Consider the following 55,932-nt stretch of genomic DNA (forward strand, 5'->3'; position numbering starts at 1 on the left):
TCAACAAAACTGTTGACGGCTTTTGTGTCCATATTGCGGCTAAAATTGCCTCTCACACTCTACGTCTTTTGCTTCGTCGCCGTTTTGGTATTAATGTTCTCACTTTCCAGTCTCAACCTATTTAATTCACATTAGGCGTATATTGTCAAAAATAAGCAAGAAGAAATAAGAATATAGGGTTGACAATGATGCCGACCCTGTTAATTTACTACCTATCAGCTGATTTTTAACCCTAAGGTTTGTGACCTTGAGAACAACGAGCAAACCACTCCTGATATTTTTTTTGCAATGACTCATCTGTAACAGCAATTGTGATTTGCAAGTGCTGACAGCCGTGGTTTTGTTCTAAAGCGATGGCATTTAAAAGTAAACTAGCAATTTTTGGTGAACTAAATTCACCGCTTACTGTTAAATGTCCATTGGAAACTGTACCTAATGGTTTCTCTTTTTGCATCAACTGAACACCAGAAGTTTCACCTTGGCTCAAGTCAATTTCTGCAAGTTGCTTATTTTCTGGACTAACTTGTTCTATAATTAACTTTTCACTTCGCACGGGTACTTGTACCATCCGAGTTTGAATTTCTTTGCGAACAATCACCTCACCAATTTTGCGTTTGCTGTGTTCAGCTATGAGTCTTTCTTCTAATAAACGAACAATATTTTCGTCTTCACCCTCTGCTGATTTTCCAGTTTGGCTTTGACTGTAAAGCATTTGTTTATTGCTATTTGTGTGATTTAATTCGTCTACTTTTCTTTGAAGATGTGGAGTTTTTTGTTCTAAATATTCAGGCATAAGCTCTACTTCTGATTTGTCTATTTCTAGGAGGATAGATTGAACAGAATCATCGATTTTTTTGATTTTTTTGCTCAATAATAAAACTAAACGCTCAGAACTGATATCTACTGTTGTGTCTTGGAAAAATGTTTGATTGACTTGTTGAGATATGACTAAATTGAGCCGATGATTGGCATCCAAAATCAAATCTTTGACTTTACCGACTATTTCACCTTGGTTATCAGTTACCGAAAAATTTCGTACTTTATTTCTGAAGCTTTCTAATAAGGTGTTGATACTAGTATTTTGGTTAACTGGTTTAAAGTGATTTGCCATTGGTTGGGCATTCATAAAAAAATTGACAAGATGCTTTTATTAAGTCAGTACATAGCAAACATTTATCAGGCAGATAGTGAGAGATTGAAAACCACCACTAAAGCCTGATAGTAATTAATGAGGTAGTTTAACTCAATCATGAAACTCATCAATAAAACCAAAAACCACCTACACGAAGTTGAATGAGTTATTGGTTTGTGGCTATTTGCTTTGTTATTGTTGATTAGCGTTCCTCAACTGGAAGATTGGGAGCATTAACATCTAACTCTTCGCGGCGGACAGTGTCTTGGGTCTCAACAATCTCCTGCTCCACGACCTTTTGAACTTTGACTTCTTCACGCAAAACTACTTCTTTGCGAACTTCGGGAGTTTCTTCATGGATTTCTATGCGAGCAACTTCGCCTTCGCGGAAGTCAGCTTCGCTAGTAGGAACAACTTTACCTGCATCTTCTGGAGTAATACGCTCAATCACAACATGCTCTTTTTCTATTGGTACAGAAACCTTTGCAGTTTCACTTTCAACGTGTTTACCAATAGCTACTTCTCCAGTTTTTTCGCGTCTTTTGTTAGCAATTAACCGTTCTTCATACAAACGTAGAGTTTGATGGTCTTGCTGATTTAGTCTGTACAAAGAAGGTTCTTGTTCATAAGTATAAGTTTCACGGGTATAAGTGGGTTCTGGTGGTTCTACAGGTCGGGTATCACGATAAACTCTCCGCACCTGTTCTTCATAGTCGTAGTCAAGTGTTCTAGCTTCTTGAAATTCCGGTAAATTTTCCGCCTGTTCTCTAGTCAGACCAATGACGTAAACCCGGTCAGCATCATAGTCAATGCGAGAACGTCCAACGGGTAGTAAAACTTTTTTACCAAATATCCAAAAACCTAAATCAACAACTAGATAGCGAAAACGTCCTTCTTCATCAACTAAAACATCACTAACTGTACCAATCTTTTCATTATTTCTATCTGTGTAGACACCTAATCCTTTAATGTCCTTGCCTTGAATATTTTCATGATAATTTGGAGCAAAATCTGCTAATTTGTGAAGAGACATTACATTTTACCTCTGAGTTTTCATACCATGTCTTAAGAACTAAGATAAATGTTTGTTCATAGCTTTTCCTCGTACTATAGAATGATTTTATTAAACAACAAATATCAAAAGTTATAGATATTTTTATAACTTAGTTCTATAAAAACAGAAACTTAAAACAATGGAAACTATATTCTATTTGTGAAAACTCAGAAGCTCATATCCTCAAGTTAGTCAAGAAGTAAGCAATATGTATTTTGCTAAATTATTTTAAATTTTTATTAAACAAAAATTTAAAATAAAAGTAGAGGCAGAGGTAAATTCACCCTGCCTGCATGATGAGATATCAATCTTCAAAACAAATTATTTCCCCAAGTAATGGAAGAATTTATTCTCTTTTTGTAGCAGTTTCATCTACACGTAATTCACCTGTAGTATCAATATCTAATTGTTCTCGACGAATTGTGTCTTGTGCTTCTACCGTGTGTCGGTCTACAACTTTTTTCACTCTCACTTCTTCGCGCACAAAGGTTTCTTTACGAATTTCCGGCATTTCTTCGTACAATTCTATACGTGTTACTTCCCCGGCTTGAAACTTGAGGGCGTTGGGATCTACAACTGTTCCTGCTTCTGTTGGGCGAACTCGCTCAATTAAAACACGTTCTTTATTAATAGGTACTGTAACTCGTGCAGTTTGTGTTTCAACGTGCTTACCAAGTCCTACTTCCCCTGTTTTGACTCGATGCTTGTTAGCAATCAATCTTTCTTCATAGAGCCTGAGTGTTTGATGATATTGTTCATTTAAACTATATAAATCCGGTTCTCTTTGGTAAGTAGATGTTTGGGCTTCAGGAAGTTCTTCTTTGCTTTCAGGAAGAAAAACAAGGCGTACCTCTTTTTCATAATTTTCATCAACCGTCATGGTCTCCTGATATTGAGGTAGACGTTCGACTTGTTCTTTGCTCAGTCCATCGACATAAACACGGTTAGCTGGGTAATTGATGTGGGCTAGACCAATGGGTAGTAATATCTTCTTGCTAGTAGAGTCTAGGCTGCTGTCAATAACTAAATACCGAAAACGTCCATCTTGGTCAACTAAGGCATCAGCTACTGAGCCGACTCTTACTCCTCCTTCAGTGTAAAGGTCTAAAACTTTAACATCAGCACCGCCAAAGGTTTCTCGGTAGTTGGGGTCAAATTCTTCGAGTTTGTAAAGAGGCATATATTTCCAGGTGTAGAATATTTATATATATCAGCGTAAAAAATATTGTGTTGGTGTTCATCTGGCTGGCGGGTGAATTGAGAAAATAAATTGAGGCAATATAGTTTATGGTTTAAGTCTGAATAATTTGCCTTGGTATGAATTGCCTATGGCGATGATATTTGATTGCGAACTTATTTAGGATTGCTAGAGTTATATATAACTTAAGATATAAATTTGTCCTCTGTGAAAATATGCTACAGGTAAGAGTAAAGAATTGCTGCGTGAATATACAATCGGGGGTAAGATGTGTACTGAGCGTCAATGTTCATTAATTTCATCACTTCGCCATTAAAGGTCATGACAAAATAAAAAAGGGATATTATTCTGTCCCTTTTTCATCAAGAACATATTGACTTGGTGAAATTATAAAAGTCGAAAAATAAACGGATAACGGAATGGTTGATCTGATTGAGTTAAACAGTGAAACAGCGCCCAAATTGTCAAGCCCCAGTGGAGTAGAAAGCCCAATGCAACAACGGGAAAGAATAAAATTCCCCCCAGTCCAAAGGTGAGGAAAGATATAATTCCTATGGGAACTGCAATTATAGTTGCCCAGAACCAAACATTGAAGTGAAAATTAATCGATTCTTTCGCATTGCTTTTCACTACTGGGTCGTCAGAAATTAAGTTAATGACAATTGGAACCCCTATAGAGAATAATGTTGTGCTAAAAAAAATAGCTCCATGACATAGAGATGATAGCAATTTACGCTTATCAGAATTGTATTCAACTTGCATCTGGTGTTCTCTTAAGTTAGTTTCTAACTCCTATTTTAACGAAGATATGATGGGTTGAGTATTGAAGATTACCGTACTTTGGCAGTGGTTCCGACTTTACTTAGGATATAAGGTTTAATACAGCAAATATTGGATCAAGGATTAAAAAGTACGGCTGGGGAGGGGGAAAACTTCTGGGCAGAACAGGTCAACTGTTGAGGTGAACGCTTTCACCGTATGGGTTTTTGAAATCGCAAAAAAACGGCTAAATCTTTGTTTTGTGATCCCAAACTCTCAAAACAAGATTCAGCCACACAACCGCGGCAGGTTTATTGACATTGTATGAGCATCTCCAACTATAGCACAGGCTTATTGAAATTTAATAGCAGGTTTAATACAAAAATTTTAGGAAAGAATAATATGGCTGAAAGCTAATGATGTCAAGGTATTTCCCTGTATAGGTATGTTTTCTGTAACAAAAATTTTAAAAACTAGTGATAAATAGTTGCAATAAGTGGCAATAAGATATATCTTAAAGTTATTGAGATAAATAATCATTAATTTGTTTATTATTCTCAGAGATTCGCAAAGTTTCTCGGGAGCTAATGTCATGACCGGCATGATTGTTCAAACTCCGGATTCTTTCGGTGAGTAGGTGTGACGACCCAGTTTAAACTCGCTTACCTTTAGGCTTTGTTACACATCCATAGCGACAAAGCCACCCTACAAGATATTTTCAGTTTTTCTCCTGTGGGTGCTGGAGAGGGGTCAAGTCTATTCACGGAAATCATGTTAAAACTATTTATCAGGTGTCAAAATGTCAAAAAAAATTGGTTTGTTCTACGGTACTCAAACTGGCAAAACTGAAACTGTTGCTGAAATGATTCGTGATACTTTTGGTGGTGATGTCGTGACGTTACACGATATTTCTCAAGCCGATCTGAGTGATTTTAATGAGTATGAATATTTGATTATTGGTTCCCCAACTTGGAATATTGGTGAACTTCAAAGCGATTGGGAAGCTATTTTTCCTAACTTGGACGAAATTGATTTTAGTGGTAAGTTGGTTGGTTATTTTGGTACTGGAGACCAAATTGGCTATAGTGATAATTTCCAAGATGCTATGGGAATTTTGGAAGAAAAACTTTCCCAGCAGGGAGGTAAAACTGTGGGCTATTGGTCAACTGATGGGTATGACTTTAGCGATTCTAAAGCTTTGCGGAATGGTAAGTTTTGTGGTTTAGCACTTGATGATGATAATCAACCTGACCTGACAGATAAACGCATTCAGCAGTGGGTTGGACAGTTGAAGACGGAATTTGGTTTGTAGGAAATAGAGTCTGCCGCATTACCTGTCATCTGGCTGGGTAATGGCGGTGGTGTTTAATTTATAAGTTCTAATTTAAGGCAATTGCGGTTATTTATGGGTGAATTATTTGATGTTGTTTGGTTAAACACTAGTCCTGCGTTGAAGCGTTTTGATCAACCATTGCTTCAACATCTGTCTAAGTATATGTTGATCGCTCAGTGGGAATATCAACAAACAAGGGATGAAGCTAGTTCTGTAGATCAAGCTGTGCTGTTGCTACATGATTTTTTGGCATCTTACCCTGGTGCGGTGCATTTAGCTGGTCATGGGATAAATGGTGCGATCGCTTTAATGTTTGCCCGTTGCTATCCGGAAAAAGTGCGATCGCTGACCCTTTTAGCTGTAGCATCTCAACCAGCTAACACTTGGCATGCTCATTATTACTTTCAAAGACAGATGTTCAGTATCAGTCGTGAGCAAGTTTTGGTGAACATTGTTCGCATTCTTTTTGGTCACCAACCACCTCAAACCACTAAAAAGTTAATCACTGCTTTAGATAAAGATTTAGAACAATCGCCCTCGCCCCATTCATTGTTTAAGTTGATGTATTTACCGAAGGGAGGCGTTGCTATGCCGATGATGGTGTGTGGTAGTAAGACTGATTCGGTAGTGAATCCGCCTGCTTTGCATGACTGGTGCAATTGGTTCAAACCAGAAGATAGACTCTGGGAATGTGCCCAAGGGTATCATTTTTTTCACTACTTTCATCCTCAACAGGTGGGTGAGCAAATTTTAAATTTCTGGAAATGTTATGATGGGAAAAAGATTGCACAAAGTGCAGTGCCGGAGGCAATGGCTATTTCTGCACAAGCTTCGCAAACTGGTATTTACATCCCGCAACCCTAACGACAAGGTAAAACCTTAAAATAAGCCAAGTAAATATGCCTTAGTTAGTTAAGACTGTCAGGATCAGAAGGTAAAGAGTAAAAGTCATGTTCTTTTACCTTGCGCCTTTTGTTCAACTCCCATAACAGGAGGTTTAATCTTGACTAAATTAAAAGTTGGCATCAATGGCTTTGGTCGTATCGGGCGACTTGTGCTCCGGGCTGGTATTAATAACCCCAATATCGAATTTGTGGGGATTAATGACTTAGTACCACCAGATAACCTGGCTTATCTATTCAAGTACGATTCCACTCACGGTCAGTTGAAACGTAAGGTTGAAGCCAAGGATGATGGTATTGTCATTGATGGGTATTTTATCCCTTGTATGTCGGTGAGAAATCCGGCTGAGTTGCCTTGGGGCAAATTAAATGCAGATTATGTTGTGGAGTCCACTGGACTTTTCACGGATTATGATGGATCTGCAAAACACCTGGAAGCTGGTGCCAAGCGGGTGCTCATTTCTGCTCCCACGAAAGATCCAGATAGAGTGCGGACGCTGTTAATGGGTGTGAATCATCACCTATTTGATCCAGCAGAAGATTTGATTGTCTCTAATGCTAGTTGCACAACAAACTGTCTAGCTCCCATAGCTAAGGTAATCAATGATAACTTCGGACTGACCGAAGGGTTGATGACTACGGTTCATGCCATGACTGCTACTCAACCAACTGTAGATGGCCCCAGCAAGAAAGACTGGCGGGGTGGACGGGGTGCAGCTCAAAATATTATTCCCGCTTCCACTGGGGCGGCGAAAGCAGTGGCACTTGTTTTACCAGAATTGAAAGGTAAGTTAACTGGTATGGCTTTTCGGGTTCCTACTCCCGACGTTTCTGTGGTTGATTTAACTTTTAAAACTGCTAAAGCTACTACTTACCAGGAAATTTGTGCGGCGATGGAAGAAGCAGCCGCAGGTGCGCTAGCAGGTATATTAGGCTATACGGACGAAGCAGTAGTTTCCACTGATTTTCAGGGGGATACTCATTCTAGCATTTTTGATGCAGGTGCTGGTATTGAGTTAAACTCCAACTTTTTTAAGGTGGTGGCTTGGTATGACAACGAGTGGGGCTACTCCAACCGAGTGGTTGATTTAATGTTGTTGATGTTACAAAAAGAACAAGTCATTAATGTTGGTACTAAAGCTTGATCTGGAACGGGGAAGTAGGTATGGCATCTGTGGAAAAGAAATGAGTTGAACACAATGGCGGGGTGTGCCAATTGCTAACTCGGGAACAACCAGTTTAATTAAAGAGCATTATATTGGACAGCAAATTTTGGGTAACGCACCTAAAATAGGGCTGTGGCTGAAGTCAGCTAGCCCATTTAGGCAATGTTTCTTTAGGTTGCCAAAATCGGAATTGTTGGGAACAGTCAAGAATGTAAAGAAGTAGGAAATTCCGTCAGTCCGAAACCAGTAGAAATCATGGAGAATTTTATGTCTAAAAGTTTACTAGAACAATTGCGACAAATGACCGTTGTGGTTGCGGATACAGGCGATATTAAGGCAATTGAAAAGTTTAAACCCCAAGATGCTACTACCAATCCTTCTCTGATTACGGCGGCGGCACAGATGCCGGAATATCAGGAAATTGTTGATCAAACTTTACTCCAAGCTAAGAAAGATGTTGGTTCTGCTGCTAGCCAAGGGGATATTGTGACTTTGGCTTTTGACCGTCTGGCAGTGGCTTTCGGGTTAAAGATTTTACAAATTATTCCTGGTCGTGTTTCTACAGAAGTAGACGCTCGCCTGTCTTTCGATACTGAAGCTACTGTCAGCAAGGCGCGGGAATTGATTGCTCAATACAAGGCAGCTGGGGTTGATCGCGATCGCGTGTTGATTAAAATTGCCACGACTTGGGAAGGAATTCGCGCTGCGGAAATTTTGGAGAAGGAAGGTATTCATTGTAACTTAACTTTATTGTTTGGTCTGCACCAAGCGATCGCTTGTGCAGAAGCCGGCGTGACGTTAATTTCTCCGTTTGTTGGGCGGATTCTCGACTGGTACAAAAAAGATACTGGACGGGATAGCTACCCACCAGCGGAAGATCCAGGGGTGCTGTCAGTTACGAAAGTTTACAACTACTACAAAAAATTTGGTTATAAAACCGAAGTTATGGGAGCTAGTTTCCGTAATATTGGCGAAATTACGGAACTGGCGGGTTGTGACCTGCTGACCATTTCTCCAGGTCTGTTGGCAGAATTGCAAGCAACTATTGGAGAACTGCCACGCAAACTTGATCCTGCTCAAGCAGCACAGATAGAAATGGAAAAGGTATCCGTTGATAAAGCTACCTATGACAAGATGCACGCAGATGACCGCATGGCATCTGAAAAACTAGCAGAGGGTATTGATGGCTTTACTAAAGCACTAGTTTCTCTAGAAAAACTATTAGCAGAGCGACTGGCTAGCCTTGAGGGACAAGTAATTGCCAGCCATTAGTATGTAAGTAGTGGTTAGTTGTTAGTGGTTAGTTGTGATTGCGCAAAGCGAAGTGCCGGAGGCAATCAAACCATCAACCATTAACAGCTCACCACTTGATAGGTTATCTAAATTCGTTGCCGATGAAAATAATTACTTGAATAACTGGTCTTTGCTGTGATTAATCAAGGTGGACTGGGAAAGTAGGCAGTAAAAACACTATTGAGGGTAGTTTCCTCTAATAAATTTTTCGTAACAAGTTTATTCAACACCTTTAAAGTTGATAGGTAAAAGTGCACAGATTAAGTTACAAGAAAAAGTAATGAAAATACTGGTATTAAATGCTGGATCGAGCAGCCAAAAGAGTTGTTTGTATGATATTGGAGATGATAGTCTCCCCAGTGAACTACCCCAGCCCCTGTGGTCAGGAAAAGTTAACTGGACTCAAGACCGGGGTGTGGCGGAAATTGAGGTAAAAACAGCTACAGGGGCTGTGCTACAAGAATCAATCTATGGTGACTCGCGACGGGCACACGTTGCTTATATGCTCTACACCCTCAGTCGTGGAGCTACTAAAGTGATTAATCATCTTTCAGAAATTGATGTGGTGGGGCATCGCGTAGTGCATGGTGGTCAACAATACAGAAAAAGTGTGGTGATTACAGAAGATGTAAAAAAGACCATTGGCAATTTATCAAATTTAGCTCCAGCACATAATCCAGCTGCTTTAGAAGGTATAGAAGCCATTGAGCAAAGCTTGGAAGATGTTACCCAAGTGGCAGTATTTGATACAGGATTTCACGCCACGCTCCCTGATGCCGCTGCAATTTATCCTGGCCCCTATGAATGGGTAGAGCAAGGTATTCGCCGCTATGGTTTTCATGGTATCAGTCATCAATATTGCTCAAATCGTGCTGCCCAAATTCTCAAACGAGATTTAGCATCCTTGCGCTTAATTACCTGTCATTTAGGCAATGGTTGTTCGTTAGCAGCTGTTAAAAACGGTCGTAGTGTTGATACTACTATGGGATTTACTCCCCTTGATGGGTTGATGATGGGCAGTCGTTCTGGTTCAGTTGACCCGGGAATTTTGATTTATTTGTTGCGGCAATCAAATTACTCTGCTGAAAGATTAGATTATGTTTTAAATAAAGCTTCTGGTTTACGGGGAATTTCAGGTGTATCGAGTGACTTACCCCAGGTGATCGCCGCTATCGCTGAAGGGAACTACCGCGCTCAACTGGCGTGGGATATGTATGTGCATCACTTACGCTCTGGTATTGGATCAATGCTGCCTAGCTTGGGTGGATTAGATGTTTTAGTTTTTACCGCAGGTATAGGGGAAAAATCGGCAGGAATTCGCCAAGCAGCTTGTGAAGCCTTTGGATTTTTGGGGTTAAAAATTGACCCTGGGAAAAATCAGCAGCAGCCGATGGATGAAGATATAGCCACACAAGACTCATCTGTGCGGGTATTAGTAGTTCAGACTCAAGAAGATTGGGCTATTGCTCAACAATGTTGGCAGCTTGTGCCAAAAACTTAGCTAACGTTGCCTCTTTCGCGAAAATTCCATTCAGGGGTGAGCAAGATGCCCACCCCATAAGGGTGTCTCAATTTAGACTAAACCACCAGCAGCTTGAAAACGAGCACGGGCGCGTTTGAAGGCTTGGCTTGCCTGAATTTGAGCTTGGCGATCGCCTGCTGGCACTTGATTTAGACGTGTTTGTGCTTGGTTGTAAGCTGCACGAGCATCTTCTAGTTGAATAGCATCGCCACGTTCAGCACCGTTGACTAAAATTGTCACTTCATCTGCTTCCACTTCGGCAAAGCCACCCAATAGGGCGATGGCTTGCCAATCTTGGTTTTTGCTGGGGCGGACGCGCATGACACCTGTATCCAAAGCAGTCAATAGAGGTGCGTGTCCACTGAGGATACCTAACTGACCAGTAGTGCTGGGTAGAACTACTTCTTCAGCTGCGGCATCCCAGACTGTTTTATCTGGGGAAACTACACGAACAGTTAGAGGCATATTGCTAATTTCTTATTGGTGAGCACTAAATAACCGGTAATTCATAACTCGCAATTAAAACGATAATTACGAATTAGGAATTACGTTAGCGAGAAGCTCTCCTCTGCAAGAGGGATTACGAATTATCCTTTGAGCTTTTCAGCTTTAGCGATGGCTTCGTTAATGTCGCCCACCAAGTAGAAGGCTTGTTCTGGTAGTTCATCAAATTCACCAGATAAAATCATTTGGAAGCCTTTGATAGTGTCTTCCAATTTGACATATTTACCGGGAGAACCTGTGAATACTTCTGCCACAAAGAACGGCTGAGACAAGAAGCGTTCAACTTTACGTGCGCGTGCTACGGTGAGACGGTCTTCTTCAGACAATTCATCTAAACCGAGAATGGCGATAATGTCTTGAAGTTCTTTATAGCGTTGTAAGGTTGACTGTACAGCCCGGGCAGTTCTGTAGTGTTCTTCGCCTACAATTTGGGGCTGCAACATGGTGGAGGTAGAAGCTAGGGGGTCAACTGCGGGATAAATGCCCTTAGAAGCCAAGCTACGAGATAGTACTGTGGTTCCATCCAAGTGAGCAAAGGTAGTTGCAGGTGCGGGGTCTGTTAAGTCATCCGCAGGTACGTATACCGCTTGAATTGAGGTAATGGAACCCTCTGTTGTGGAGGTAATGCGTTCTTGTAGTGCGCCTACGTCAGTTCCTAGTGTGGGCTGATATCCCACAGCTGAAGGCATCCGACCCAACAGAGCAGATACTTCAGAACCTGCTTGTACAAACCGGAAAATGTTGTCAACAAACAGCAATACGTCTTGCTTGTTTACATCACGGAAGTATTCCGCCATGGTCAAACCTGATAAACCTACCCGCATTCTGGCTCCGGGTGGTTCGTTCATCTGACCGTAAACAAGGGCAATTTTGGATTCGTTGAGGTTATCTTTGTTGATTACCCCAGATTCAATCATTTCGTTGTACAGGTCATTACCTTCACGGGTGCGCTCACCTACGCCAGCAAACACAGACACACCGCCGTGCTGTGTAGCGATGTTGTTAATCAATTCCATCATGATGACGGTTTTACCAACACCTGCACCGCCGAATAGACCAATTTTACCGCCGCGTCGATAGGGAGTCAGGAGGTCAACAACTTTAATCCCTGTTTCAAACACCGAAGGTTTGGTTTCCAGTTCAGTGAATTGGGGAGAAGAACGGTGGATGGGTAAGGTTTCCTCAGTATTTACAGGACCTTGATTGTCTACAGGTTCACCTAGGACGTTAAAAATCCGTCCCAAGGTAGCTTTACCAACTGGGACGCTGATGGCAGCACCTGTATCAATAACTTCCAGACCTCGTACTAAGCCATCAGTAGAGCTCATAGCAACAGCTCGTACCTGGTTGTCACCCAGAAGCTGTTGTACTTCAACGGTCAGGTTGATTTCCTGTGCAGCTCCGTTGCTGCCTTTGATGGTCAAAGCGTTGTAGATTTGCGGTAATTTCCCATTGGGAAATTTAACGTCTACAATCGGACCGATAACTTGGGTAATGTAGCCAATGTTTGTTTTTTCTGCTGTGGTGACCATGCTGAGCCTAATTATTGAAGCTATATTTCAGATCGGGTCTTGGAAGACATAAGATTATGCAATGTCATCTTTAACTTTAGCACTGGACGGGGACACAACTCCGTTAGTAATTTCTTAAAAAAAGGGAACAGGCAATAGGGAACAGGGAATAGGGAGTAGGGAACAGTCAACAGTATGATAATTGGTTATATACAATTTACGAACATTGGTTAAGATTGCAAAAAGCTTTTTTTAGATGGTCTCAGCTTAAGGCGACACTTTTTTTCTGCTGCGGTAATTCTTGTTTGTACTGATGGTGGTACACCAAGTTGAGCATTGTCGTAGAGACGAACAAATTCACGCAGGTAATGGGCGGCAATAACGGGATTTTCCAGGATTAATAGTGTCTCGTCGTTACCACTATTGGCAACTTGAGACCAATTATGAGAACCAGTAATTACTGTTTGTTGATCAATTACGGCAAATTTGTGATGCAATAAATCACCTTTAGGTAAGGTGGGTACACCGACGGTAGTTAAGGGATTTTGCCAAGGATTATTATCAAAATCATATTGACAATTATGACTGAGGGCAACTCCCATCATATCCATAGCTTCACTATAGTGACGATAAGCAAATTGTGAATCAATTAAAGCGCGGATAGAAACATTTTGTTGGTGGCGGGTTTGTAGAATATTAGCAATACGCTGTTCAGAAAAAACAAACAAAGCCATATCAATTGATTGAGTAGCAGAATTTAAAGCGTTGCTAATTAAACCATTACTAGATATCTGCCAAGGTTTTGTAGGAGAAGTAGGTGAAAAATGTACAGTAATTTTGGTTTCACCTAATGTGATGCTTTGAGGCGATCGCATTGGTTTTTTAAGCCCAAATCTACTATCTAGCTTACCTCCTGGACCATCACCCCACATAATATTAAACTCTTCAGTAAATAAAACAGCTAATTCTGGGCTATCAATTTGTAAAAAATTATTGGTATTTCCCAAACTACTAGGATTAGTATAATCACCGTGGATATCACTCAAAGTAAAATTAGCTGAAGTGACAATAAAAGAGCGATTATCTACAATCACAAACTTATGGTGCATCAAATTACCACCGTTTGAACCATCAGCACGGTCATCTATCCAGGGAATTTGGGAATTTTGTAAAATGACTAAAGCATCTCGTTGATTAATTTCTTCTGGGCTGAGTTGTTTATCTTGGTTGAAGTCTACAAAATTAGCAAATTGTTGGTAACGTGCTTGTTCCCTGGGGGTTAATTTTTGGACTTGTTCCAAACTTAAACTACTCCAAGGGCGACTATAGTTATTTTCCAAAATTACTCTTACCTTAACGCCAGCCTTTTGCTTTTCTACTAGTGCTTGGGATATTTTAGGTAAACGCAATTCATAAATAGCTACGTCAACTGTGGTTTGAGCTTGAGAAATAGCATCAATAATTTGTTGTTCTAAATTGTCCCCCAGGCGAATTTGCTGGCGGTGAGGTTCTTTGTATTTTGAAGCCTGGGAGTGATTGAAGTAAACTTTAACAAATGGATCTTGCGGTAGAGGTGGCAAAAGCTGAGGTAGGAATGGTTTTTTTTGACAACCCATGATTGTCAGAATCAGAGCAAAAATGAAAATATATTTTTGTTCTTGAAAAAACCGCATGGTAATTTGCTAAAAGTGAATTAAGCATAAACACATTATTCTCTAAACTAGAGTATGCCCAATTTAGTAGATAAATAGCAAGTGCTGCAATTTTCAGATTTTTTCAAGATTTACTTACCCACTTGCATTGTGGAAACATAAGTAGTTAGTCAAGAGTGTGTAGTTTTACACAATTATTAGTAATATGCAAATATATTTAGATTACAGCGCCACTACTCCAACTCGCCCAGAAGCGATCGCTGCTATGCAAGTAGCACTTAAGGAACAATGGGGGAATCCTTCTAGCTTACATGAATGGGGACAACGAGCCGCGACAGTTGTTGAACAAGGGAGGATTCAAGTTGCAAAATTAATTCATGCTGCCAATCCAGAGTCTATTATTTTTACTGCGGGTGGTACTGAGGCGAATAATTTAGCTATCATGGGCGTTGCCAGATTGTACACTGTGCCCCAACACATAATTATTTCCCAGGTTGAGCATTCTGCCATTTCTGAACCAGTGCGGTTATTGGAAAAGTGGGGTTGGGAAGTGACGCGCTTGGGTGTAGATAGTAAAGGTAGAGTTAGCCCCTGGGATTTAAAAACAGCTTTGCAAGATAACACCGTGTTAGTTTCCATTATTTATGGGCAAAGTGAAATAGGTACAGTCCAACCAATTGCAGAACTGGGAAATATTACTCAGCAGCACAAAGCTTTATTTCATACAGATGCAGTGCAAGCTGCGGGACGTTTACCGATAGATGTAGAAAAATTATCCGTAGATTTACTCACCCTTTCGAGTCATAAAATATATGGGCCTCAAGGGGCTGGGGCGCTGTATGTGCGTCCTGGTACGGAGTTGGTACCTCTGCTGGCTGGTGGAGGACAAGAAATGGGGTTGCGTTCTGGTACTCAAGCTGTACCCGTGATTGCGGGTTTTGGTGTTGCAGCTGAATTAGCCAGTGCAGAATTACCTGGTGAAACGCCCCGTTTAATGAAGTTACGCCATCGGTTGTTTGCTCAATTGGCAAATATTCCTGGTTTAATCCCTACAGGAGATTTAGATCATCGCTTACCTCATCATGTGAGTTTCTGCGTAGAACACGCTGATGGTAAGAAACTCAGTGGTAAAGCTTTAGTCAGACAAATGAATTTGGCTGGTATTGGTATCAGTGCTGGTTCTGCTTGTCACAGTGGTAAACTTAGCCCTAGTCCTGTACTTTTAGCAATGGGTTATTCAGAATCGGCGGCTTTGGGAGGAGTTCGTTTCACATTGGGGCGTGACACTACCGCAGCTGATGTAGATTGGGCAGGGATGGTGTTTGAGCAAATTTTGCAAAGACTCAGTTTTTAATTTTATTCGTCGCTTTCAGTGCATAAAGTTCGCTCAGTTGAATACTAAAAACAAATATTTGCTCAATGGCTCGCACCCCTAAGTTAACATTTGATCGCGGTACATTAATTTTGCATCCACCACCACGGGGTAAAGCTTGGATGGACTATGCAACATGGGATGATAGGGTAGAAAAATTTCGCATTCCGGCGATGAAGTATCGCGCTTTGCTGGAAGCACTACAAGCAGAAAATGTTGATTTTGTTGATGAAGCAAAGGCATTTTATGCAGTGGATTTAATTCCGAGTTTGGAAATGGAGCCTTATCCCCATCAAAGTCAGGCTTTAGCAGCTTGGAAGTTGGCGGGAAGACGGGGGGTTGTGGTGTTACCTACTGCGGCGGGAAAGACTTATTTGGCGCAAATGGCGATGCAATCTACACCCCGCACTACTTTAATCGTGGTTCCTACTTTGGATTTGATGCATCAGTGGTATGCTCATTTGGTGGCGGCGTTCCCTGATGCTGAAGTGGGTTTATTGGGGGGTGGTTCACGCGATCGCACAGGGATTTTAGTTGCAACTTATGATAGTGCTGCTATTAATGCGGAAAGCTTGGGAAATCTCTATGGTTTAATTGTTTTTGATGAATGTCATCATTTACCGACGGATTTTGTTCGGGTAATTGCAGAATATGCCATCGCTCCTTATCGTTTAGGGTTGTCAGCAACACCAGAACGTACTGATGGAAAACACGCTGATTTGAATATTTTGATTGGACCGGAAGTATATCGCAAACGTGCTGAGGATTTAGCCGGAAGTGCGTTAGCTAATCATGAAATTATCCAAATTAAAGTTAAATTGTCACTGCAGGAACGGGAAAGATATAATCGGTTGATTCAAACCCGCAATGATTTTTTGCGCCAATGTAAAATTTCTTTGGGAAGTATTCAAGGTTGGCAAATGTTTGTCAAAATGAGTGCGCGATCGACCGGGGGACGTAGGGCAATGTTAGCACATCGGGAAGCTAAAAATATTGCTTTGGGTACTGATGGAAAGTTGCGAATTTTGGCGAATTTATTGGCGGAACACTTCTGTGAACAAATTTTAATTTTTACGGCTGATAATGCTACGGTTTATGGTATTTCCCAACAGTTATTAATTCCGGCTATTACTCATCAAACTCCTGTGAAGGAACGGCATGAAATTTTAACTAAGTTTCGTGAGGGTGAGTATAATACCTTGGTGGCTTCTCATGTATTGAACGAGGGAGTTGATGTTCCGGCTGCTGCTGTGGCGATTATTTTGTCGGGAACTGGTTCCACGAGGGAGTATGTTCAGCGTTTGGGTAGGGTGTTAAGAAGGGGAAATGTGGCTAATAAGCAGGCGATTTTGTATGAGGTTGTGGCTGAGGATACGAGTGAGGAGGGGACTTCGGCGCGACGGCGAGGGGAGGAAAGGAGGAAGGGAGCAGGGAGCAGGGAGCAGGGAGAGAAGAGGGGGAATGTACGGGTTGTTTATGGGGGTGGGAAAGGTAAAACTCCCAAGGCTGCGGAACAGTTAGAGATTAATTATTCGAGCAATCAGGGAAATGTTACCAACGGATTTACTGATTCATCGTCAAAACGGAGAGGAAATAATTCCCAAGAGACTGAAGATTGATGACAAAAGTTTGGATTTGGGAAATGAGTTAATTAGTTGTTTTGAAGCGGCCAAGGGTAAGTCTCAGGGGGTGCTGGAACGTGAACTGTTTGATTTAGAAGGAGACGCAACGGATTATCGGGTGAAACGGGGGTTGGCTCATATTCTCAAAAGTAGTTTCTGTACTTTTGAGGTGGTGAGTCCTCTGGAACCTTCTATGTTGAGAGCAAGGGTGTTTGCTTTGGCGGCGAAATCGGTTCCCAGTGAGGAATGTAGTCAGGTGATTTTGGCTAAAATTGCTGATGAATTGAGTCAGGAACTAAAACGTGAGGTTTTGTTGGCACAGGTGCGTGATGGTTTATACGCTGATTTGGCTGAAAATAAGATTTTGACTAATTTTGATGCACCGAGTCCAGTGGATTTGATCAATAGATATAATTTGTCTCAGGTGCAGGGAATTTTTTATAAAGCTAGTAAATTAATTTTAAATGCTCATCGCAATGTTCCAGGGGAATATAAGCTGTTGTTTCGTTACTTGAAATTGTTTCAATTGATGGCTTATATTGAAGGCGATGCCGACCATGGGTTCACAATTACCGTTGATGGTCCAACAAGTTTATTTAATCCTAGTACGCGATATGGGCTGGCGATCGCTAAATTAATTCCAGCTTTACTTCATGTGACAAAATGGAGTCTTTCAGCCACATTACAAACTCGCGATCCCTACACCAAGAATTGGAATATTGGCAGATTTACCCTCAACTCTGAATGTGGTTTAGTGTCTCATTATTCCAAGGGTAAACCTTACGATAGTATGCTGGAATCATCTTTTGTTGATAAGTGGGATGCACTCAAAACTGACTGGTTATTAGAGAGAGAAGTGGATTTGATTCCCATTCCTGGTAGTGTGATGATTCCTGACTTTCGATTAATACATCCTAATGGAAGTGACTTTTTATTAGAAATAGTCGGTTATTGGCGACCAGAATATTTACAAAAAAAGTTTTATCAGGTGCGGCGTTATGGAGGTAATAATTTAATTTTAGCTATTTCTGAAAGATTAAATCTAGAAAAAGCTGGAGTTAAATTAGATAATATCCCTGCCAAAATTGTTTGGTTCAAAGATAAGTTATTACCAAAAGCCGTATTAGCAGTCATTGAGGAGAATACTTGAAAACCATAGAAACAATTGCCATAGTTACAGAAGACGGAAAAATTATATTACAGTTAACAAGTTAATAATTTATTTATCTGCATTTGTAGTGGGTTACCTATTTAAATATTCAGAACCCACATAAACAAAACTCTTCAAATTAGCTTGGCGCTGACTTCAGGGTGACTCAGGGTTAAGAAAAACTACTTCACTCAACTTTCCTTCCAACAAGTCCAACAAGGCATCAACATCTTTTCCCGCCTGCTGAAAACAAATCGGCGGAGGAGGTTGAGGGGCAAACTGAATCAACTTAATTTCACCCTTACCAATGGCAATCATCACTACTTCTGTATCAGGCTCATAATGAGCGATAATTCCCAGAATTTCCTGAAGACGATTTTCCACTTTTTCATTTAGATATTCTATGGCCGCTTGAGGACAATAAACAAAATGGGGATTGGGTTGTAAATCAATACCCACAGTACCTTGACTATTACCATTAGCTAACCATAACCCCCAAAACAGCGCCGCCAAATCGCGCTGATTTTCCTTAACAAATTTATCCAGCTCGATACGCCACTTGCTATTTTCCGAGAACGGCTGATTAGTGCCAAACATCATCAATAATAATTTGTAATTCTAGGTATGGGATTTATCTTAAGCCACTTTGCACACGCCAGAGATTGGCATACACACCGTTTTGATCCAGTAATTGCTCATGGGTTCCTGATTCTATTAATTTGCCATGTTCCATTACATAAATACAATCAGCGTTACGGATAGTAGAGAGACGATGAGCAATAGCGATTGTAGTTCTATCTACTGTGATTCGTTCTAGAGATCGCTGAATCGCTGCTTCTGTTTCATTATCTACCGCCGAAGTAGCTTCATCTAAAATCAAAATAGGTGGGTTTTTTAATACTGCACGAGCGATGGCAATTCTTTGTCTTTGTCCACCGGATAACTTTTGACCTCGTTCTCCGATGATTGTGTCATACCCTTGGGGCAGATGGGTAATAAATTCATGTGCTTCAGCTACTTTAGCCGCAGTGATTATTTCGGATTCTTTAGCATTAAAGGTGCCATAGGTGATATTTTCTGCGACGGTACCATGAAACAAAAATACATCCTGACTCACCAAACCAATGCAGCGGCGCAAACTTCGCAAGTTTAAATCTTGTAATTTAATTCCATCTAGGGTAATTTTCCCCAATTTGACTTCATATAACCGTAATAGCAGTTTAACTAAAGTGCTTTTCCCGGAACCGGTTGAACCAACAATAGCAATTGTTTTGCCGGCTGGAACTCGCAAAGAGAGATTTTCAATTACTGGTAATCTATCTTTGTAGGCGAAACTCACATTATGGAATTCTACTTCCCCGGGTGCAGCATCTACAGATAAAGCAATATTCCCTGGATGAATTGTTATGGGAGTATCCAACAAATTCATGACGCGATTAGTAGAAGCCATGGCTCTTTGAAATAAATCAAAGGTATCGCCTAACCGAGTTAAAGGCCAAAGTAAACGCTGTACTAAAAAGATGAGGACACTGTAAGTACCTACAGAGATTCTGCCGGCTACTGCTTCTATTCCGCCGAATAGTAGTAAGGCTGTAAAACTGATTAAAATCAACATCCGAATCAGGGGAATAAAGGCAGCAGACAAAGCGATGGCTTTGGAGTTACTCTGTTTATAAGCTATGCTTTCTTTTTCTAAACGACTTACTTCATACTCTTCGGCAGTGAAACTCTTGATTGTAGTCATACCGCTAAGATTGTTGGATAAACGTCCGTTCAGTAAACCAACCTTTTCGCGTACGTCAGCATAGCGGGGTGCTAGCAATTTCTGAAAAGCTAGTGAACCCCAGAGAATAAAGGGCATGGGTAAAATTGCCATCCAAGCTATACTAGGAGCCAAAATAAAAAATGCACCGCCAATAATTACAATAGTTGTGGCTACGTGAATGATGTCATTTGCTCCCACATCCAAAAAACGCTCTAATTGGTTCACATCATCACTGAGGATAGACATCAAACCGCCAGTGCTGCGTTCTTCAAAATAAACTAACTCCAACTCTTGCAAGTGTTTATATGCATCTAAACGTAAATTGTGCTGAATTTTTTGCGCTAAGTTGCGCCACAATAACTTATAGCGATATTCAAAAAATGATTCTAAAACCCAGGTGATAACTGTGAGTAGAGAAAGAATCAAAAATTGCCCAAAGATATTTTTAACACCGAACTGAGCAATGATAGAGTCTTGCTGCTTAACTACCACATCCACTGCGATTCCAATTAATGCTGGCGGTGCTAGGTCAAAAAGCTTGTTGAGGATAGAACAGCCGGTTGCTAGCCAAATTTGCTGACGATACTCATGTCCGTAATCCAGCAATCGCTGAAGGGGATGTACTGAATGCCTAAGTTTTTTGGATGCCTGATGAGATTTAAATGCTATGGCCACAGTTATTTACCGTTGCATGAAACTGATATTACCACGATAGGAGAGAACAAAGCATCTGGCTTTCCTATTCTAATTCTTCGGTAAATGAGCAGGGGACATGTCACCATAGTACAGGAGTTACCTAGAGATGCAAAAGGAGATGGAACCTTGAAAAGTCAGCAATTAGGGAGTTGGCAAGCTACAGTTTTGGGAATTGTATTAACACTCATTGTTTTCGTCGGATTAAATTCTTTTGTTATTATCAACCCAGGGCAAGCGGGAGTAATCAGCATCTTAGGTAAAGCTAGAGATGGTGCGCTAGTAGAAGGTATTCACTTGAAACCACCCCTTGTTTCAGTGATTGATGTATATGATGTTACTGTTCAAAAATTTGAAGTACCGGCGGAAAGTTCTACTAAAGATTTGCAAACTTTATCAGCGAGATTTGCTATTAACTTCCGCCTTGATCCTGCCCGGATAGTTGAGGTGAGAAGGAAGCAAGGAAGTTTAGCAAATATTGTGTCAAAAATCATTGCTCCTCAGACACAGGAGGCATTTAAAATAGCGGCTGCTAGAAGAACGGTAGAAGAAGCAATTACCAAAAGGAGTGAATTAAAGGAAGACTTTGATTTTGCTTTAGGTGCTCGCTTGGCTAAATATGGGATAATTGTCTTAGATACTAGTGTAGTTGATTTGACTTTTTCACCGGAGTTTGCAAGGGCTGTAGAAGAAAAACAAATAGCTGAACAACGTGCACAAAGAGCCGTTTACGTAGCACGAGAAGCCGAACAAGAAGCACAAGCTGAAGTGAATCGCGCTAAAGGTAAAGCAGAGGCTCAAAGACTACTGGCAGAAACTCTCAAAGCCCAAGGGGGAGAGTTGGTTCTGCAAAAAGAAGCAATTGAAGCTTGGAAGACTGGCGGCGCTCAAATGCCCAAAGTTTTAGTTATGGGTGGTGAAGCCAAGGGCAGTGTACCCTTTATTTTCAACCTGGGGAATGTTTCGGACTAATCATAATTTAGGTCAATAATGCCTATGGGGTGGGTTATTCCCACCTCAATCAAAGTAGCAAAACTCAGAAGATAACAAACTAATTTATGTCAACTCCCAATCATCAGAATCTCACGGTCTCAGAAGCCAAAAAAATTCTCAACAAGTTCAATTGCTTAGACATAGCGCCGATCCTCAAACCCTCAGAAAAAGTTTTAGTGCGTCGGGCTTTAATTTTGGTAAGTCGTCTTTCTGATTACCAAATATTAGGGATTTGTGCTGATACAGCAGAAGAAGGGATACTGGCTATGAGAACTTACTCTCATGCTTTTGGTTATGAAGTTCCCACTAATTTACCTACACCAGAAGGGTCAGTTTACATCAAATTAAATGGCAAAAATGGTTTATGTTATCTGGATTCCTATGCGGGACATCATCGGGGAGTATTAATTTCTTGCCAGTCTTATAATGAAGGGGGAATCAACGAAATGTATGGACACTTACCCCTGGATTTATTTGTCTAAAATTCGCCAGTCTCGGTGGGAGCATTCCAAATAAAGAGATGATAATTTACCCTAAAAGATGAAAAAAGTAAATTATTTGGAATGTTCCCTTCTCGGTCAGACTAGATGTTTTAATGACTAATTTTTATGAGTATGATTACACTACAATCTGTTCAAAAAGATTTTGGTATCAAGGAAATTTTAAAAGATGCCAGTTTTAGCTTAGATGCTACTGATAAAGTTGGCTTAATTGGTACTAACGGTTCTGGTAAATCAACTTTATTAAAAATGATTGCTGGATTAGAATCAATTGATGGCGGACAAATTATTTTTAGTTCTGGTGCAAAAGTAATTTACTTACCACAGCAGCCAGACTTAGATGAAAATCGCACTGTTTTAGAACAAATTTTTGCTGATAGTGGCGAGCATCTGACTTTGGTGCGTGAGTATGAAGAACTATCTCAAAAACTTGTACAGTATCCAGAAGATAGTCAGTTAATGTCCAGATTGGCTGGGGTAATGCAACGCTTGGAAATTACTGGCGGATGGGAATTGGAAACCAACGCCAAAATTATCTTAAGTAAGTTAGGGATTTCTGACTTTGATGCTGTCATCGGTACTTTGTCAGGAGGCTATCGCAAGCGCATCGCCTTAGCAACAGCTTTGTTATCAGAACCAGATGTTTTATTGATGGATGAGCCTACTAACCATCTGGATGCAGTTTCTGTGGAATGGCTGCAAAGTTATTTAAATCGGTTTCGTGGCGCACTTTTGCTGATAACTCATGATCGCTACTTTCTCGATCAGGTGACAAATCGGATTATTGAAATTGACCGAGGAGATATTTACACCTACACGGGTAATTATTCATATTATCTAGAAAAGAAAGCTTTAGCTGAGGAATCGGCAATTAGTAGCCAACGCAAGCATCACGGTGTACTCCGGCGAGAATTGGAATGGTTAAAACAAGGGCCAAAAGCTAGAAGTACGAAACAAAAAGCTCGAATTCAACGCATTCAAGCTATGAGGGAAACTGAGTTTAAACAAGCTCAGGGTAAAGTTGATATTTCCACTGTTGGCCGTCGTATTGGCAAAAAAGTTATTGAGTTAAATAATATATCTAAAGGCTATAATGGACGTATTTTAATTAAGGATTTCAGCTACGAATTTAGTCCAGAAGACCGCATTGGCATTATTGGTGGGAATGGTGCTGGTAAATCGACTTTAATGGATATGATTACCGGACGGGTACAGCCAGATTCTGGGAGTGTGGAAATTGGTAGTACTATTCACATTGGCTATTTTGACCAGCATTCTGAGGAGTTGCTTACAGCTTTAGACGAAAATCAGCGCGTGATTGACTACATTAAGGAAGAGGGAGAATTTGTCAAGATTTCTGATGGTACTCAAATTTCTGCTTCCCAAATGTTGGAGCGATTTCTGTTTCCAGGAAACCAACAGTATGCACCAATTCATAAATTATCTGGTGGAGAAAAACGCCGTTTGTTTTTGCTGCGGATTTTGATTGGTGCGCCCAATGTGTTAATTTTAGATGAACCTACCAATGATTTAGATGTGCAGACATTGGCGGTATTAGAGGATTATTTAGAAGATTTTTCTGGGTGTGTAATTGTAGTTTCTCATGATCGCTACTTTTTAGATCGCACTGTAGATACTATTTTTGCTTTGGAAGAGGGTGGTTATCTGCGACAATATCCGGGTAACTACTCTGTTTACGTAGATTACAAGAAAGCAGAAGAAGAGGTGGAAAAGCAACAGCAAGCTGTTAGTAGTCATGAAAAATCAAAAGCAGATACACCAGTTGCATCTTCATCTGTGAACAGCGAAAATAAAAAGCGTCGCAGGCTATCAAATTGGGAAAAGCGGGAATTTGAGGAGTTGGAAGGAAAAATTGCTCAGTTGGAAATTGAGAAAGCAGCAGCGGAAACAGCTTTGATCAATGTTTCTCCTGGGAATTACACCCAGGTACAAAAACTTTACGAACAAGTGGAAACTCTGAAACAATGGATTGATGAGGCCACAGAACGCTGGTTAGAATTAGCTGAAATGGACTCTTAACAAAATCTTTCAGAAAATAATATGTCAGTTAAAGTTGGGGATATTGCTCCTGATTTCACTTTACCAGCCCAAAATGGCTCTACAGTCAGTCTCGGAGATTTTCGTGGTAAACAAGCTGTTGTCCTGTACTTTTATCCGAAGGATGATACACCGGGATGTACAGCTGAATCCTGTGCTTTTCGCGATCAGTATGAAGTTTTTAAAACTGGTGGTGCTGAGGTGATTGGTGTGAGTGGTGACTCTAAGGAATCTCACCAGAAATTTGCTACCAAGTACAATTTACCTTTTATTCTTGTGAGTGACAAAGGTGATCAATTGCGGAAGCAATATGGCGCAACTACGGCTTTTGGTTTAATTCCTGGTCGTGTGACTTATGTGATTGACAAAGATGGGGTTGTGCGGTTGATGTTTGATTCCATGTTTAATTTTCAAGGTCACGTTCAGGAAGCTCTGAAAACTTTGCAGCAGTTAACAATGAAATAAAAGAACCTGGCCCCAGATCCTCTCCTGAGTCAGGAGAGGTAATCTAGAGCATGGTTGGGATTGACATCAAGGAGAGCTGATGTTCACTTGTGTAAGTGCGGTTTTTCTGCGACTGCGTGATTATTGTGGGCTGAATTGCCATTCTTACCGTTGGTATGACCGTTACCATTACGGGGTTGAATCACTCCATAGCCGCCGTGGTTCCGTTCGTAAATGACGTTGATTTCGCCAGTTTCACAGTTGCGGAACATATAAAAGTCGTGTCCCACAAGTTGCAGATGTTCTGCGGCTTCTGCAATGGTCATGGGGGGCATGGAAAAGTATTTTGTACGGACAACCTCATTGGGTAATTCAGGGGTGCGATCGCCGATTAAATCTGCTGCCACTGGTTCGGGAACTAATACTTGATTTGTTGGTATGGCATTAGTTTTTTGATCTTGAAGTTTTTCTTTATATTTACGCAGTTGACGAGCAATTTTATCTGCTACTAAGTCAATGCTGGCGTATAAGTTTTCGCTGCTTTCCTCGGCACGGATGACGTTACCATTTGCATAAATGGTGACTTCAGCCGCTTGCTTGGGGCTAATTCGGGGATTGCGGGCTACGCTAAGATGCACATCTACTTCATGAGTGATGTTTTGAAAGTGACTTACTGCTTTTGCAATTTTTTGATGTACATATTCCCGAATCGCATCGGTGATTTCAATATTTTTGCCGTGGATGACAAGCTTCATGTAAACTCTCCCACTGATATATTTAATGTGAATTTGTTTTGTATGAGAGGAAGTCGCGGTAAGGTCTTTCACTACCGCCAAAACAAATTTTGAACGATTTTAATGTACTGCTTATGGGTTTTCTCTCAGTTGGATTTTTTATCCGGTTCGAGATGCAAACAATATAAAAATCATCAGCCAGTGCATTAGTTCTGATTGTGTTTGGCGTGATGCTCGTTGTAGAGAGTTCCTCCTACCATCATTGAGGTTATATATTCAACGTAGCACTTTGTATTCTCTAATGCAGGTTCCGTTGACTTTCCTTTAAAATCCTTTGCATAGCTTGACATTTATTGACTCAATATCTGTAAGTTGAAATATATTTGCTGAATAAACTAGTTGATTTTTGGCATGATACGTAGTAGAGAAAGTAGGGAAACTAATTACAGGACTTGTTATTTGTTTAATCCAGGATTGATGGCATACGCAGATGCTCTCTTATGGCAGCGATCGCTTGTGAATGAGCGCATTCATCGTCCGAGTCTGGATGATGTGTTAATCTTGCTAGAGCATCCGCCTGTCTATACTTTGGGGCAGGGAAGCAATGTGGAATTTCTCAAATTTGACTTGAATCAAAGTAAATTGGATGTTCATAGAGTTGAACGTGGTGGAGAGGTGACTTACCATTGCCCGGGTCAAGTGGTGGGGTATCCAATTTTAAATCTGCAATATTATCGTAAAGACCTGCACTGGTATTTACGTCAATTGGAAGAAGTATTAATTCTGGTATTGGCAGTTTATGGGTTATCGGGCTATCGCCTTGTGGGTTTTACTGGTGTTTGGCTAGAAGGGCGAAAAGTTGCTGCTATCGGTATTAAAGTCAGTCGTTGGATTACTATGCACGGTTTTGCATTAAATGTTTGTCCTGATCTGTCAGGCTTTGAACATATTATTCCTTGTGGCATTAGTGATAAGCCTGTCAGCAGTTTAGCGGAGTGGATTCCGGGTATTACTTGCGAAGAAGTAAGTCGTCATATAGCTCGGTGTTTTGCGGAAGTGTTCGGGGTAGAATTAATTCCATCAAGGCTCGATGTATGATAAATTTTGCCTTGGTAGGTAAATATGCTGTTGGAAAAATTTGTCGTTGGGAAATTGAGGTTATTTACTCAAAAATCTTTACACTAGTTCTGATGTTAAATTTTAGTAACATTTTGTAGCATTGCTACAGTGATTTTAAACTTGGGGGGTAAATTTTTGATATTGTATCCGTACTTGCTTTATACCAACTCGTTCAGGCTCACAGAATATAATTCGGTTTACTTCTTGCAAACCTAATTCTTCAAATTGGGCTAGTTCCGAATTAGACAAAGGCCAGGGAGGCCCATCAGGTTCTAGTTCGGTTTCTCGCAAACGATTAATTACTAATAAAGTTCCTGGAGCTGCAACTAGAGAAGCAACTGACTTAATCACGGTTGAGCGGATACTTAAGGGTAAAGCTTGGATATTCCTGATTTCTACAACTAAGTCAAATGCTTGATGCCATTGCCATTGTGAAGGCAAAGTTAATAAGTCTGCTATTACATAATTGACAGAAGAATCAGGAAATCTTTGCTGACACCAATTAATAGCTGTGGGGGAAATATCAAAAGCAGTTACTTGAAATCCCCTGTTTGCTAAAGCTTCTGCATCATCTCCCAAGCCACACCCAATTACTAGGGCGGAATGTCCCTCTCCTCTCAGGTGATGAGTAGTCAACCAATCTTGTAGATAAGGGTGACAGGTTAATTTTGCCCAAGGAATTTGTGTGACATCTCCCTGAGATTGGCTGTATAAAACATCAAACCATCCAGTGGGATTTGATTGTTGTATGGCTTGGGTAGCTAATTGTTTGACCTTTTGCTGTAAATTGTCTGGTTGTTTTTCAAACATGGGTGACCGAATTTTAGTATAAAGTCCTATTTTAACTTTTGGGCTGCTGATGAGTGAAGTGGGGCGTAGCTTGATAAATTCTTATTCAATTAAGAATCCCCCAGAAATTCTGAGGGAGTTTTGAAGGCATTCTATTTTTGTAGACAATTATACAGGGGTGGGGTGGGTTTTATTTTGTAGTAGCTGAATAATGGCGGTTTTTTCTAATATTCCCACGAGTACACCGTTCTCACGAATGACAGAAAGTGTAGATAACTTTTGTTGTTCTAGTAGCTGTAATACTTCTAACAAAGGTTGGTCTAATTTCACTGTGGTTGATTGCTCAATGGACTTCATAACTGCGCTGACTGGAGTTTCTGTCCATTGTGTTGTCGGAACATTTCGCAAATTATGAAGGTCAATTGCACCTACTAGTTTTCCGTCTTCATCTGTTACTAAGAATTTTTGCCAGTGTTGATGGCTGAAAATTAGTTGATCGGCAAATTCTCTGAGGCTAATGTTGACAGATACGATGGGGCTATTGTCGGTAACAGCATCTGCTGCTGTCAAACCTGTGAATTTTTCCTGCACTTGAGCAAATTGTGCTGCTTTACCTGCATTTTGTAGCAAGAAGAAACCGATTAATAAGTTCCAAAAGTTAGCGAAGCTACCAAATAATAGCAGTGGAATTAAACCAGAAGTGATGGCTAGCCAACCAAATATTTGTCCTACTCGGCTGGCAAAAGATATTCCTTTATAAGGGTTACCTGTAATTTTCCACACGGCGGCTTTTAGGATATTACCACCGTCTAAGGGCAAGCCCGGAATGAGGTTAAATAATGCTAATGCCAAGTTAACAGAAGCTGTAACACTAAGGATAGCTGCTGCTGTACCTGTGCCTGCGGTAGCTAGACCAATGATTGTAAAGATACCACAGAGGAGGAGGCTAACTAAGGGTCCAGCCATCGCTACCCAAAATGCTTGGACTGGGGTTGGCGATTCTTTTTCTAACCTTGCCAAGCCACCAAACATAAATAGTGTGATGGATTTAACGTCAATTCCTTGGCGAATTGCTACAAAGCTATGTCCTAATTCATGGGCGACGACAGAGGCGAACAATAACAACGCTGTCATCAGTCCCAATAGTAAAGCTGATCCCCCGGATAACCAGGGAAATTGTGCTGTCAGTCCACTGCTGTAATTCCAAGTTACTAAGCTTAGAACTAGAAACCACGACGGATGGATATAGAACGGAATTCCGAAGAGATTGCCAACGCGAATTGTACCATTCATGCCGTACACCTTGAGATTTATCTGTGAGAGACGTGCTTGAGCTTTTCTCTTTAATTATGAATTTATTGTAACGTAGTGTTAAAAACTATTAATTTAGGTCATTGTTGTGGTAACCGCCTGTTTTGGTGCGGTTGTTGGGAAATTCTCAAGCTGTGGGAAATGATGCGATCGCATGCAGAAATTCAAAATCGAAGATTGTGGCAGATAAGGATAGTACCCTTTCTTTGCTGTGAACTAGGGACAGCCAAAATTTGTCGTAACTAATGGTCGCTTTTGGCTTAATCTGGGGTACTTTTGTAAATTGGTTCTACCGAGATTCTGGAGGCTTTTGCAGGCGTATCAATGTGTTGTAAACTTGTCTTTTCAAATTGGTGTTATTTTGTAGTTCCACGGTAATTGTGTTAAATCTATCAATACTTAAACCGTTATCTTCAACTATTTTTTTCGAGTTTTCGCAGTAAGTAATTGCGATATTTTGAACCTGTCGTGGTAGGATGTTAATGCTATTTGGATCGTTACAAATAATTTTGGGTATGTCTCCACCCCCAATTAGTTTTTTAATCTCTGCAAATGCTTGTTGACGAGGTGTTTCCATTGCTAAAACAGCTTGGGCGTAGTTAATAATGTCGGTATTCTTAACTTGATTATTAACGGTAGGTGTTTGAGCATTGGAGCGGGAAGTGAGGATGAGACTGCTGCTAACTAAACTAGCAGTGGTGATGATGGACAAAACTACACTTCGGGAAAATATATGTTGTAAGCTACCTGGAAAGAATATATTAAGAAGACTTTTCATAAAGTGTATGATACAGCAGTATAGTAGGGATATGTTAATAGCTTTGAATTATTTTAGTAGTAAGAAGTTCCACAGAAGTGTTTATCAATTAAATTTTTATATTTAATGTCCACCTCGTTGGCACAGTTGACAAAGTCTTATTACTTGAGTCTGAAGTGCAGATACTTCCGTAGCTCCTTGCTTAAGGCTGACTTCTAACTCTAGTAGTAGTGGTAAGCAGGAAATTAGTTGCTGGACAGAAAGTAATTTTACTTCTTGCTGCAAAAAGTAAATACGTTTGGGGTTACTAATTTCGGCAAATTTGGCGATCTCTTGGGGATTGCGTTCCCCATTTTCCATGGCGGTCTTGACTAGTAACCAGGTACGAAATTGACCTATGAGAGTGGCAACTATCCGCAATCCCGGTTCGGCAGCATTGATGAGATCAGTCAAAATGGTTAATGCTTTAGCTGTTTCTCCTATTCTAATTGCTGCTGCCAGTTGTAAACTATTTTGTGTTGTATTTCTGACTAATTGGGTAATGCTGTCTACATCTAAAGGCTGATTGTGATTGGATGTGTAAAGGTGTAGTTTTTTCATTTCGTTGTACAAAAGTCGTGTATCATTGCCTACAGCCTCTGCTAAAATTTCGGCGGCTTGGGCAGTCAATTTTACTCCCACAGCTTGAGCAACTTGATTGACAGACTGTACCAGCAATTCTGTTTTCCAAGGTGGGATAAGGGAAAATTCCTGAAATTCAGTGGCGTATTTTTTCAGTAATTTTGTGGATTTAAGGCGTTCATCTGGTTTGTTACGGCTAGTAAGTAATAAGCAAGAGTTGTCCGGAATGACTGACAGGGTGCGGGTTAGTTCTGCTAAAACATTTTCTGGGCAATGCTGACATAGGGTAGTATTAATAAGCCAGACTAAACGTCCACCAGCGCCAAAGGGTGGTGTCATCACTTGATTTAAAGCGGTAATTACTGTATCTGGTTGATCTGGGGATAAAGATGTATAGTTAAAACTTGTCCAGAGAGGATCAAGGATGCGATGGCGTAGTGTTGTAACCGCTTGTTCAATGGCAAAATCGTCCTCACCCCAATATACATGGATGGACATAGGTTAACTTCTGAGTAGGTATAGGTAGAAGTGGACAAAAAAATATCATATCCTAGAATTATCTTCATATGAATACAAGCATAAGTAGTCAGATTTATGAGTACATCACAAACAGTGCAACAATTACAGGCTGAATGGATAACACCAGAAAGATTTCAGTGCTATGGACAGGTAATTTTTGCCAGTGAAGATGGTAAGAATTTTGATGCTGAGGATGCCAAATTAAACTTAAGAAATGGGACACCGCGATTTTATATTATGAGGCTAAAAAAGCGCGGAAGAAAGTTTCACAAAATTACTCGTCATTTGCAATGTACTCAATGTTTAGGTTCTTTAGCAGGAAAAGATTGGTTAATTGCAGTTTGTCCCCCTGATAATAATTCGAGTGAACCGTTGTTAGCAGAAATTGCTGCTTTCCGCATACCGGGAAACTGTTTTATCAAATTAAATGAGGGTACTTGGCACGCCGGACCTTATTTTGAGCATGAAGTTGTGGATTTTTATAATTTAGAACTTGCTGATACTAATGTGGTGGATCATTTTACTCATGATTTTCTCCAAAGTCATCAATTAAAGTTTGAGATAGTTAGTTCAAGTTGAAAATAAAATTTTAATTCAAAACTGGATGGATTTGCCAAAAGAAGTGAAAATCAACAGAATTCCTTTAAATAATTAGTGAACAGCACTACGAGAAGTTGAACAAGAACCCAACCTAAACAAAAAGTCTGAGGGAAAGGGGTAATTTTTATAGTTTTTGGGACAATTTTGGTAAAAGTTTGTTTGATTCAATATAAAGTATATTTTTCTGTTTTTGTAATTCTGTGGTGGTCAGGTAATACTTGACTTTTATATGAGATTTAAGCGACGATTCCAGACTAAAAAGTTTAAAAATATTATGCAGTGGTTGTGTGGTGATCTTAGTCAAACTTAAGATGGAAATGAGCAGAATAATTGGTTATAGCAAAAACCACGTTCATATAGATAAGCCAAATAGTATGAAATACTCATGGCAAACATGGCTAACATGACAGGAATCACAGTCCTAAATTCGAGTTTACGTGTATTGAGTATTTCCCATAAAGACATCACAATAACTACAGGCCAAAAAATAGTTGTGATGACAAACATGACGAAAGACAAAAATTTATCTTCTGGACTGTTAGTAGGATGACGCAAGCTGAATTTCAACCAATTTGTGAAGAAATAAGCGGTCATGAGTAAATAGCTAACTAGGATAGTTAATTTCATCTGATTCATTTTTACACTCCTTATGATTAATCTACAATTTTTATGACCAATAATCCAGATGTATGTACTAATCTGGATTCTTTTATGTTTGATGTTAACCTAATATACTTGCGTCGGATAAATATCATAGGAATACAACAAAGACATAAATTGGTGCTAATACCATTTGTTGATGAGGAACTACGCCGAATTTATTTGTATACTTTGGGGTGGCCGGAGAAATTCCTATGACTGGATATGCCAGTTATCACTGTAAGTTACTTATATAGGTTGGCGCATTTTCATACAGAAGTGATATTAGTGTTAATTTCAGCTAAAAATTAGCTTAGTGGCAATTATAACAAATTTTTAGTTGAACTCATTTACATTAATTCATCTTGTTGGTGATTGTCGCAGGGGTTAAACCCCTAGTAACTAGCCATACAAAAATTTACTATGATGTGTTAATGCTTGATTGATGCAAGTAACAGCTAATTTACAATGATAATCACAAAATAAGTAGGCGGTAAACTAATTAACAATGTATTCAGAAAACAGTAGACATTGAGAGAATTGTAAATGGAAAGTGTTGATACCATAAAGGCTAATAGGACAGAAAAAACTTTTTTGGTGTGGAAAATTTGGGAATAACTAAGAAATTTATATTTGATTGTCAATAATTAGCAATACAAAAATACGCAGAGTAATTCCCTAGTTTACTATCCTGTTCCAGGATTGTGCAACAAGTAGGTAAGCAAGAATCAACGTGAAGTTCGCTCAATTGACGCTCTGAATTTAGAGCTTGGAATTGGAAAGGGCGCGATAACTATAGCCGAGATGGGAATCTTTTTGAATGTATTGTTTAATTCTATCAAGGTCAAGGAATTCATCAGCAACATCAATTAAACTGTCGCTCGTCATAGTACGTAAACTCACAACTTCAACACGAGAACCTGTGCTAGTGACAGCATTAACAGCATAAGCTAAATCTCCATCTCCACTTACTAAGATAGCTGTATCATAGTAAGGAGCTAAGGTAATCATATCTACGGCAATTTCTACATTCAAATTGTGTTTTTTGGTATGGTCTGCTAGTTGAACTTCTTTGGTAACTACACGATAGCCATTGCGACGCATCCAAAAGAGAAAACCTTGTTGCTTTTCATTGGGGCGTTGACGTGTAGCATTTGGTCGTGAGGTATCGATAGCAGTGTAAAAGAAAGCACGCAATAATCGAGAACCTCCTGTTAAATGACAAAGCAATTTGAGATAGTCGATTTCAATACAGAGTTGTAAAGCTGTATGAAATAGACTGACGCCATCAATAAAAATGGCTACTCGACCACGATTTTCATCTTTGCAAAAGGAACTATCGGATAAAGGCTGACGTTTATGAAGATTTTCATGTTTTGTACTATGTTTTATCAAGTTTTTTCTTGGTAAATCTGGTTCTTGCTCTGGGTGTTGATAGACATTTTCTGCTTTGGTAAAATTATTGGTACTCATTGACTCCTCTAGATTTTAAATGTGGAAGTGCTGTTGGCTAAATTGTCAGTAGGTCGTTTTAGCGGCTGGATTAGCCTAGTAGAGTAGGGCGTAAACAAAGATACCATTAACAAAAGTTCAAATCCTAAAACCAAGGCAGGTTTTAGATTTTGACTTCTGGTTAGGGTTAATAGCCGCAAATACACTAAAATTGTGATAATTGTGGAGATTCCGAAATATAAAGACTTAAAGAGTGATTAACTCTTGTTAATGAAGGTTTTACGCAATTTTTCTTTTGCCTAGAGTATGCTGTTCTTTACCTGCTTCTCATCTATATAGGTTGATGACAGGAGGCAATAAATTGGGTGAAAGTAGCTTCCTGTTAAGATAGAAGTAAAGGTCAGCCTTCGGCACTTATTTTTATTGTACATCTCTATTGAAAAATCCTTCATTAAGCTAATCTTTGTATATTTGTGTGGTGATATTTAGCACTAATATTTGAATGTAATTTTTATCAATTAGATATCATTTTATTAATTAGTTTTTTGTCAGAAATAACAATATATAAGGCTTGTATGTGATTGTTGAAAAACTCAGCTTGGTTGTGATAATTTGCTTGATGATTAATAACAATAAGAGGAAACTTAAGGTTTATCAGTCACAAAAAGTATAAAAAAGCGGGATTTATAATTGCCAGGGCTGAATTGATGTTAAAAAAAAGACCCCCAGTAACTAGCCAGCTAACGGAGGGATTCTGCAAGTCGGTATTGTCGCACAAAGATATTCACGAATCTGAGAATAGCAGCTTAACAATGAGAAAAGGTGCCAATTTGGCAAATAGTTGTTTGTCGCTAATAATTTTCAGTCTTTTGGTGGATTACGGAATTAGTTTTTGAGAAGGGCTCATTTAACTGAAACCAAGTTTAAGATCGTTAGTAAAAAGATATTTCGTAGCTGTGAGATGAAACGCATTGTCTTGATTGCTGGGTTTGAATCATTTAATGCTGACTTGTACAGGAAAGGAGCTGAGTTGGCTAAATCACGCTGTCCTGATTTAGATATTCGGGTGTTTAGCGATGGTAATATTACCAGTCAGCGCGCCGTGGTTGAAGCAGCTCTTGAGGAGGCTGATGTGTTTTTCGGTAGCTTATTATTTGATTATGATCAGGTTTTATGGCTACGCGATCGCATTGCCCAAATTCCCATCCGTCTGGTGTTTGAGTCAGCTTTAGAATTGATGAGTTTAACCAAGTTGGGTAACTTTGCCATTGGGGATCAACCTAAAGGGATACCGAAACCAGTTAAGTTTATCCTCGACAAATTTAGCAATGGACGGGAAGAGGACAAACTTGCTGGTTATATTAGTTTCTTAAAAATCGGACCTAAACTGCTGAAATTTGTGCCAGTGCAAAAAGTCCAAGATTTACGTAACTGGTTAATTATCTATGGATACTGGAACGCTAGCGGTTCGGAAAACGTTGCCGCTTTATTCTGGGTATTAGCAGAAAAATATTTAAACTTAAAGGTGGGGGATATTCCCCCACCACAAGAAACGCCGAATATGGGGTTACTTCATCCCGAGTACGAAGGATTTTTCACATCTCCCCGTGAGTATTTAAAGTGGTATAAAAATCAGAACAAGAGTAAAATTTCTCAGCTTCCGGTGGTGGGAATTTTATTATACCGCAAACATGTTATCACTAAACAAGGATACATTTCCCAACTTATTCGTTGTTTTGAGGCTGGGGGTTTAATTCCCTTACCGATTTTCATTAACGGTGTAGAAGGACACGTAGCGGTACGGGATTGGATGACAAGCGATTATGAAACCCAGCAACGACAGCAAGGTAATATCGAAACTCCCTCACTGAGGGATGAGGCGGTGGAGGTAGAGGCAATTGTTTCTACCATTGGCTTTCCTCTGGTGGGTGGACCGGCTGGTTCAATGGAAGCAGGCCGTCAAGTGGAAGTAGCAAAACGGATCCTTGCAGCTAAGAATGTACCGTACATTGTGGCTGCACCACTGCTGATTCAAGATATTTACTCATGGACGCGTCAAGGTATTGGTGGATTGCAAAGTGTAGTACTATATGCTTTACCTGAACTCGATGGAGCTATTGATACTATTCCCCTGGGGGGGTTGGTGGGGGAAAAAATTTATTTAGTTCCTGAACGAGTAGAGCGGTTAATTGGGAGAGTGAAAAGTTGGATTAATTTACGTCAAAAGTCCCCATCCCAACGGAAAGTAGCAATTATTTTATATGGATTTCCCCCTGGTTATGGTGCTGTGGGGACTGCGGCTTTATTGAATGTTCCCCGTAGCTTGGTTAAATTTCTCCAGGCCCTCAAAGACCAAGGTTATGAAGTGGGGGATATTCCCGAAGATGGGGAAGAGTTGATTCGTCGGGTGAAAGTAGCAGATGAAGAAATGGAAACATGGGCAAAAAATAAATCTTTTCCCGCATCTGCTAATACTGTTCATGTCCGTAAGTTGGAAAAATGGTTGGGATATCTGCGAACTTCCCGGATTGAAAAACAATGGCAATCTCTGAGAGGAACTGGAATTAAAACCTATGGGGAGGAATTACATATTGGGGGTGTGCAGTTAGGTAATGTTTGGATTGGTGTACAACCTCCTTTAGGTATACAAGGGGACCCGATGCGGTTAATGTTTGAACGAGATTTAACTCCTCATCCCCAGTATGCGGCTTTTTATAAATGGCTACAAAATGAATGGGCAGCGGATGCTGTGGTTCATTTTGGTATGCACGGGACGGTGGAATGGTTACCGGGTTCGCCGTTAGGTAATACTGGTTATTGTTGGTCTGATATTTTATTGGGTAATTTACCTAACCTATATGTATATGCGGCGAATAATCCTTCTGAGTCGATTTTGGCGAAGCGTCGCGGTTACGGGGTGTTAATTTCTCACAATGTCCCGCCTTATGGTCGGGCTGGTTTGTATAAAGAGTTAATGTCTTTGCGGGATTTGATCTCAGAATATCGCGAAGATCCCCAGAGGAATTATGCTGTGAAGGAGGTGATTTGTAAGAAGATTGTTGATACTGGTTTAGATGCTGATTGTCCATTTACTGATGCTAAACGTTTGGGGATTGGTTTTAGTCCTGAGAATGTGAAAATGTTTAGCGCTCATGCTTTTGATGAGTATTTGCTGGATTTGTACGAATATCTGCAAGTTTTGGAAAGTCGGTTGTTTTCTTCTGGGTTGCATATTTTGGGGGAAGCGCCAAATGAGGAGGAGTTGGCTTCGTATTTGCAGGCTTATTTTGGCGAGGAATCCCAGAGGTGCAGAGAGGAAGAGGGGCTAGTGACTGATTTGTTGATGCAATGTGGTGATGAGTTAAAGAATTTGTTGCGGGGTTTGAATGGTGAGTATATTCTGCCTGGGCCTGGTGGTGATTTGTTGCGGGATGGTGCTGGGGTGTTACCTACGGGGAGAAATATTCACGCTTTAGATCCTTATCGAATGCCTTCTCCTGCTGCTTTTGCCCGGGGACGGGAAATTGGTGAGAAAATTATTGCCCAGCATTTAGCGGAACATGGGAGGTATCCGGAAACGGTGGCGGTGATGTTATGGGGTTTGGATGCGATTAAAACTAAGGGTGAGTCTTTGGGTATTTTGTTGGAGTTGGTGGGGGCGGAACCTGTGAAGGAGGGTACTGGGCGCATTGTCCGTTATGAGTTGAAGCCTTTGGCTGAGGTAGGACATCCCCGTATTGATATTTTGGGGAATATGTCGGGGATTTTTCGCGATAGTTTTGTGAATATTATTGAGTTATTGGATGATTTGTTTCAACGGGCAGCTAATGTTGATGAATCAGAAGACCAGAATTTTATTAGAAAGCACGCTTTAGCTTTGCAAGCTCAGGGTGTAGAAAATAGTTCGGCAAGATTATTTTCTAATCCTGCTGGCGATTTTGGTTCTTTGGTTAATGATCAAGTGGTTGATGGTAATTGGGAATCTGGGGAAGAATTGGGTGATACTTGGCAAGGTCGGAATGTTTTTAGCTATGGTAGGGAAGATAAGGGTAAAGCTAGGCCAGAGGTTTTAAATACTTTATTAAGAACAAGCGATGGCATTGTCCAAGAAATCGATTCTGTGGAATATGGTTTAACTGATATTCAGGAATATTACGCTAATACTGGCGGGTTGAAAAAGGCAGCAGAAAAGCAACGCGGTAAAAAGGTGGCTACTAGTTTTGTGGAAAGTTTCTCGAAGGATACTACACCCCGCAATTTAGAGGATTTGCTCAGAATGGAGTACCGCAGCAAATTAGTTAATCCTAAGTGGGCGCAAGCAATGGCGAATCAAGGTTCTGGTGGTGCGTTTGAAATTTCCCAACGAATGACGGCGTTAATTGGTTGGGGTGGTACTGCTGATTTTCAAGATAATTGGGTTTATGACCAAGCTGCTGATACTTATGCTTTAGATGCGGAAATGGCAGAGAAGTTACGTAAGGCAAATCCTGAAGCTTTTCGTAATATTTTGGGCAGAATGTTGGAGGCCCATGGGCGGGGTTTATGGCAGGGGGATGAAGATAAGTTAGATAAGTTACGCCAGTTATATGATTTAACGGATGAACAGTTGGAAGGAGTGATTGTATGAATTATTGCAACTAGGCTGAGGCTATGGTTGGCTCTGAGGAGTTTTATTGAACAAACCTTAATTGCACTACTGCTGCGGCTAAGGTTTCGGGTTGCACTGGTTTAGGTATGTGCATTTGAAAACCTGCGGCGATGGCTTGTTGTTGGTCAAACTCTGCTGCAAATGCTGTTAAAGCAATGGCGGGAACTTGTCCACCTATTTCTTTTGGTAAGGCGCGAAGTTTCTGTAATAATTCATAGCCATCCATATAAGGCATACCTATATCAGTGACTAAAACATCTGGCTGGGATTCCACTATGATTTGTAATGCTTCCCATGCTGATGCTGCTTTGGTGACTTCTGCACCATAAATTGTGAGTACAAGGCCGATAAAATCTCGCGAATCAGGATCATCATCGACAACTAGGATTTTCATCCTACTTAAATTCAAACTTCCTGATGGTGACCCATTGTTTGTTAGTAGTGTTGATTGAGGGGATATCTGGTTGAAAGTTGTTATGGGTTTAGGTAATGGTAGTTTGACAGTGAAAGTTGCTCCCTGTGCTTCACCTAAACTTAGAGCCTGAACAGTACCCCCATGTAATTCTACTAAGTGCCGGACAATTGCTAGTCCTAAGCCTAGACCTCCAAATTTTCTGGTAATTGAACTATCTTCTTGACGAAAGTAATCAAATATGAACGGCATAAATTCCGGGCTGATACCTTTGCCTGTGTCAGTGACTTGGATTTGAGCCATGGAATCACATTTCTCTAGGCGTACTTCCACTCGTCCCCCAGGAGAAGTAAATTTAACGGCATTAGATAAAAGATTCCAGACAATTTGTTGTAAGCGAGCTGGGTCACCTGTAATTTGCCCTATATTCTCTTGCAACAGAGTGTCAATGGTAATTTCTTTGGCAGCAGCTGCCACACTCACAGTTTCTAATGCTGCGGAAATAATCTTGGCTAAATTGACCCTGGAAACATTTAAGGTCAGTTTGCCTTGCAGAATGCGTGATAAATCTAGCAAATCTTCAATTAGTTCTACTTGTAATTTAGCATTGCGTTCAATGGTTTCTATTGCTTGATTAGTTTTAGCTTTCTCCAGCCTGCCGGTTTTCAACAGCTGAATCCAACCAAGAATGGGGTTAAGTGGTGTCCGGAGTTCATGGGAAAGAACGGCGAGAAATTCATCTTTAATGCGATTGGCTTTTTCCGCTTCTGCACGGGCGATTTGTTGCTGTTGCAAGGCATTTAACAAAGCTGATTCTGCCCGCTTGTGATCATCAATATCCGTACAAGAACCAAACCATTTGATAATTTCTCCCTTGTGATTACGTAAAGGAAAAGCTCTTCCCAGATGCCAGCGATATTGTCCATCACTGGCACGACGGAAGCGGTATTCTACTTCATAATTTTTACCTGTACTAACGGATTGCTGCCAAATATCTACGCACATTTGCACATCGTCGGGATGGAGTACAGGTTGCCAGCCCCAACCTTGTGTTTGCTCCCAAGTCATGCCTGTATAGTCAAACCAACGCTGATTATAGTAGTCTAACCAACCATCAGGCCTGGCAGTCCAAATAATTTGTGGCATGGTGTCTGCTAAAGTGCGGAAATTTAAGTCACTTTGTTTGAAAGCTTCCCTGGCTTGGATATGATCCGTAATGTCAGTGTTAGTGCCGTACCATTTAACTATATTTCCCTTTTGGTCACGTAAAGGTAGTGCTTGTCCTAAAATCCAACGATATTCTCCAGTGTGAAAAAGTAAGCGTGCTTCTGCTTGATATTCGCTGCCCGTTTGCACAGACTGGTTCCACAGTTTTTTCACTCGTGGTAAGTCTTCTGGATGAACAATATCATACCACCCATCAGATTCCATTTGTGCCAGTGTCTTACCTGTAAAATCGCGCCACCTTTTGTTATAGTAGTCTAGTGTACCATTAGGTAGTGCCGTCCACACGTGTTGGGGAATAGTTTCGGTGATTAAGCGCAATTGATATTCACTGTGTTGCAATGCTTGTTCTGAGCGATGACGCTCGATGGCTACTCCTGCAAGGTGAGATGCATTTTCAATCAATTGTTGTTCTGATTGTTGGGGAGTGCGGGGTGTGGAGTAGTATAGTGCAAAGGTTCCTAAGACATTGTTTTGGCTATCTAAAATAGGGGCAGACCAACAAGCTTGGAGATTGCTATCCAAGGCTAGATCGCGGTATTTTACCCATTTCACATCTTGAGCGATATCTGAGACAATTACTGTTTGTTTGCTATGGGCAGCTGTGCCGCAACTGCCGATTTCTGGACCTACAGGTACACCGTCTGCTAATGCCTGAATATATTTCTCTGGTAGGCTAGGGCCAACAGCAAGATGTAATTTGGTTTGCGATTTATCTAGTAACATGATGGAGCAAAAAACTTGATTTAACCTAGCTTCTATGGAGTGAGCTAAAGTTAGCAATACTTCATGGAGAGATACACCTTTGGCAATAAGTTCTAAAATATGATTTTGTAAGGACAAAATAGCTGCGTTTTGCTTGTAATTAGTGACATTCTGCTGTATGTGCATACCGGCAAAAATTTTTCCTTCCTGGTTTCGCACAGGAACAGTGTGAGTTTTGTAGATTTGATTTTGATAAGTAATTTCTTGAACTGTGGTTTTGCCTGATAAAGCAGCACGATATAAAGGTTCTATGACTTGGCAAGTTTCCTGAGGAAAGATTTCCCGGAGGGTTTTGCCGACCATAGAATTGGCTTCTAGTCCTATTACGGCTAATTCTGTACCTTCACATACCAAGTAGCGGAAATTATGGTCAAATAAGTAAGCAGCACCATTGGGGATATGCTCCATGAGGGTGCGGTAAAGTACTTCTCGTTCAGCTAAGATGGCATTGGCTGGTAGTATTTGTGCTGTACATTCTACAACCTGTTGTTTGCTCTCTGGCTTATAAGCACTAATATCCCGTCCGATGAGATATATAAGTTGTGCTTCTTGAAGTTTAGTTAATGTCCAACTCAGCCATTTGTAAGACCCATCTTGACAACGGTAACGATTTTCCAAAAAAATACTGTGTATACCTGTTGTTAGTTTATTTATTTGTGCTTGAGTTGCAGCTTGATCATCTGGATGAATTAAATCGATCCAAGAGTAAGTAATTAGTTTTGCAAATGAATAACCGAGGGTTTGACTAAAAGCAGAGTTTATTTGATGAAATTGCCCATCTAAGTTCGTAATACATAATAAGTCAAGGGAAAAATTTAAAAAATCACTTGCTGATAATTCTTGATAATTTTGACTGCGGTTGTCAGTTATTAATAATTTTTTATTTATTTTAATAGAGCTATCACTGCTCAATTGTTGGAGCTTGATTTCAGTAATATCGATAAATGTAATTACAACAGCATAGGGATTAGTTTGATTACCTGAAAATAAAGGTTGGCAGTTTAACAATAACCAACTTAGCTTGCCAGTTGGTTGATAAAAGCCGATAACAATATTTTGACATGGCTGCTTGGTTTGTAGAGCAACTATAGGGGGATGAGTTGCTGGTGTGACAAGTGACCCGTCTTCATGAATCATTTGCCAAGGTGGTTCAAAAAAAGTTTTGCCAAGTATTTGTTGCTGAGGATAGCCTAGAATTTTCTCGGCTACAGAATTACATCCTTGTATGGTTGTATCGGCTAGTTGAAAAATTATTCCCTCTTCTTCTGTATCTCTAATTACTAACTTTCGTTTTTGACTTTCTGTTAATTTGATTTTTTGTGCCTGGGAATAATCCATAGGTGTATGTAATCTTAAAAACTCAGTAATAGCTTCTCGCAATGATAAGTCAGCAACCTTTGGCTCGTGGTAATTTTCTTGATTTTTCATTAGCCAAAACTCTAGTTTTTTAAGGTGATTTTTGCGAAATAAACTTTTTATAGCTATTTGTTATTGGATGAGATATGTTGATTTATTGATGGGTTCATATAAATGAATATATAAAATATTGGCATCAGTTATACTTATATTTTAGCCCACAGTCATGGCTAAATTTATGGAAGTTGACTTTATTTATGGAAACTCTATCTTTTAGCTTTTGCTGACATTTGGATAGTAATCTGAATGATTCTATTTTGCTAATTGACGAATGGATAAGAGAATAGAAACTATTGAAAGATATGAGAGAAAGTAAATTTTGTGAAGATGTTTTAAACTGACAGTTAACAGCGTTACAAATCTCAAAATCAGCACAAATACCAAGTGGGGATGGTCAGGTAAAATCTTTATTTTTAGGCAATTATCAAGAAAAATGCTTCTGAAAATGGAATAGTTGAATCTGTATTGTCAAAGTTGCGCGGGCAAAATGCCAGCATGACAAGAGGATTGATTACAGTAATTTCAGTAGATTTTGTAACTAGAGTAGCAATAACTGCTTCGCTAAGGCTATGGCCTCTTCCAAGGTGGAAATTGTTCCTTCAGCTTGAGCTACGGCAATTTCTCTTAATAATTCGCCCAATTTTGGCGAAGGTGGAATGTCCAATGCTACAATCAAGTCCTCACCACTTACGAGTTTGGTGGGATGAGCAACTAAATCATTGGGGTTCAGGTAGCGGCTAATTAATGGTGTGTAGGCGCGTAGCCACTGCTCCTCAGGTATGGCAGATAGCAAAATATTATCTACTAAAGCTAAAATTACTGTGGCTGCAAATACATTCCCTGCTGCTTGGAAAAAAAAATACTGTTCTCGCACAGACATATGGGCTGATTTTAGCTTCGGAAGGAGTTTAAGAGCAGTGGTAACGGCTTTAACTTCCGCATCGCTGTAGGTTAGTGCTTTGAGTTCTTTTTTAGCTTGTTGTGGTTGGGGGTGAACAAGACAAGCAAGTTTAGCAGTAGCTAACCAAGTAGTTTTGACTGTTTCGCGTATACACTGTTGTAGTTCTAGATGCAGTGGGAACCAATTTTGGGCAATTAAGGCGGCTACTGTGTCCACTTGTGCTAGTTTTTTCCAGCTTGTGGGGGTAGCATTTTTGAAGAAGGGGGCAAGTAAATTATTCTCTGCGGCTTTGATTAGCCAAAATGTCCCCTGAGAATTTGTTAATAAATAATTAATTTCTACCCGTACTCGTTCGGGGGCGACTTGTGTGATGTGTGATGCTAAGGTATTGATTGTTGCCTGGGTGGTTGGCTCAATGGTAAAACCAAGTTGGGCTGCTTGACGATATGCGCGCATTAATCGCAGAGGGTCGTCTTTGAGGTTTGCTGGTGATACCATCCTCAGTATACCCTGTTCTAAATCAATTTGGCCTTGTAAAGGGTCGATGATTTGTTGGGTATGGGGGTCATAAGCGATGGCATTAATTGTAAAATCTCTTCTGTGTAAGTCAGCTTCTAGACTCCCTCCTTCCTGCTGGGCGAAATCGGCTGTAGCTTGGGGAAATACGACACGGGCAATTTGCCTTTGGGGATCGAGTAGGACAAAGCCAACATGATAATGATGGGCGATGGACTGAGCTACCTGCACGGCATCAGATGGTATTATAAAATCTAGGTCTAAGTATTCGCGAGTTCTGCTGAGAAGGGCATCTCTTACTGCACCACCCACCATATAAGCAGGTTGTGGCAACCATTCTAAGCTAAAGGGCCAATTTTGGGGAAGTAGAGTAGGATATATCAAACCGTGGATTGTCATAAAAATCAACCCAACAACTAGTGAATAAAAGTTGGGCTTAAGTTAGATTAACAATAAAGAAAGGTTCTTGGAGTCAGTTCTATTATGTGTATTTGTGTGAACTGCCACTATGTAGATCGTTGTGAGACTTACCACGCTGTAGAAGCACAGCATCAACAGCCCCACTTAACTGGAAATCCTACTTTTAACCCGAATGAACCTTCCATTAATGTGAACATCCGCACAAAAGAGGATGTGATTGAAATGGAATGGGATGTGGTCGGTTGTGTGAGCTTTAAGGAGGAAATGGGTAAATGGTCAAAATTGCGTCCTGGTGAACTATTACCTACGTGATTAAAGATAATTACTCGATATTATAAACGGCTACTACTTTTTTCTGTAGTAGTCGTGGGTTTGATATTCAACATAAACTAGGGATTATATGGTTGAATAAATAAATAACCTTGAAATAATAAATTTTTTAATTAACCTTGACTCAGGAACTTGAACAGTTTGCAGCCAAAAAATACGCTTTATCTCTACACACTACAACTCGCGAACTGGGGTTGGCTATTGGTAATTTTGCTGGTGAAACTCGCTCTCATATTTGGGATTTGGGGTATGATTTATCTAGTTATGTACATCAATACTTAATAGAATTTATTAAACCCCAAACTTGGAGGGATATAGCTTTTGTTGCAGTGGCTAGAGGTCCTGGTGGTTTTACGGGTACTCGCATTGGTGTTGTTATTGCCCGGACTTTGGGGCAACAGTTAAATATACCGGTGTTTGCTATTTCGACTTTAGCAGCAGTGGCTTGGGCTGAAAAAGGGAAAAATCAAGAAACATCGGTGGTTGTGGCTGTAGAAATGCCGGGACAACGGGGAAGGGTTTTTGGTGCTATTTATCAATTGTTTGTTGATGAGGAAAGCATGAGGGTGTTGTTACCAGATGCTGTATTTACACCAGAAGCTTGGCAGGAAACTTTAGCTAATTGGCATGGTGAATATAGTTTAATTAAAGCTACATCTGGTTTGGCTGGGACTGTTGGCAGTATTTTGGCATTGGCTTATTTGGATTGGCAAGAAGGTAAACGTCCTGATTGGTTCGAGGCTCTACCATATTATGGGCAGCATCCTGTGGAAGTGTAAACTGCTGTTATTTTTTTTAGTTGTGCTTTCCTGGAGGGTGAAAAAAGCGAGGGACAGGCACAAACACCCATCCTCGCTGGTATAAACTAAGTGGTAAGAGAAGCGATCGCTTGTTCAAGAGCCGACAATGCTAAATTGATTTCCGCTTCGGTAACAATCAAAGGTGGTACAAATCTGACAACCTTGGGTCCTGCTGGTACTAGTAATAGGCCCTTGTCCATGGCAGCTTTGACAATATCGGCTGCGGTCAGCTCTATATCGGCTTGTAACTCTAAGCCATTGATTAAACCCCAACCCCGGACTTCAGTAATGTAACTGGGATATTTAGCGGCGATGAGGTTTAATCCATTTCGCAACTGTCTACCTCGTTCTTCGACATTCTGCAAAATATTTTCTTTTGCTAAAGTCTGACAAACAGCTAGGGCTACACCACAAACAAAGGGATTCCCGCCGAAAGTGCTGGCGTGTTCTCCTGGTTGAAAGACATCGCAGAATTTCTTGCTCATCATTGCTCCAATGGGGATACCGCCACCCAAACCTTTGGCGCTGGTAAAGATATCTGGTTCTACACCAAGATGTTCATAGCCCCATAACTTACCACTGCGTCCCATACCAACTTGCACTTCGTCGAATATCAACAAAATGCCTGTTTCGTCGCAAATTTGGCGCAGCTTGCGGAAGTAAGCCATGTCACCGGGACGGACACCACCTTCTCCTTGCAAAGGTTCAATGAGAATTGCGGCTACGCGATAATCACCCTCGTCTAATTCACTAATTGCTGCTTCTATGGCGTTAATATCGTTATAGGGTACATATTCAAAACCCGGTACTAAAGGGTCAAAGTATTTTTGATACTTGGGTTGTCCTGTAGCAGTAACTGTTGCCAAGGTTCGGCCGTGGAAACTAGCATTGGCTGTTAAGATAATGGGCTTGTCAATGTCTAAAACTGTGTGGGCATATTTCCGAGCCAGTTTAATTGCTGCTTCGTTAGCTTCTGCTCCAGAGTTACAGAAAAATACACGATCAGCACAGGAATGTTCAACTATCCATTGGGCTAGTTGACCTTGTTCTGGAATATAGTACAAATTAGAAACATGATGGAGTTTCTGAATTTGGCGTGTCACCGCTTCTACCATAACTGGGTGGGCGTGTCCTAGGGTGCAGGTGGCAATTCCGGCTACAAAGTCCAGATATTCACGTCCCTGGGTGTCCCAAACCCGACAGCCAGCACCCCGGTCTAGGGCTAGGGAAAAACGGCTATAGGTTGACATCACGGCTTGATTGAAGCTCTCAGCTGCAAAAGGGCTGGATGACATAGAACTTGATTTTGGGGGGATGGTAGCTTGCTCAATTAAAGTTTCTATGCTCACGACCGCGCCTCCTGATAAGTCTTTAACTTTAATACTCACTTACTAGTTTCCTAGAAATTATTAAAAATAACATTTTATTTATTAAATCTGATACTTTTTTTTTAACCCAAGGGTTCATGTCCTGGAAAAAATCCTAGTAGTGATAAAACTTTGTATTCCGCACTTGAGAAAAAATATCGACGACTCCAACAAGAACTAACCATAGGGGTTATTTCCCTAGGTGGTGTTTTCCTGGTGGGCACTTTGTGGTACAAGTTCATGGAGGGTTGGTCATGGGAAGAAGCGGCTTACATGACAGTTATCACTTTAACTACTGTGGGCTATGGGGAGACTAATCCGTTGAGTAGCCGAGGACGATTGTTTACAATTGCTTTGATTATGTTAGGTGTAATCAATATCGGTTACATTGTCAACCGATTTACAGAAGCGGTGATTCAAGGCTACTTTCAAGAAGGAATTAGACTAAGGCAACAGAAAAGGTTAATGGAATCACTTACACAACATTACATTATCTGTGGATTTAGTCGCACGGGTCGTCAAATTGCCAAGGAATTTGAGGCGGAAGGGGTACCTTTTGTGGTGGTTGATTCAGACCCAGACTCGGTGGAACAGGCACAAGCAAAAAACTACATAGCATACCAAGGTGATGTGACTCTGGATGATACATTATTAAAAGTTGCTGTTCAACGAGCAATTTGTATAGTGGCTGCATTACCTTCTGATGCGGAAAATTTATATACTGTGTTAACAGCAAAAACACTGAATCCAGCAATTCGCGCCATCGCACGGGCAAGTACAGAAGAATCTGTAAAAAAATTACAACGTGGCGGTGCTGATATTGTGGTTTCACCTTACATTACTGGTGGTAAGCGCATGGCAGCTGCGGCCCTGAGACCCCAAGTACTGGATTTTGTGGATGGTTTTATTTCGGGTCAAGACCGCCAGTTTTATATGGAAGAATTTTTAGTAGACCCGTTGGTGTGTCCTCTTGTGGGTAATAGTTTAAAACAAGCTAAGTTGCGATCGCAATCTGGAGCATTAGTCATCGCTATTCGCCGCGCTGATGGCCACCTGATTGGTGGCCCCACTGGTGATGCTGTTTTATTACCAGGAGATACGCTAATTTGTATGGGTACTTCTGAACAGTTGCGTAATTTGAACCAAATTCTCATGCCCATTAATTCTCAAAAACGGCAACGACCCAGAAATATGGGAAGATCCCAGGAATCTGGATTATAGGAAGTGTTCATTATTGACTGTTGACTGTTGATTCCATCCGTGTAAAGGTGCGATATCTTTGGTGACAGTTTCGATAATGATTGGCGGTGCTACTGAGATTAAAATACTGGGATAAACTGCTGCACCCCAAAGAGGATGAATCAAGACACAACATTTGTTTTTGATCCTTGGATAGTTGAGTAAGTCTTTGACAACTGCTGTGTCATTGTGGGGGATTGCACCGGGACGAGAAAGTAAGGGATAGCCAGTTCGAGGATCAATTAGGTCTGTTAAATAACCGCCATCGCGCAATTTAAAGGCCAGGTCACAGCCAAACCGCATAAATTTTTCTCGCAGGCGTTCTTTCTCTGTTTCTGTTTCTGTGGTACTTTTTAGTAGTTGATAACGTGATTGCTGTAAGACAATTACAACCCATAAACAAGGTTGGTGTTTCCAATCTGGTAATATCTGTTCGCAGTTGGCACAGATATACTGACTGGGTGAATGAATGGAAATTTGAACCGCTTGTCCTGTTTTGCCAACTAATTTAATGGGACAGCCTTGCTCCGAAGTGTAAACTTGTGGATAGTTCACTATGTTAATTCGGTGTTTGCAAGTTTTACATTTGATTATTGCTATGATGATAACTCTTAAGACTTCCTAAAACTCATCAAATTTTGATAATAAGTGAGGTGATGGGAAAGTTTTTAGCAATAAATGCCGATTTTTTCAGGGCATTTTGATGGTTTATTCGCCTATACTGGAAAAAATGACTACTTTTAATACCGAAATTTTATGGGTATTTGAGAATAAATTGCAGTAGTTTTTTGGTTTATTAGATTCATACATGATTAATCAAGTTTCAGCGCATTCACGGGTACTTCATCCCAAGAATTAACTATTCGCAATTTTGCTACCCAGCCGGCAGATTTTTGGCTATCAGTCAAGTTTTTTTGAAAGGATTCATGACAATCTTTGGCTTGTGATTCATCGCAACAAGCAATACAAGCATAAATCATGCCACAAGGATCGATTTGTTCGTTTACCCAAATTGTCATAGGAGATTTCCTTGGTGATTTTAGAATAATTTCAGCAGTGGGGATTCAATTTGGTAAGGTCTTAACCCAGGGAACATCAAGAATGGTGGCGCTGGGGGACAACACACCCTACAAAAAGGATTTGGAGAGACGGAATCAATTGTCTATACTTAGTACATTTTGGTCTCAACATCGATATTATTAGTTTTCAATTGACCATCTTCCATGTAAATAATTCGGTCAGCAATATCAAGAATGCGGTTGTCATGGGTAACCAGCAAGATTGTACAAGCTTGTTCTTGGGCTAATTTCTGCATTAATTCCACAACATCACGCCCAGATTTTTTGTCAAGTGCAGCAGTGGGTTCATCTGCTAAAACAATTTTTGGGTGGCTGACTAAAGCACGAGCGATGGCTACTCTTTGTTTTTGTCCTACGGAGAGATTCTCTGGATAGTAGTTAACATGATCTCCTAAACCCACATTTTCTAGCATGGCCATGGCTTTGGCGTTAACATCCTGGTTTAAAAATTCGTTATGCAACTCTAGGGACATTCTCACATTGTCTTTAGCTGTTAGAAAAGTCATTAAGTTATGTGATTGGAAAATATAGCCAATGTGACGACGAAGTTTAGTTAACTTTGCTTTGCTGGCTCCACAAATTTGCTGTCCTAGGATTTTTAGACTACCTTCTTGGGCAGAACGCAGTCCACCCATGAGGGTTAACAGAGTTGTTTTTCCCGATCCGGATGGTCCCGTCATAATCACAATTTCACCGGCTTTGATTTGTAAATTAATATCAAATAAAACTTGTTTACGCAGGTTACCTTCACCAAAGTAGTGATTCAGGTTTTGCACAGCAATTATTGGTTCTTCTCCAGGAATATTTGAGGGGTTATTCAGCGTTACAGAGTTTTGCAACATGAGATGTTTTGATGGTAATATTTTGGCTGGGTGCAAGTTAAAAAATATCTGCGGGGTCTGCTGTGCGTAACTTCTGCATAGCGATGGCTCCTGAGATACTGCACATTGTTAATGTGAGAATAAATACACTTATCGCCCGTTCTAATTTCATGGCTATGGGTAGCATTGTGGCAGCTAGGGTAAGCTGATATATGCCAATGGCAAGGAAAAAAGCAGGTATATAACCTAACACAGCTAAAAATAAACATTCTTGTAGTAAGACTCCTAACAAATAGCCATCGCCATAACCCATTGCTTTGAGAGTGGCGTATTCTGGTAGGTGTTCGGAAACGTTGGAGTAGAGAATTTGGTAAACAATGACGATACCGACAATAAAGCCGACTACTGCTCCTAAACCGAAAATAAAACCAATACCAGTGACGGTTGCCCAGTATTCTTTTTCTACTTGAGCAAAATCCTCTGGTGTCAATACTCTAACATCATTGGGTAAACCTGCGATGAGCTGCGATCGCACTTTTTCTGGGTTTGCGTCGGGTTTGAGTGTAATTAATCCTAGTTCTATGTGATGGCTTTGACGTTCTGGAAAGAGTTGTAAAAAGGTAGAATCACTAGTAATCACGTTACCGTCAGCAGCAAAAGAAGCACCATTAATAAATACGCCTCTTACGCTGATAGCTTTATTGTTTAATTCTGTGTGAAAGTTGCCTGTTTTTTGCAATATCTGACTCACAGCCCCATATTCTGGACGACTGGCTTGATCAAACAGCACTTGATATAATTGTTTAAGATGATGCTGATTTTGTTGTACTGCGGGAATTTTGAATGCAGGTTTCACTGGATCAATCCCCCAAACTAAGATAGAGCGATCAATACGTGTTTCGGGATTTCGCCATTGTCCAGTGGCAATGTAGACAGAGTTAACTGATTGTATACCTTCATAACTTAATGTTTGATACAGTCTTTCTCTGGAAAAGCTTTTGACGGAAAATAGAGTTTGAAATTGGGGATTAATCAAGATTAAATCTGCCTGTAAGTTGCGGTGAGGTTGGATGGCTCCATCAAACAATGCACCTTCAAAACCTAGTTGAATGAACATGAGCATATCAGCAAAAGAAATTCCTGCTACTGCAATTAACAGACGAGTTTTTTCTTTGATTAACTGTCGCCATGCTAGGGGAGTTTTACGAAATAGTTTAAAAAGCATAATTAAAGGAATTTTGTCTGGGGATAGAGCTACTTTTTATAGTTCAATTACTGTTTCTACTTGTAAGTTAGTTAGGCTTGCTACTTGTTTACTGTGTTCCGGATGCAAACGAATTTTCACATCTATGACGCGGCGGTCTAGGTTTTCTCCTGGTTGGTTGCTAAAAACATTTTGTCGGTTTACCTGTAAACCAATTTGAGAAACTGTTCCTCGCAATTGACCGGTAAATCCTTGGCTGGTAATGACTGCTGGCTGTCCTAGTTTGATTTTACTAATATCGCTTTGATATACTTCTGCAATTACAATCATTTGGGCGGTTTGTCCTAAATCTGCAATACCAGAATTACTAATTTTTTCTCCCACTCGGGTGTGAATTTTGAGAATTTGACCTGGTATTGGTGCTTTAACATAAGTCGCTTCTAAGTTAGTTTGGGTTTGTTTGAGTGCAGCGATGGCATTGTCAACTTCACTTTTTGCTGCTTCTATATCTACTGGGCGAATTTCGGCAATACTGTTAAGTGTGGCTTGAGCTTCACGGATTTGCTTGTTACTTGTGGAGTTAATTCGGGTGAGTGCAACTTTGGCTTGGGCTAGTTCTTTGCTGGCGGTAGCATTAATGCGGTTGAGAACTGCTTGGGCTTCTTTGAGTTGCTGTTTCGCGGTTTCTAAACTCAAGCGTTTACTATCAAATAAAGAACTAGAAATTGCACCTTGAAAAGATAGTTGTTGATAACGTTCGTATTCGGCTTGAGCATTATTTAATTCTGCTGTGAGTTTTTGAATTGTGGCTTGTTGTGCTGTTCTGTCTCCTAACCATTGTGCTTCTGTGCGATCTATGGCTTGTTGTTGAGCTATTTGATCAGCTTGTAATTGGGCTTGTAGGCGTTCAATGGTTGCTTGTTGGGCTTCAATTGCTCCTGCTTTAGCTCCGGCTTGAACTTGAGCAAGTTTAGCTTGAGCAACTTTTACTTGTTTTTCTGCTTGGAGTACAGAAGTTTTCAGACGAGTTCGTGAGTCTAAAATTGCCACCACTTGACCAGGTTTGACTTGATCACCTTCTTTGACTAATATTTCTGCAAGGCGATCGCCGTCTAATTCTAATGGTGCAGAGAGCTTAATTACTTCTGTTTCTGGTTCTAGTCTGCCTAAGGCGCTGACTTTTGCTGGAATTGGCTCAGTTTTTACAAGTTCAGATGAGGTTTTTTCACTAAGTAAACCAGACTGAGAAATACCATAAAAAACAATTGCACTTGTGATAGCCGTAGCGGCTAATCCGAAAAAAATTAATTTTTGATTGCTAGTTTTTGACAATAACATATTTTCAGCTACTCCTCACTTATGTATTTTGATTTTGTAAATACTGGGTCAATATTTTACCTATTAAGGCACATTGTTCATTAAAATCAATTGTTTTATCACAGTATAATTTGCCTAAAATTAAACCATTAATAAAGCTCAAGACAAAGGAAGTTAAAACTGGATCTTCAACACCTAAAAAATCAAAAACTGCTTGCTGATAACTTTGATTAACAATTTCAAAAACAGGATTATTGTAGATTCTTTCCTTGTCTTGATGCTGATAAAAATCAACTAATATGTAAGTTTGATTAATAAAGTAATCTTCGTTTTTAACTAAAAATTTGCCTATAGCAGTCATTTTTTCTGAGAGTGTTTGCGCTCCTTTGATTTCCGCTAATGCTGAACTTATATCATGCTGACTGATCTCTTCTACTAATTGTTCAAACAAAGATTGTTTGTTCGGAAAATAGTGATATAGAGTACCAGTGGAAACATTTAAACTCTCAGAAATTTGTCTCATGGTGAGGGAAGCGTAACCTTTTTGAGCAAATAAATTAAAGCATTTGCCGAGTAGTTCTTTACGGTATTGGTCATGGTCAACTATTTTGGGCATTTTCTATTTTGGGCGTTTTCTATATCGAACATTCGATATTTATTAAGTTATCATAAGATTTGCTGAAATAACAGATAAGAGTGTCAACCCTAGATTTTTTGTGGAAGATGTCTAAGGATTAATAAAGATTAATACTGAGACGTATTGCTAAAAGTGCGGTAGTATAACCATGTAGTAGCTTCCTTGAGGGGAAAAACCAGATATGTGAGGGGATTTATGGTCACAATAATATTGCGGTAGTCGCGTCGTGCTAAAAATAAAATACCACGAGCTACTTGCTGTGCCGACATGATTCCATAAGGGTTGAGTTGACTTTTAAAGGGTCCTAGTATTAATTTGCGAATTACACAATTTCCTTCTAAGCGCTTGAGGGTGACAATGTTTCCTAATGTGCGTTTACTCAATTCATAAAGGGGACTTAAAGCCGGGGACACCTCAGCCTCAGAAGTATTAACCCAAATTTCTTTAGTGGCCTTGGCTTGTGGTCCGGTGACGGTAGTTAAAAAGATATCCATTAACCGCAATACGGAGAAAGTATTCACCTCATAAGAAGCGGCGATGGCTTGGGCTGTGCGGCTACTGTATACATTGACACCATGATTGATAATCAAAATATCAATTTTTGCTAAACTATCTCTGAGTTCAGCTTCATTACCTAATTCCCAGGAAAGGATTTTTAAGTTTGTCTGCGGTGCTAATTTTTCTGGGTTAGTTGTTAGTGCCACTACTTTAGCATTATGCCTGAGGAGTTCAGCCGCCAGTGCTTGACCGAGAGCGCCGGATGCTCCTGTCAGAGCGACGGTTTTACCTTTGAGGGATAAACTGGTACCCAGTATTTTATCCACTAGAGGAAAGACACCACTGTAGTAGGCATTAACATCATCAAAATGATGTCGCCAGTGGTAAGTTCTATTTACCCACCACACGGAGGGAATAATTTGTAAAGGTCCGGGTAAATGATTGTAGTCTGTATCAATTTTACCGGATAGATATCGCAGGGCAGCGCCATACAAAAAGGTACAGCCGTAGACTACGCCCAACCATAACCCCATGTGGTGAAAAACTAGGGCAATAATGGTTAAAACAGTAACTAGTAAAATTGACTCAACAATATCGTGATAAAGCTGGGAATCTTGGTAAGCTTGCAGGGAAACTATGGATAAATCCCGACGATATACTTGATGATGTTTGTTGTGCCATTTAGAGAGCCATTTGATTTCGTGACACAAAACATGGTAAGTGTCTCTGAAAACCTCAGCGAGTAATAGGGAAAACACCCCCCAACCAGCAAAGGAAACACAAGCATTCAGTAACTTAAACATAATTAACATAATATATTCTTATCTATTTCTTTTTATATTCGTTGCCATCATGTACTTACACAGTGGATTTTAATCGCTATTGTATGAATTTTATTAAACATAAAAAATGTGAATGTGTAAATACGGATTTTTCGGTTATGATGTTAATTGCTACTCGAAAATGTTGTTTAATCAATGTCGTTAACCTTACTAAGGAGAAGCAATCAGTTTAGATGTGGAATTAATGATTTTTGTTGCTACTTCTAATGGACTGTGTGCTCAACATCCTTAGTTTTTTTTAGACCTCCAACCCAACCCTAGATTGGTGCAACAAAGGAAGGTGGCAGAATTCCATGAACATATTGCTAATAGTAGGAAGTACTCTCATCGGAAAATAGCATATCAACTTTATGATACTGCTCAAATTATCTTTTTAGAGGATTTGAGTTTAGTTGTTTTGTCCAAAGGAACACTCGGAAAGCATTGTCAAGATCCTTAATGAGGGTAAAGTCCTTGGATTCCCAACAAGTTAAGAATCCCCCATATTCTAGGGGTGGGGAATGTCAAAATGCCCAACATGTCCAGAAGTTGATTGTTTTTTTGATTCCGAAAGAGCCACAAGCGTTATCAAAGCCTAAATCTAGAGGGCGAAAATTGCTTTAGTTTTTGTTGTCACAATCAAACACTCGAATTATTAAGTTATTAAGTAAGATGTCTCAAATCAACAACCTCTTTGTACAAAGAAACGGTATTGGCAGTCAGTACCCCCTTTCCTCCTACGACCCGGCTCAAGATGTTACCCCTAATGGGTTTGCGATTACACAAAATCAAACCCAATTAGAACTCAAAGGTAACACTTGGAAAAAAGTCGACTTCGGAAACAATTATACCATTACCGCAAATACGATCCTAGAATTTGACTTCCAAAGCACCATCGAGGGAGAAGTTCACGGCATTGGGCTTGATAACGATAATTCAGTGAGCCTGAATTGGCTATTCCGCCTCAGTGGAACCCAGGCTCTTGGATTAGGAAACTTTGATAACTACGTCACAGGTTCCGGGTGGAAGACTTACAAGATTCCAGTGGGAAATTTCTTCACAGGCAACTTTCGGTATCTCATCTTTAGCAACGACCATGATGTGACATCACCTACTGGTAATGGTCAATTCCGTAATTTGAGAATTTATGAAAATAATGGCGTAACAGCAGTAAACATTCTCCCTATTAACCCAGTGCAAGGAGAAGGCAACACAGGCACAAGCCCCTTCACCTTCACCGTCACCCGTAGCGGTAACACCACAGGTACAAGTACCGTCAACTGGTCGGTGACAGGTATGGGTGACAACCCTGCTACTGGTGCTGACTTTGGGGGAACACTACCATCAGGTACAGTTACCTTTACAGCAGGGCAAACCACTAAGCAAATTACAGTCTCCGTGAGTGGTGACATTAGTTATGAAGCTGATGAAGCATTCCGTGTGACCTTATCTAATCCTGTGGGCGCCATCATCAACACAAACACCGCAGAGGGAACTATTCTCAATGATGATGCACCACCTCCTACCCTAGACATTGCCCCTCTTAACGCAGTGCAAGGAGAAGGCGACACAGGCACAACCCCCTTCACCTTCACCGTCACCCGTAGCGGCGACACCACAGGTACAAGTACCGTCAACTGGGCTGTGACCCTTTCCGGCGGGGCTGATGCTGCTGACTTTGGGGGAACACTACCATCAGGTACAGTTACCTTTACACCAGGGGAAACCACCAAGGAAATTATAGTTGATGTGAGTGGTGACATTAGTCATGAAGCTGATGAAGGATTCAGCGTGACCTTATCTGATGCTGTGGATGCCATCATCAACACAGACACCGCAGAGGGAATTATTCTCAATGATGATGTGCCAGCTACCCTAGATATTGCCCCTCTTAACGCAGTGCAAGGAGAAGGCGACACAGGCACAACCCCCTTCACCTTCACCGTCACCCGTAGCGGCGACACCACGGGTACAAGTAGCGTCAACTGGGCGGTGACCCTTTCCGGTGGGGCTGATGCTGCTGACTTTAGCCTCACTCCGTCCATTAACAACAGCCAAAGGGAGACAACCACGCCATCATCGCCTTATGCACCAAATCGACTGATAGTTAAATTCAACCCAGAAGTTACCAGCACCCAAGCCAATGAAATTAAAAATAGCCTGGGAGTAGTCAAGACACAAAACATCAGACTCACCGGGGCAGAAATTTGGGAACTATCAGGGACAACCTCCGTAGAAACAGCCCTAGCCACCTACGGTAGGAGTCGGGTATTTGAATACATCGAGCCTGATTATATTGTCACCACCGCCGCCACCATTCCCAACGACCCCAGCTTTAACTTACTGTGGGGAC

46 protein-coding genes and 1 pseudogene are annotated in these 55,932 nt (G+C 40.5%); 21 read left to right on the top strand and 26 right to left on the bottom strand.

The genetic code is table 11. The features are described from left to right. A pseudogene (locus NWP25_RS18850) lies at positions 1-125 on the top strand (IS982 family transposase); the annotation flags it as partial. 107 nt (positions 126-232) lie between these two features. Here NWP25_RS18850 and NWP25_RS15065 read toward each other — a convergent pair. The 4 genes from NWP25_RS15065 to NWP25_RS15080 form a co-directional block, all read right to left on the bottom strand. Then, entirely contained in the window at positions 233-1,126 is an 894-nt protein-coding gene (locus tag NWP25_RS15065; protein WP_280656659.1) for a DUF2382 domain-containing protein, read from the bottom strand. Positions 1,127-1,334: 208 nt separating this feature from the next. Beyond that, positions 1,335-2,165, bottom strand: coding sequence for a DUF2382 domain-containing protein (locus tag NWP25_RS15070; protein ID WP_280649522.1), 831 nt, complete (start codon positions 2,163-2,165; stop codon positions 1,335-1,337). Between the two features lie 367 nt (positions 2,166-2,532). Next, positions 2,533-3,366 (bottom strand): DUF2382 domain-containing protein, encoded by an 834-nt coding sequence (locus tag NWP25_RS15075; RefSeq protein ID WP_280649523.1) that lies wholly within the window; start codon positions 3,364-3,366, stop codon positions 2,533-2,535. A 405-nt stretch (positions 3,367-3,771) separates the two neighbouring features. Further along, on the bottom strand, positions 3,772-4,146 hold the full coding sequence (locus NWP25_RS15080) for a DUF4870 domain-containing protein (RefSeq protein ID WP_280649524.1): 375 nt from the start codon (positions 4,144-4,146) through the stop codon (positions 3,772-3,774). Between the two features lie 796 nt (positions 4,147-4,942). Between NWP25_RS15080 and fldA the strand changes: the two genes are divergently transcribed. From fldA to NWP25_RS15105, 5 genes are all read left to right on the top strand, one after another. Next, on the top strand, positions 4,943-5,455 hold the full coding sequence (gene fldA, locus NWP25_RS15085; RefSeq protein WP_280649525.1) for a flavodoxin FldA: 513 nt from the start codon (positions 4,943-4,945) through the stop codon (positions 5,453-5,455). A gap of 93 nt (positions 5,456-5,548) precedes the next feature. Next, positions 5,549-6,340 (top strand): alpha/beta fold hydrolase, encoded by a 792-nt coding sequence (locus tag NWP25_RS15090; RefSeq protein ID WP_280649526.1) that lies wholly within the window; start codon positions 5,549-5,551, stop codon positions 6,338-6,340. A 139-nt stretch (positions 6,341-6,479) separates the two neighbouring features. After that, positions 6,480-7,523, top strand: coding sequence for a type I glyceraldehyde-3-phosphate dehydrogenase (gap, locus tag NWP25_RS15095; RefSeq protein WP_280649527.1), 1,044 nt, complete (start codon positions 6,480-6,482; stop codon positions 7,521-7,523). Positions 7,524-7,811: 288 nt separating this feature from the next. After that, positions 7,812-8,816, top strand: coding sequence for a transaldolase (locus tag NWP25_RS15100; RefSeq protein ID WP_280649528.1), 1,005 nt, complete (start codon positions 7,812-7,814; stop codon positions 8,814-8,816). Between the two features lie 301 nt (positions 8,817-9,117). Then, positions 9,118-10,338 (top strand): acetate kinase, encoded by a 1,221-nt coding sequence (locus tag NWP25_RS15105; protein ID WP_280649529.1) that lies wholly within the window; start codon positions 9,118-9,120, stop codon positions 10,336-10,338. A 72-nt stretch (positions 10,339-10,410) separates the two neighbouring features. On the opposite strand, the gene atpC is transcribed toward NWP25_RS15105, so the two are convergent. The 3 genes from atpC to NWP25_RS15120 all read right to left on the bottom strand — a co-directional run bounded on the left by atpC (position 10,411) and on the right by NWP25_RS15120 (position 14,047). Next, the gene (gene atpC / locus NWP25_RS15110) at positions 10,411-10,824 is read right to left on the bottom strand and encodes an ATP synthase F1 subunit epsilon (protein WP_280649530.1); all 414 of its coding nucleotides are present in this window, start codon (positions 10,822-10,824) and stop codon (positions 10,411-10,413) included. A gap of 122 nt (positions 10,825-10,946) precedes the next feature. After that, positions 10,947-12,395: a F0F1 ATP synthase subunit beta gene (gene atpD, locus NWP25_RS15115; RefSeq protein WP_280649531.1), complete on the bottom strand. Its 1,449-nt coding sequence runs from the start codon at positions 12,393-12,395 to the stop codon at positions 10,947-10,949. A gap of 209 nt (positions 12,396-12,604) precedes the next feature. Next, complete coding sequence (locus tag NWP25_RS15120; protein ID WP_280649532.1) at positions 12,605-14,047, bottom strand: phospholipase D-like domain-containing protein; 1,443 nt, start codon at positions 14,045-14,047, stop codon at positions 12,605-12,607. A gap of 184 nt (positions 14,048-14,231) precedes the next feature. Between NWP25_RS15120 and NWP25_RS15125 the strand changes: the two genes are divergently transcribed. From NWP25_RS15125 to NWP25_RS15135, 3 genes are all read left to right on the top strand, one after another. Next, positions 14,232-15,380, top strand: coding sequence for a cysteine desulfurase family protein (locus tag NWP25_RS15125; RefSeq protein ID WP_280649533.1), 1,149 nt, complete (start codon positions 14,232-14,234; stop codon positions 15,378-15,380). 65 nt (positions 15,381-15,445) lie between these two features. Then, positions 15,446-17,017, top strand: coding sequence for a DEAD/DEAH box helicase family protein (locus tag NWP25_RS15130; protein WP_280649534.1), 1,572 nt, complete (start codon positions 15,446-15,448; stop codon positions 17,015-17,017). Further along, entirely contained in the window at positions 16,947-18,170 is a 1,224-nt protein-coding gene (locus NWP25_RS15135) for a DUF790 family protein (protein ID WP_280649535.1), read from the top strand. The genes NWP25_RS15130 and NWP25_RS15135 overlap by 71 nt, the downstream gene beginning before the upstream one ends. A gap of 156 nt (positions 18,171-18,326) precedes the next feature. On the opposite strand, the gene ccmS is transcribed toward NWP25_RS15135, so the two are convergent. Both ccmS and NWP25_RS15145 read right to left on the bottom strand, forming a co-directional pair. After that, positions 18,327-18,770 carry a beta-carboxysome assembly chaperone CcmS gene (gene ccmS / locus NWP25_RS15140; RefSeq protein WP_280649536.1) on the bottom strand — a complete coding sequence of 148 codons (444 nt, stop codon included), beginning with the start codon at positions 18,768-18,770 and terminating at the stop codon, positions 18,327-18,329. Between the two features lie 31 nt (positions 18,771-18,801). Then, complete coding sequence (locus NWP25_RS15145) at positions 18,802-20,610, bottom strand: ABC transporter ATP-binding protein (RefSeq protein WP_280649537.1); 1,809 nt, start codon at positions 20,608-20,610, stop codon at positions 18,802-18,804. A gap of 147 nt (positions 20,611-20,757) precedes the next feature. Between NWP25_RS15145 and NWP25_RS15150 the strand changes: the two genes are divergently transcribed. From NWP25_RS15150 to NWP25_RS15165, 4 genes are all read left to right on the top strand, one after another. Further along, positions 20,758-21,600, top strand: a complete 843-nt coding sequence (locus NWP25_RS15150) for a prohibitin family protein (RefSeq protein WP_280649566.1) — start codon at positions 20,758-20,760, stop codon at positions 21,598-21,600. Positions 21,601-21,686: 86 nt separating this feature from the next. After that, positions 21,687-22,103, top strand: a complete 417-nt coding sequence (locus NWP25_RS15155; protein ID WP_280649538.1) for a DUF1824 family protein — start codon at positions 21,687-21,689, stop codon at positions 22,101-22,103. A 126-nt stretch (positions 22,104-22,229) separates the two neighbouring features. Beyond that, positions 22,230-24,161, top strand: a complete 1,932-nt coding sequence (locus tag NWP25_RS15160; protein ID WP_280649539.1) for an ABC-F family ATP-binding cassette domain-containing protein — start codon at positions 22,230-22,232, stop codon at positions 24,159-24,161. A 21-nt stretch (positions 24,162-24,182) separates the two neighbouring features. After that, positions 24,183-24,644 (top strand): peroxiredoxin, encoded by a 462-nt coding sequence (locus NWP25_RS15165; protein ID WP_280649540.1) that lies wholly within the window; start codon positions 24,183-24,185, stop codon positions 24,642-24,644. 83 nt (positions 24,645-24,727) lie between these two features. Here NWP25_RS15165 and hpf read toward each other — a convergent pair whose 3' ends face one another. Then, complete coding sequence (hpf, locus tag NWP25_RS15170; RefSeq protein ID WP_280649541.1) at positions 24,728-25,378, bottom strand: ribosome hibernation-promoting factor, HPF/YfiA family; 651 nt, start codon at positions 25,376-25,378, stop codon at positions 24,728-24,730. Positions 25,379-25,768: 390 nt separating this feature from the next. On the opposite strand from hpf, the gene lipB reads away from it, so the two are divergent. Continuing rightward, positions 25,769-26,455: a lipoyl(octanoyl) transferase LipB gene (gene lipB / locus NWP25_RS15175; RefSeq protein WP_280649542.1), complete on the top strand. Its 687-nt coding sequence runs from the start codon at positions 25,769-25,771 to the stop codon at positions 26,453-26,455. A 135-nt stretch (positions 26,456-26,590) separates the two neighbouring features. Here lipB and NWP25_RS15180 read toward each other — a convergent pair whose 3' ends face one another. Together NWP25_RS15180 and NWP25_RS15185 are read right to left on the bottom strand one after the other, a co-directional pair. After that, on the bottom strand, positions 26,591-27,286 hold the full coding sequence (locus tag NWP25_RS15180) for a class I SAM-dependent methyltransferase (protein ID WP_280649543.1): 696 nt from the start codon (positions 27,284-27,286) through the stop codon (positions 26,591-26,593). Between the two features lie 147 nt (positions 27,287-27,433). Next, on the bottom strand, positions 27,434-28,558 hold the full coding sequence (locus NWP25_RS15185; RefSeq protein WP_280649544.1) for a site-2 protease family protein: 1,125 nt from the start codon (positions 28,556-28,558) through the stop codon (positions 27,434-27,436). Positions 28,559-28,633: 75 nt separating this feature from the next. Here NWP25_RS15185 and NWP25_RS15190 point away from each other — a divergent pair, with 75 nt between their 5' ends. Next, the gene (locus NWP25_RS15190; protein WP_280699710.1) at positions 28,634-28,822 is read left to right on the top strand and encodes a hypothetical protein; all 189 of its coding nucleotides are present in this window, start codon (positions 28,634-28,636) and stop codon (positions 28,820-28,822) included. 43 nt (positions 28,823-28,865) lie between these two features. Here NWP25_RS15190 and NWP25_RS15195 read toward each other — a convergent pair whose 3' ends face one another. Next, on the bottom strand, positions 28,866-29,354 hold the full coding sequence (locus tag NWP25_RS15195) for a DUF4168 domain-containing protein (RefSeq protein ID WP_280649545.1): 489 nt from the start codon (positions 29,352-29,354) through the stop codon (positions 28,866-28,868). Positions 29,355-29,456: 102 nt separating this feature from the next. Next, a complete protein-coding gene (holA, locus tag NWP25_RS15200) occupies positions 29,457-30,452 on the bottom strand; it encodes a DNA polymerase III subunit delta (RefSeq protein WP_280649546.1) in 996 nt (331 codons plus the stop codon). 96 nt (positions 30,453-30,548) lie between these two features. Here holA and NWP25_RS15205 point away from each other — a divergent pair, with 96 nt between their 5' ends. After that, complete coding sequence (locus tag NWP25_RS15205; RefSeq protein ID WP_280649547.1) at positions 30,549-31,052, top strand: ureidoglycolate lyase; 504 nt, start codon at positions 30,549-30,551, stop codon at positions 31,050-31,052. A gap of 327 nt (positions 31,053-31,379) precedes the next feature. Here NWP25_RS15205 and NWP25_RS15210 read toward each other — a convergent pair whose 3' ends face one another. Further along, entirely contained in the window at positions 31,380-31,709 is a 330-nt protein-coding gene (locus NWP25_RS15210; protein WP_280649548.1) for a hypothetical protein, read from the bottom strand. 765 nt (positions 31,710-32,474) lie between these two features. Then, on the bottom strand, positions 32,475-33,185 hold the full coding sequence (locus NWP25_RS15215; RefSeq protein WP_280649549.1) for a LabA-like NYN domain-containing protein: 711 nt from the start codon (positions 33,183-33,185) through the stop codon (positions 32,475-32,477). 940 nt (positions 33,186-34,125) lie between these two features. On the opposite strand from NWP25_RS15215, the gene bchH reads away from it, so the two are divergent. Beyond that, positions 34,126-37,791 (top strand): magnesium chelatase subunit H, encoded by a 3,666-nt coding sequence (gene bchH / locus NWP25_RS15220; protein ID WP_280649550.1) that lies wholly within the window; start codon positions 34,126-34,128, stop codon positions 37,789-37,791. 43 nt (positions 37,792-37,834) lie between these two features. Here bchH and NWP25_RS15225 read toward each other — a convergent pair whose 3' ends face one another. Further along, the gene (locus NWP25_RS15225; RefSeq protein ID WP_280649551.1) at positions 37,835-41,641 is read right to left on the bottom strand and encodes a PAS domain S-box protein; all 3,807 of its coding nucleotides are present in this window, start codon (positions 41,639-41,641) and stop codon (positions 37,835-37,837) included. Between the two features lie 526 nt (positions 41,642-42,167). Beyond that, the gene (locus NWP25_RS15230; protein WP_280649552.1) at positions 42,168-43,445 is read right to left on the bottom strand and encodes a CCA tRNA nucleotidyltransferase; all 1,278 of its coding nucleotides are present in this window, start codon (positions 43,443-43,445) and stop codon (positions 42,168-42,170) included. A gap of 84 nt (positions 43,446-43,529) precedes the next feature. Between NWP25_RS15230 and NWP25_RS15235 the strand changes: the two genes are divergently transcribed. Together NWP25_RS15235 and tsaB are read left to right on the top strand one after the other, a co-directional pair. After that, positions 43,530-43,778, top strand: a complete 249-nt coding sequence (locus tag NWP25_RS15235; RefSeq protein WP_280649553.1) for a Ycf34 family protein — start codon at positions 43,530-43,532, stop codon at positions 43,776-43,778. Positions 43,779-43,915: 137 nt separating this feature from the next. Then, entirely contained in the window at positions 43,916-44,575 is a 660-nt protein-coding gene (gene tsaB, locus NWP25_RS15240; RefSeq protein WP_280649554.1) for a tRNA (adenosine(37)-N6)-threonylcarbamoyltransferase complex dimerization subunit type 1 TsaB, read from the top strand. A gap of 86 nt (positions 44,576-44,661) precedes the next feature. Here the strand turns inward: tsaB and NWP25_RS15245 are convergent, their stop codons facing one another. Beyond that, positions 44,662-45,945: an aspartate aminotransferase family protein gene (locus tag NWP25_RS15245; RefSeq protein WP_280649555.1), complete on the bottom strand. Its 1,284-nt coding sequence runs from the start codon at positions 45,943-45,945 to the stop codon at positions 44,662-44,664. A 150-nt stretch (positions 45,946-46,095) separates the two neighbouring features. Between NWP25_RS15245 and NWP25_RS15250 the strand changes: the two genes are divergently transcribed. Beyond that, the gene (locus tag NWP25_RS15250; RefSeq protein ID WP_280649556.1) at positions 46,096-47,184 is read left to right on the top strand and encodes a potassium channel family protein; all 1,089 of its coding nucleotides are present in this window, start codon (positions 46,096-46,098) and stop codon (positions 47,182-47,184) included. On the opposite strand, the gene NWP25_RS15255 is transcribed toward NWP25_RS15250, so the two are convergent. The 7 genes from NWP25_RS15255 to NWP25_RS15285 all read right to left on the bottom strand — a co-directional run bounded on the left by NWP25_RS15255 (position 47,179) and on the right by NWP25_RS15285 (position 53,561). Continuing rightward, positions 47,179-47,760, bottom strand: coding sequence for a methylmalonic aciduria and homocystinuria type D protein (locus tag NWP25_RS15255; RefSeq protein WP_280649567.1), 582 nt, complete (start codon positions 47,758-47,760; stop codon positions 47,179-47,181). The two genes, NWP25_RS15250 and NWP25_RS15255, sit on opposite strands and share 6 nt — an antisense overlap. A gap of 254 nt (positions 47,761-48,014) precedes the next feature. Beyond that, positions 48,015-48,221, bottom strand: a complete 207-nt coding sequence (locus NWP25_RS15260) for a glycogen debranching protein (RefSeq protein WP_280649557.1) — start codon at positions 48,219-48,221, stop codon at positions 48,015-48,017. Between the two features lie 149 nt (positions 48,222-48,370). Then, positions 48,371-49,123: a DevA family ABC transporter ATP-binding protein gene (locus NWP25_RS15265; RefSeq protein WP_280649558.1), complete on the bottom strand. Its 753-nt coding sequence runs from the start codon at positions 49,121-49,123 to the stop codon at positions 48,371-48,373. A 37-nt stretch (positions 49,124-49,160) separates the two neighbouring features. Beyond that, entirely contained in the window at positions 49,161-50,327 is a 1,167-nt protein-coding gene (devC, locus tag NWP25_RS15270; RefSeq protein ID WP_280649559.1) for an ABC transporter permease DevC, read from the bottom strand. A 36-nt stretch (positions 50,328-50,363) separates the two neighbouring features. Then, entirely contained in the window at positions 50,364-51,644 is a 1,281-nt protein-coding gene (locus tag NWP25_RS15275; RefSeq protein ID WP_280699711.1) for an ABC exporter membrane fusion protein, read from the bottom strand. A 19-nt stretch (positions 51,645-51,663) separates the two neighbouring features. After that, positions 51,664-52,239, bottom strand: a complete 576-nt coding sequence (locus NWP25_RS15280) for a TetR/AcrR family transcriptional regulator (RefSeq protein WP_280699712.1) — start codon at positions 52,237-52,239, stop codon at positions 51,664-51,666. Between the two features lie 128 nt (positions 52,240-52,367). After that, the gene (locus NWP25_RS15285) at positions 52,368-53,561 is read right to left on the bottom strand and encodes a bifunctional sterol desaturase/short chain dehydrogenase (protein ID WP_390904315.1); all 1,194 of its coding nucleotides are present in this window, start codon (positions 53,559-53,561) and stop codon (positions 52,368-52,370) included. Between the two features lie 690 nt (positions 53,562-54,251). Here NWP25_RS15285 and NWP25_RS15290 point away from each other — a divergent pair. Then, on the top strand, positions 54,252-55,932 hold a 1,681-nt coding region (locus NWP25_RS15290), incomplete at its 3' end, for a Calx-beta domain-containing protein (protein WP_280699714.1).

Origin of the sequence: Umezakia ovalisporum Ak1311, assembly GCF_029891685.1 — a bacterium.
Lineage (GTDB): Bacteria > Cyanobacteriota > Cyanobacteriia > Cyanobacteriales > Nostocaceae > Umezakia > Umezakia ovalisporum.

Bases quoted from the DNA above. Each gene is read 5' to 3' on its own strand.
- NWP25_RS15100 (WP_280649528.1), top strand. From the start codon at position 7,812: ATGTCTAAAAGTTTACTAGAACAATTGCGACAAATGACCGTTGTGGTT.
- NWP25_RS15280 (WP_280699712.1), bottom strand. From the start codon at position 52,239: ATGCCCAAAATAGTTGACCATGACCAATACCGTAAAGAACTACTCGGC.
- NWP25_RS15235 (WP_280649553.1), top strand. From the start codon at position 43,530: ATGTGTATTTGTGTGAACTGCCACTATGTAGATCGTTGTGAGACTTAC.
- atpD (WP_280649531.1), bottom strand. From the start codon at position 12,395: ATGGTCACCACAGCAGAAAAAACAAACATTGGCTACATTACCCAAGTT.
- NWP25_RS15125 (WP_280649533.1), top strand. From the start codon at position 14,232: ATGCAAATATATTTAGATTACAGCGCCACTACTCCAACTCGCCCAGAA.
- fldA (WP_280649525.1), top strand. From the start codon at position 4,943: ATGTCAAAAAAAATTGGTTTGTTCTACGGTACTCAAACTGGCAAAACT.
- lipB (WP_280649542.1), top strand. From the start codon at position 25,769: ATGATACGTAGTAGAGAAAGTAGGGAAACTAATTACAGGACTTGTTAT.
- NWP25_RS15275 (WP_280699711.1), bottom strand. From the start codon at position 51,644: ATGTTATTGTCAAAAACTAGCAATCAAAAATTAATTTTTTTCGGATTA.
- NWP25_RS15065 (WP_280656659.1), bottom strand. From the start codon at position 1,126: ATGAATGCCCAACCAATGGCAAATCACTTTAAACCAGTTAACCAAAAT.
- devC (WP_280649559.1), bottom strand. From the start codon at position 50,327: ATGCTTTTTAAACTATTTCGTAAAACTCCCCTAGCATGGCGACAGTTA.
- bchH (WP_280649550.1), top strand. From the start codon at position 34,126: ATGAAACGCATTGTCTTGATTGCTGGGTTTGAATCATTTAATGCTGAC.
- NWP25_RS15080 (WP_280649524.1), bottom strand. From the start codon at position 4,146: ATGCAAGTTGAATACAATTCTGATAAGCGTAAATTGCTATCATCTCTA.
- NWP25_RS15210 (WP_280649548.1), bottom strand. From the start codon at position 31,709: ATGAATCAGATGAAATTAACTATCCTAGTTAGCTATTTACTCATGACC.
- NWP25_RS15215 (WP_280649549.1), bottom strand. From the start codon at position 33,185: ATGAGTACCAATAATTTTACCAAAGCAGAAAATGTCTATCAACACCCA.
- NWP25_RS15075 (WP_280649523.1), bottom strand. From the start codon at position 3,366: ATGCCTCTTTACAAACTCGAAGAATTTGACCCCAACTACCGAGAAACC.
- NWP25_RS15265 (WP_280649558.1), bottom strand. From the start codon at position 49,123: ATGTTGCAAAACTCTGTAACGCTGAATAACCCCTCAAATATTCCTGGA.
- atpC (WP_280649530.1), bottom strand. From the start codon at position 10,824: ATGCCTCTAACTGTTCGTGTAGTTTCCCCAGATAAAACAGTCTGGGAT.
- ccmS (WP_280649536.1), bottom strand. From the start codon at position 18,770: ATGATGTTTGGCACTAATCAGCCGTTCTCGGAAAATAGCAAGTGGCGT.
- NWP25_RS15105 (WP_280649529.1), top strand. From the start codon at position 9,118: ATGAAAATACTGGTATTAAATGCTGGATCGAGCAGCCAAAAGAGTTGT.
- NWP25_RS15165 (WP_280649540.1), top strand. From the start codon at position 24,183: ATGTCAGTTAAAGTTGGGGATATTGCTCCTGATTTCACTTTACCAGCC.
- NWP25_RS15160 (WP_280649539.1), top strand. From the start codon at position 22,230: ATGAGTATGATTACACTACAATCTGTTCAAAAAGATTTTGGTATCAAG.
- NWP25_RS15195 (WP_280649545.1), bottom strand. From the start codon at position 29,354: ATGAAAAGTCTTCTTAATATATTCTTTCCAGGTAGCTTACAACATATA.
- NWP25_RS15180 (WP_280649543.1), bottom strand. From the start codon at position 27,286: ATGTTTGAAAAACAACCAGACAATTTACAGCAAAAGGTCAAACAATTA.
- holA (WP_280649546.1), bottom strand. From the start codon at position 30,452: ATGTCCATCCATGTATATTGGGGTGAGGACGATTTTGCCATTGAACAA.
- NWP25_RS15070 (WP_280649522.1), bottom strand. From the start codon at position 2,165: ATGTCTCTTCACAAATTAGCAGATTTTGCTCCAAATTATCATGAAAAT.
- NWP25_RS15130 (WP_280649534.1), top strand. From the start codon at position 15,446: ATGGCTCGCACCCCTAAGTTAACATTTGATCGCGGTACATTAATTTTG.
- NWP25_RS15260 (WP_280649557.1), bottom strand. From the start codon at position 48,221: ATGACAATTTGGGTAAACGAACAAATCGATCCTTGTGGCATGATTTAT.
- NWP25_RS15155 (WP_280649538.1), top strand. From the start codon at position 21,687: ATGTCAACTCCCAATCATCAGAATCTCACGGTCTCAGAAGCCAAAAAA.
- NWP25_RS15135 (WP_280649535.1), top strand. From the start codon at position 16,947: ATGTTACCAACGGATTTACTGATTCATCGTCAAAACGGAGAGGAAATA.
- NWP25_RS15225 (WP_280649551.1), bottom strand. From the start codon at position 41,641: ATGAAAAATCAAGAAAATTACCACGAGCCAAAGGTTGCTGACTTATCA.
- NWP25_RS15090 (WP_280649526.1), top strand. From the start codon at position 5,549: ATGGGTGAATTATTTGATGTTGTTTGGTTAAACACTAGTCCTGCGTTG.
- NWP25_RS15230 (WP_280649552.1), bottom strand. From the start codon at position 43,445: ATGACAATCCACGGTTTGATATATCCTACTCTACTTCCCCAAAATTGG.
- NWP25_RS15205 (WP_280649547.1), top strand. From the start codon at position 30,549: ATGAGTACATCACAAACAGTGCAACAATTACAGGCTGAATGGATAACA.
- NWP25_RS15285 (WP_390904315.1), bottom strand. From the start codon at position 53,561: ATGTTTAAGTTACTGAATGCTTGTGTTTCCTTTGCTGGTTGGGGGGTG.
- NWP25_RS15120 (WP_280649532.1), bottom strand. From the start codon at position 14,047: ATGCGGTTTTTTCAAGAACAAAAATATATTTTCATTTTTGCTCTGATT.
- hpf (WP_280649541.1), bottom strand. From the start codon at position 25,378: ATGAAGCTTGTCATCCACGGCAAAAATATTGAAATCACCGATGCGATT.
- NWP25_RS15185 (WP_280649544.1), bottom strand. From the start codon at position 28,558: ATGAATGGTACAATTCGCGTTGGCAATCTCTTCGGAATTCCGTTCTAT.